The organism is Methylobacterium sp. 22177 (assembly GCF_052045615.1).
GTDB classification, from domain to species: Bacteria; Pseudomonadota; Alphaproteobacteria; order Rhizobiales; family Beijerinckiaceae; genus Methylobacterium; species Methylobacterium radiotolerans.
The window spans coordinates 108,448-164,422 of record NZ_JBQEPK010000004.1; the positions used below are offsets into that span (position 1 = coordinate 108,448).

Here is a 55,975-nt window from a genome sequence, read left to right on the forward strand (position 1 = left end):
GCGGCAGCGCCACCGCGCCGACCGCCCAGGTGCGTCGCGGGATCGCCTTCGACGCCGGCCCGGCGGCCTCGGGCTCGCGGATCTCCCGCGCGGTCCCGTCGATGGTCTTGTCGTCGCTCATGATCGCATCCTCTGAAGGGTCCGGATCCGCTCGATCCGGTGCCCCTTCGTAGGGAGCCGCCGGCAATCCGGTCTGAACCGCGCGGTTCAGGCCCGGTTAAAGGCGCCGCCCTAGAGCGCTCCGTGCGGAACCCGTGCGGGTTCAGAGGCTTGGCAGCGGGCGCCGATGCGGGCTGGCAGGCCGTCGCCCGGGCGGTGGTCCCGGCGGTCCAGGTGAGGACACGGCCCTAACTCCCGGCGGCGGCAGGGTTCGCGGCCGCCGCAGCGGGCGAAACCGGCCGTCGCGGGTCCGGACGGGGAGGTGAGACCGGTGAAGATCCTACTGGTGGAGGACGACGCGGCCCTCGCGGCGGAGGTCGCCAAGGTCCTGCGCGCCGAGAACTTCGTGCTCGACCACGCCGCCACCGGCGAGGACGCCCAGCATCTCGGCGAGACCGAGGGATACGACGCCGTCGTGCTCGACCTCGGCCTGCCGAAGGGCGACGGGGTCTCGGTGCTGCGGGCGTGGCGCGCGGCGGGCCGGACCCTGCCGGTGCTTGTGCTCACCGCCCGGGACGGCTGGAGCGACAAGGTCGCGGCCTTCAAGGCGGGGGCGGACGACTATCTCGTGAAGCCGGTCCGCGTGGAGGAGCTGGTGATCCGCCTGCGCGCCCTCGTGCGCCGGTCCCAGGGAGGCGGGGCGAGCCGGATCATCTGCGGTCCCCTGAGCTTCGATCCGGGCCTCGGCGCCTTCGAGCACGAGGGCCTGCCGCTCAAGCTCACCGGCCTGGAATGGCGGGTCCTGTCCTGCCTGATGCTGAACCGCGAGACCGTGGTGCCGCGCCCGCACCTGATCGAGCGGGTCTACGAGGGCGACGCCGACGTCGACTCGAACTCCGTCGAGGTGATCATCACGCGCCTGCGCCGGAAGATCGCCCCGGCGCGGATCGAGAGCGTGCGCGGCCACGGCTACCGCCTGCACGCGGAGCCCGCCTGATGGCGGGGAGGGCGCCGCGGCGCTCGCTCCGCACCCGGCTGCTCGCGGCGGCCCTGGTGCTGGTCCTGGCGGCCCTGGTGGTGGCGGGCCTCGTCATCGGGGTGATCCTGCACCGGTTCGTGCGCGGGCAGCTCGACGGCCGGCTCGACGCGCAGATCGTCGCCCTGCGGGCCGGGCTCGAGGCCGGCATCCTCCCGCAGGGTCTCGACGCGCCGCCCTTCGACCGGCCCGGCCCCGGCTGGGCCTGGGAGGTGCGCCGCGGCGGCGAGACGATCCGGTCCGGCTCCCTGCGGGGCGGGGACATCCGCCTGTCCGATCCGGGACCGGACGGGGAGCCGGGCCGGCCGCACCCGGCCTCGGGCACGGGACCGCGCGGCGAGCCCCTCGTCGCCCGCGTGCTGGACGTACCCGGACCCGAGCCGGCGACGATCGTGGTGGCGGCACCGGAGGGGGAGCTGCGCGGGCCGCTGCGCGAGGCGCTGACGAGCCTCGCCCTGGCGCTCGGCATCCTCGGCCTGTGCCTGCTCGCCGGGCTGGCGGTCCAGGTGCGCCTGGGCCTCGCGCCGCTGACGCGCCTGCGCGCGGACCTCGCCTCGGTCCGGTCGGGGCGGCGCGAGCGCGTGCCGGCGGACCAGCCCGCCGAGATCGCGCCGGTGGTGGCGGAACTCAACGCGCTCCTCGACCAGAACGCGCAGAACCTGGAACGCGCCCGCGGCCACGTCGCCAACCTCGCCCACGCCCTCAAGACGCCGCTCGCCACCCTGTCGATGGCGCTCGCGGAGCCCGCCCGCGATCCGGACGGGGCGCTGCGCCGGCAGGTGGACGACATGGACCGGCGGGTGCGGCACCACCTCCGGCGCGCCCGGGCCGCGGCCCTGGCGGGTTCGGCCCGGGGCCGCACGGCCCTGGCGCCCCGGCTGTCGGACTTGCGCGCGGCGCTGGCCCGGATCCACGCCGAGAAGGGCGCGGCGATCGACCTCGACGTCCCGGAGGCCCTGGCGGTCTCCTGCGAGGGCCAGGATCTCGACGAGATGCTCGGCAACCTCGTGGACAATGCCTGCCGCTGGTGCCGCGGCCGCGTGCGGGTCTCCGCGACGGCGCGCGATGGCGCGGTGGCCGTGTCGGTGGAGGATGACGGGCCCGGCCTCGACCCGGCGGCCGCCTCCGCCGTCATGGCCCGGGGCCGGCGCCTCGACGAGGGCGTGCCGGGCCACGGCTTCGGGCTGCCGATCACCCTGGAACTCGCCGAGCTGTACGGCGGCGGCCTGAGCCTCGGGCGCTCGGATCTCGGCGGCCTCCGCGCGGACTTGGTGCTGCCGGCCTGACCGGCCCCCCTCAGCCGAGCGCCTCCCGCAGGATCGGCCGGATCCGCGGATCGGCGCAGTGGGCGACGTTGAAACGCATGTAGCCGTTCCACGTATCCGACAGGCTGAACGAGGTCCCGGGCGCCAGCACCATGCCGCGGGCCAGCGCCCGGCGGGCGACGTCGGCCCCGTCGCGCCCGTCGGGCAGCCGCATCCACAGGAAGAAGCCGCCCCGCGGCTGCGCCCAGGTCTCCAGGCCGCAGGCGCGCAACTCCGCGGAGGCCTGCACCATCGCGCCGGCGAGCCGGCGGCGGGTCTCGGCGAGGTGTCGCCGGTAGGCGCCCTCGGTGATCAGCGCGTGCACCAGCGCCGCGGTGATGTGGCCGTTGCCGAGGCTGAGGGCCAGCTTGAGGTCGACCAGCGGCTCGACCCAGTCGGCCCGGAGCGCGATCCAGCCGCAGCGCGCGGCCGCCGACAGGGTCTTGGAGAAGCTGCCGATCTGGATCACCCGCTCCAGCCCGTCGAAGCCGGCGAGCCGCGGGGCCGCCTCGGGCTCGAGGTCGCCGAAGATCTCGTCCTCGACGATGAGCGTGTCGTGCGCCTCGCACAGCTTCAGCAGGCGGTGCGCCACGGTCGGCGCGAGGCTCGCCCCGGTCGGGTTCTGGAGGGCCGCGTTGGTCAGGTAGAAGCGCGGGCGGTGCTGCTCCAGCAGGGTCGCGAGCGCCCGCAGGTCCGGCCCCTCCGGGGTGATCGGCACGCCGACCACCGCGACGCGCTGCGCGCGCAGCAGCGCCAGGAAATTGAAGTAGCAGGGATCGTCCACCAGCACGGTGTCGCCGGGCTGGAGCAGGAAGCGGCAGACGAGGTCCAGCGCCTGCGTGGCCGATTCGACCAGCACGATCTGGTCGGGCTCGGCGCCGACGCCCTTCTCGCCGACCTTGCGGGCGATCTGGTGGCGCAGGGGCTCGTAGCCCAGCGGCCGGTCGTAGTTGGTCATCTCGGCGAGGTCGGCGCGCGCCACCCGGCGCAGGCCCCGGCGGATCGCCTCGTGGGGCATCCAGGAATCGGGCAGCCAGCCGGCCCCGGGCTTGAGCTGGTCGGAGCCGGCCTGCTGCGCCTGCCGGGTGATCCAGAGCGGGTCGACGATCCGGTCGAGCCGCGGCCCCATCGCCTGGAGCGAGAGCGGCCGCGTCTTGCCGGCGACGTAGAAGCCCGAGCCCGGCCGCGGCACCACGGCGCCCTCGGCGGCGAGGCGCTCGTAGGCCTCGACGACGGTGGATTTCGAGACGCCCATCGTCTCCGCGAAGGCGCGCACCGAGGGGATCCGCACGCCCGGAACCAGCCGCCGCGCCGCGATCCGCTCCCGGATCTCGCCGACCACGGCCTCGACGCGCGTCGCGGGGCTTCTGGCTGCGACCGACATCCGTACTGCTCTTTCGTCCGGACAATTCTTCCGAACCGTACCGAAGTGTTCCTGTCGCCGCCAGCCCCGCGCCGACAGGATCGTGACGCCCCCAAACGACGGAGGAGGGGATCCATGACCCAGTGCCTGACCGAAACCGCCGCCCTCGAAGCCCGGATCAGACCGCGGAGCGGATGGCTCGCCCGGATGGCCGGCCCCGTGCTGACGGTCGCCGCGGAGGTGCGCGCCGGCCTGTCGCGGGCGGCGATGAACCGGCGCGTGCTCCAGCGCCTGTCGACCCTGTCGGACCGGGAATTGAAAGATATCGGCCTGACGCCGCAGGACGTGGCGGATGCCTGCGTGCCGCGCACGGGCGACGCGATCCACCTGCTGGTCGGCCGGCGCGACGAGCGCCGCCGGGCCCGGACGGCCGTGCGCCCTTGGTGATCGGGGCGCACGGGTCCTAGGATCGCGCCGATGACGCTGCGTGACGGGCTGGCCGCGCTCCTCGTGGTCACGCTCCTCGGTGTGAACTTCGTGGCTATCAAGGTGGGGCTGGTGACGGTGCCGCCGCTGATGCTGTGCGCCCTGCGATTCGGCTTCGCGGCCCTGCCGGCCGCCCTGGTGATCCGCCCGCCCCGGGCGCCCGCCGCCCTGGTGGCGGCCTTCGGGCTGGCGCTCGGGATCGGCCAGTTCGGGCTGCTGTTCACGGCGATCCGCCTCGGCATGCCGGCCGGCCTGTCGTCGCTGCTCATCCAGATGCAGGTGCCGTTCACCGTGGCGCTCGCCTGGATCGTCCTGAAGGAGCGCCCGCGGGTGCTCCAGGTGATCGGCGGCGCGGTCGCGCTCCTCGGCGTCGCCGCGGTGGCGCTCGGGCGGGCGGGGGGCGCCCCGGCGGGACCGGTGCTGCTGGTCGTCGGCGCGGCCCTGTCCTGGGCCAGCGCCAACATCGTGGCGAAGCGGATCGGCCGCGTCGACATGCTCGCGCTGATGGTCTGGGGCAGCCTCGCCACGACGCCGCCGCTGCTCGCCCTCTCGCTGATCGTCGAGGGCTCCGACGCCGTCCGGGCCCTGACCCATCCCGACTGGGTGACGAGCGCCTCGATCGCCTTCCAGGCCTACCCGACGCAGCTCCTCGCCTTCGGCCTCTGGAGCCGGCTGCTGACCCGCTACCCGGCCGCCGCGGTGACGCCGTTCGCGCTGCTGGTCCCGGTGGCCGGCATCCTGAGCACGCACCTCGTGCTGGGCGAGCCGCTGAGCGCCGATATCCTGGCCGGCGGCAGCCTCATCCTCTTCGGGATCGCCCTGAGCCTCAGGGGCGGCCGCGCCGCCGTCCGGCCCGCGGGGCGCGGCCCGATCGGACCCGCGACGGGTGCACCGCCGAAGGTGACGTGACCCGCGCGCACCCGAGGCGCACGACGAGCGCCGTCGCGATCGCGAGGCCGGTACTGTCGATTGTTCGAGAAGGGACGTGGCGCGGGCGACGGGGCTCGAACCCGCGACCTCCGGCGTGACAGGCCGGCACTCTAACCAACTGAGCTACGCCCGCACGGCGTGGTCGCCTTCGGTGGGGGCGTTTCGCCCGGCGACGGGGCGGGGTTTATGGGGCGCCCGGGGCCCTGTCAAGCGCATCCGCCACGGATTCGTACCGGCACCGTCCGCTGGCCCCACGCGCAGGCATACCAGCCTCCCGACTCGGGGCCTGCGCGCTTCCGTCGTGTTGTGTCGCGGCCGCGCAAGCCCATCTCGGACATGACTGACAGGAAGGCTGACAGCGCGCTTTGTGCGACGCGACAAGCCATTGTCACGGACCGGCGGCTCGACTAAGCCTCCGGCCGCGCGCATCCTGGCATAAGAACAATTCCACGGGCGGATCCGGGTCGGCGTCGCACCGCGGTTTCACTCGTCTCGCGAGGCCCTGGCATGACCGGATTGTTGGCGGATTACCTGCCGCTCATCGTGTTCATCGGCGTGGCGCTGTTCATCGCCACGGCGCTGCTGGTCGTCCCCTTCCTGGTGGCCTTCAAGAGCCCCGATCCCGAGAAGCTCTCGGCCTACGAGTGCGGTTTCAACGCGTTCGACGACGCCCGCATGAAGTTCGACGTGCGCTTCTACCTCGTCGCCATCCTGTTCATCATCTTCGACCTCGAGGTCGCGTTCCTCTTCCCCTGGGCGATCACCTTCGGGGATCTGGGCTGGTTCGGCTTCTGGTCGATGATCGTCTTCCTGGGCGTGCTGACGGTCGGTTTCGTCTACGAGTGGCGCAAGGGCGCCCTCGAATGGGATTGACGTCCCGCCGCTCGCCGCCCGCACTGAATTCCTGAGTCGCCGATGGCCCTGATCACCGACACCAACCGCGCCCCCGCGATCGCGCCCCAGCCGAAGGGGATCATCGATCCCAACACCGGCCGCCCGATCGGCGCGGACGACCCGACCTTCCTGTCGATCAGCGACGAGCTGGCCGACCGGGGCTTCCTGCTCACCACCACGGACGAGCTGATCAACTGGGCCCGCACGGGCTCGCTGATGTGGATGACCTTCGGTCTCGCCTGCTGCGCGGTCGAGATGATGCAGATGTCGATGCCGCGCTACGATTGCGAGCGATTCGGCTTCGCGCCCCGCGGCTCGCCCCGCCAGTCCGACGTGATGATCGTCGCCGGCACGCTGACCAACAAGATGGCCCCGGCGCTGCGCAAGGTCTACGACCAGATGCCGGAGCCGCGCTACGTCATCTCGATGGGCTCCTGCGCCAACGGCGGCGGCTACTATCACTACTCCTACTCGGTGGTGCGCGGCTGCGACCGGGTGGTGCCGGTGGACATCTACGTGCCCGGCTGCCCGCCCACCGCCGAGGCGCTGCTCTACGGCGTGCTGCTGCTGCAGAAGAAGATCCGCCGGACCGGCACGATCGAGCGCTGAGGAGCGGCCATGACGAACGGCATCTCGATCCTGCCCCACACCCAGCCGGTCTACGGCGACGCGGCCGTGGCTGCCATGGCCGAGCGCGTCGTCGGCGCCCTCGGACCGGCGGTGGTGTCCCACGCCATCGCGTTCGGCGAGCTGACGCTGGTGGTCCAGGCCTCCGACATCGTCTACGCGCTCACCTACCTGCGCGACGATCCGGCCTGCGCGTTCCGCAACTTCATCGACATATGCGGCGTGGACTATCCGCAGCGCGAGAAGCGCTTCGACGTGGTCTACCACCTGCTCTCCCTGCGCCATAACCTGCGCATCCGGCTGAAGGTGCAGACCGACGAGGTGACGCCGGTCCCCTCGGTGATCGAGGTCTTCCCGGCGGCCAACTGGTACGAGCGCGAGACCTACGACCTCTACGGGATCCTGTTCTCGGGCCATCCCGACCTGCGCCGCCTGCTCACCGATTACGGCTTCGAGGGGCATCCCCTGCGCAAGGACTTCCCGCTCACCGGCTTCGTCGAGGTCCGCTACGACCAGGACCAGGCGCGGGTGGTCTACGAGCCGGTGCAGCTGACGCAGGAATTCCGGAACTTCGACTTCTTGTCGCCGTGGGAAGGCACCGACTACGTGCTGCCCGGCGACGAGAAGACGTCGGCATGAGCCGCGGAGACCGTCCGTGACCGAACACAACATCCGCAACTTCGCGATCAACTTCGGCCCGCAGCACCCGGCGGCGCACGGGGTGCTGCGCCTCGTGCTCGAACTCGACGGCGAGGTGGTCGAGCGGGTCGACCCGCATATCGGGCTGCTCCACCGCGGCACCGAGAAGCTGATCGAGTACAAGACCTACCTGCAGGCGACGCCCTATTTCGACCGGCTCGACTACGTGTCGCCGATGAACCAGGAGCACGCCTTCTGCCTGGCGATCGAGAAGCTCGCCGGGATCGAGGTGCCGCGGCGCGCGCAGCTGATCCGCGTGCTGTTCTGCGAGATCGGCCGCCTGCTGTCGCACCTGCTCAACGTCACCACGCAGGCGATGGATGTCGGCGCCCTCACGCCCCCGCTCTGGGGCTTCGAGGAGCGCGAGAAGCTGATGATCTTCTACGAGCGGGCCTCCGGCGCCCGGCTCCACGCCAATTACTTCCGGCCGGGCGGCGTCCACCAGGACCTGCCGCCGAAGCTGATCGACGACATCGACGCGTTCTGCGACCCGTTCCTGCAGGTCGTCCAGGATCTCGACGACCTCGTCATGGCCAACCGCATCTTCAAGCAGCGCAACGTCGACATCGGCATCGTGTCGGTGGACGAGGCGATGCAGTGGGGCTTCTCCGGCGTGATGGTGCGCGGCTCCGGCATCCCGTGGGATCTGCGGAAGGCGCAGCCCTACGAGTGCTACGAGGAGATGGAGTTCGACATCCCCGTGGGGAAGAACGGCGACACCTACGATCGCCAGGTGATCCGCATGGAGGAGATGCGCGAATCCGTGCGCATCATGAAGCAGTGCATCGCCAAGCTGCGCGAGCCCGCCGGCCAGGGCCCGATCGCCTCGATCGACGGCAAGTTCGCGCCGCCGCCGCGCCGGGAGATGAAGCGCTCGATGGAGGCGCTCATCCACCACTTCAAGCTCTACACCGAGGGCTTCCACGTGCCCGAGGGCGAGGTCTACGCCGCGGTCGAGGCGCCGAAGGGCGAGTTCGGCGTCTATCTCGTGTCCGACGGGACCAACAAGCCGTATCGCTGCAAGATCCGCGCGCCGGGCTTCGCGCATCTGCAGGCGATGGACTGGATGTGCCGCGGGCACCTTCTCGCCGACGTCTCCTGCGTGCTCGGCACGCTCGACATCGTGTTCGGCGAAGTGGATCGGTAAGACAAAGCGATGGCCAACCGCAGACTCGCCCCCGCCTCCGAGCAGCCCGAGAGCTTCGCGTTCTCCCCCGAGAACGCCGAGTGGGCCAGGACCCAGATCGCCAAGTACCCGGAAGGCCGTCAGGCGTCCGCGGTGATCTCGCTGCTCTGGCGGGCGCAGGAGCAGAACGGCGGCTGGCTGCCGCGCGCGGCCATCGAGGCTGTGGCGGCCGAGCTCGGCATGCCGAACATCCGCGTGCTGGAGGTGGCGACCTTCTACACGATGTTCGCCCTGGAGCCGGTCGGGCGGTTCTGGATCCAGGTCTGCGGCACGGTCCCGTGCGATTCCTGCGGCGCACGGGGCCTCAAGGAGATGCTCCAGGCCCGCCTCGGACCGGCCGGCCACGTCTCGGCCGACGGCAACTTCTCGTGGCTCGAGGTCGAGTGCCTCGGCGCCTGCTGCAACGCGCCGATGGTCCAGATCAACCAGGATTACTACGAGGACCTGACGCCCGAGTCCCTCGGCCAGCTGATGGACGACCTCGCCGCCGGCCGGCCCGTGAAGGTCGGCTCGCAGACCGGGCGCGTCTCGTCCGAACCCCAGGGCGCCGTGAACACCCTCACCGACCCGACGCTGTTCGACGGGTCGCGGGTCGGCGCGTGGCGCAAGCGCTTCGAGGAGGCCGGCAAGGCCGAGGAGCCGGCCGCCGCGCCAGTGTCCAAGACCGGCGAGGCGGCCTCCGGAACCCAGCAGGCCGCCGAGAACCCGAAGCCGGCCCGGCCCGACGCCGGCCGCCCGGTGGAGCGTTCCGTGAGCGACGCCCCGGCCCAGCGCGCCGCCGGCGGCGAGACGCCGGTCAAGCCCGAGGATCGCGCGGACGCAGCCGAGCGCGGCCGGTCCACCGCCAAGCACGGCGCCGCGCGCCAGGGCGACGCGGACGTGCTCGACTCGCCGGCCAAGCGCGTCGCCGAGGGCGAGCCCGCGGCCGGCGAGCAGGGCCACCAGGCGGTGCCGGACCGCGACGCCGTCCCGCAGCAGCCGGAAGCCTCTGGGGCCAGCGAGGGCGAGATGGCGGCCGAGGCCGAGGAGGCCCGCATCGCCGGCGCCCTCGCGGCCCTGCCGAAGGACGCCAGCCCCGAGCAGAAGGCGGACGCCGTGGGCAAGCGCCCGCCGGGCCTCGACGCGGCCCGCGCCGGGAAGCCGGACGAGCTGACGCGCATCAAGGGCATCGGCCCGGGCAACAGCCAGCGCCTGAACGGGCTCGGCATCTACCACTTCGACCAGATCGCCGCCTGGTCCCGCGACGAGATCGCCTGGGTCGGCACCTACCTCGCGTTCCCGGGTCGCATCGACCGCGAGAACTGGGTGGGGCAGGCCAAGGCCCTGTCGGCGCCGGCTCAGTGAGGACCTGACATGCTGTCGGATCAGGATCGCATCTTCACCAACCTCTACGGGCTGCACTCGCCGGGCCTGGAGGCCGCGAAGAAGCGCGGCGCCTGGGACGGGACCAAGTTCCTCCTGGAGCAGGGCCGCGACTGGATCATCGAGGAGATGAAGGCCTCGGGCCTGCGCGGCCGCGGCGGCGCGGGCTTCCCGACCGGCCTCAAGTGGTCGTTCATGCCCAAGAAGTCCGACGGGCGCCCGCACTACCTCGTGGTCAACGCCGACGAGTCGGAGCCGGGCACCTGCAAGGACCGGGAGATCATGCGGCACGACCCGCATCTCCTGATCGAAGGCTGCATGCTGGCGTGTTTCGCGATGAACGCGCATGCCTGCTACATCTACATCCGCGGCGAGTACGTCGCCGAGAAGCACGCGCTCCAGAAGGCCGTGGACGAGGCCTACGCGGCCCGGCTCGTCGGCCAGTCGAACGTGCACGACTACCCGTTCGACATCTACGTCCACCACGGCGCGGGCGCCTATATCTGCGGCGAGGAGACGGCGCTCATCGAGAGCCTGGAGGGCAAGAAGGGGATGCCGCGGCTGAAGCCGCCGTTCCCGGCCAATATGGGCCTCTACGGCTGCCCGACGACCGTGAACAACGTCGAGTCGATCGCGGTCGCCGGCACGATCCTGCGCCGGGGCGGGGCGTGGTTCGCGGGGCTCGGCGGCAAGAACAACACCGGCACGAAGCTGTTCTGCGTCTCCGGCCACGTCAACAAGCCGTGCAACGTCGAGGAGGAGCTGGGCATCACCTTCCGCGAGCTCATCGACCGCCATTGCGGCGGCATGCGCGGCGGCTGGGACAACCTGCTGTGTTCCATCCCCGGCGGCTCCTCGGTGCCGCTGGTGCCGGCCGAGCAGATCGTCGACGCCAAGATGGATTTCGACACGCTGCGCGGCCTCGGCTCCGGCCTCGGCACGGCGGCGGTGATCGTGCTCGACAAGTCCACCGACATCGTCGCGGCGATCACGCGGATCTCGTACTTCTACAAGCACGAGTCCTGCGGCCAGTGCACGCCCTGCCGCGAGGGCACCGGCTGGATGTGGCGGGTGATGCAGCGCATGACCGAGGGCCGCGCGCAGAAGCGCGAGATCGACATGCTGTTCGAGGTCACCAAGCAGATCGAGGGTCACACGATCTGCGCGCTGGGCGACGCGGCGGCCTGGCCGATCCAGGGCCTGATCCGGCACTTCCGCCCGGAGATCGAGAAGCGCATCGACCGCTACACCGCCAACCCGCACAGCGAGCCTGTGCCGATGGCCGCGGAGTGATCCGATGACGAGCCAGCCTGACAACCTGATGCTCGTGTACCTGCGGCGGATCGACGAGAAGGTCGATCGCCTCAGCGGCGATGTCCGTGAACTGAACGGCCGCATGGCCGCGGTCGAAGAGAATCTGGCTGGCGTCCACCGGCGGATCGACAGGGTCGAGCTTCGCATCGAGCGGATCGAGCGACGCCTCGATCTCGCCGACGCCCCGCACTGAGATTGCACCGATGACAAAAATCCTCGTCGACGGCACCGAGGTCGACGTCCCCGCCGATTACACGCTGCTCCAGGCCTGCGAGGCCGCGGGGGCCGAGATCCCGCGCTTCTGCTTCCACGAGCGCCTGTCGATCGCCGGCAATTGCCGCATGTGCCTCGTCGAGCTGAAGGGCGCGCCGAAGCCGGTGGCCTCCTGCGCCTACGCGGTGAAGGATTGCCGCCCCGGCCCGAACGGCGAGCCGCCGGAGGTGCTGACCCGCTCGCAGGGCACCAAGAAGGCGCGGGAAGGGGTGATGGAGTTCCTCCTCATCAACCACCCCCTCGACTGCCCGATCTGCGACCAGGGCGGCCACTGCGACCTGCAGGACCAGGCCATGGCCTACGGGGTCGATTCGACCCGCTACACGGAGAACAAGCGCGCGGTCGAGGAGAAGCATATCGGGCCGCTGGTGCGGACCGCGATGAACCGCTGCATCCACTGCACCCGCTGCGTGCGCTTCCTCGCCGAGGTGGCGGGCGTGCCCGACCTCGGCGCCATCGGCCGCGGCGAGGACATGGAGATCACCAGCTACCTCGAGCAGTCGATGGCATCGGAGCTCCAGGGCAACGTCGCCGACCTCTGCCCGGTCGGCGCCCTCGTGCACCGGCCACAGAGCTACAACGTCCGCCCCTGGGAGCTGAACAAGACCGAGTCGGTCGACGTGATGGACGCGGTCGGCTCGTCGATCCGCATCGACACCCGCGGCCGCGAGGTCATGCAGATCGAGCCGCGGATCAGCGAGGAGATCAACGAGGAGTGGATCTCCGACAAGACGCGCTACCACATCGATGGGCTGCGGATGCAGCGCCTCGACCGGCCCTACCTGCGCGAGAACGGTCGCCTGCGTCCCGCCTCCTGGGGTGAGGTTTTTCAGGCGATCGCCGCCAAGGTGAAGGGCGCGGATCCGAAGCGCATCGGCGCGATCGTCGGCGATCTTTCGGGCGTCGAGGAGATCTTCGCGCTCCGCGAGCTGATCAGGAGCCTCGGCTCGCCGAACCTCGACTGCCGCCAAACCGATGCCGGCCTCGACCCGGCGCTCGGCCGCGCCTCCTACATCTTCAACCCGACGATTCCCGGCATCGAGGCCGCGGACGCGATCCTGATCGTCGGCGCCAACCCGCGCACCGAAGCCTCGCTGCTGAACGTGCGCATCCGCAAGCGCTGGCGCATGGCGCCGCTGGCGGTGGGTGTGATCGGCGAGCCGGTCGACCTGACCTATCCGAGCCACTACATCGGCGCCGGCCCCGATTCGCTGGCTGCGCTGGCCCGCGGCGAGCACAGTTTTCTTGAGACTCTCAAGGAGGCGAAGGCGCCGCTGGTCATCGTCGGCGCCAATGCCGAGCCGGGCGTGCTGGCCGCGGCGGCCAAGCTCGCCCAGGAGATCGGCGCGGTCTCGGCCGAGGGGAACGGCTTCGGCGTGCTGCACACGGCCGCCGCCCGCGTCGGCGCGCTCGATCTCGGCTTCGTGCCGGGGGAGGGCGGATTGACCTTCGCGCAGATGCTGGAGCCGGGAGCGCTGGACGTCCTGTTCAACCTCGGCGCCGACGAGCGTGACGTCGCCCCGGGCGCTTTCGTGGTCTACCAGGGCAGCCACGGAGATCGCGGGGCCTCCCGCGCCGACGTGATCCTGCCGGGGGCCGCCTATAGCGAGAAGTCGGCGACCTGGGTGAACACGGAAGGCCGGGTCCAGATGGGCAACCGCGCCGCCTTCCCGCCGGGCGACGCCCGCGAGGATTGGGCGATCCTCCGCGCCCTCTCGGACGTGCTGGGCAAGCGCCTGCCGTTCGACTCGCTCACCGCCCTCCGCCGGGCGCTCTACGCCGCCCACCCGCATCTGGCGGCGCTCGGGGCCGTGGAGCCCGGCACCGTCGCGGAAGCGGTCGACCGGCTCGCCGGTCTCGGCGGCTCCGCGACCGGACCGGCCTTCGCGTCGCCGGTGACCGACTTCTACCTCACCAACCCGATCGCCCGCGCCTCGCGCATCCTCGCGGAGTGCTCGCGCCTCGCCCGGGAGCGCGCCGCCGAGGCGCGGCCCCTCGCGGCGGCCGAGTAGGAGCTCAAGACCGATGACGCCGCTCGAAATCCTCGGGACCGTGCTCCTGATCGTGCTGAAGAGCTTCGTGCTCCTCTCGGCGCTCCTCGTGTTCATCGCCTACGCGCTGCTCGCCGACCGGAAGATCTGGGCGGCGGTGCAGCTCCGGCGCGGCCCGAACGTGGTCGGGCCGTTCGGCCTGTTCCAGTCCTTCGCCGACCTGATCAAGTTCGTGATCAAGGAGCCGGTGATCCCGGCGGGCGCCAACAAGGCGATCTACCTGCTGGCGCCGCTGGTCTTCGCGATGCTCGCCCTGTCGAGCTGGGCGGTGATCCCGCTCGCCGACGGCTGGGCGATCGCCGACATCAACGTCGGCATCACCTACATCTTCGCGATCTCGTCGCTCGGCGTGTACGGCGTCATCATGGGCGGCTGGGCGTCGAACTCGAAATACGCGTTCCTCGGCGCGCTCCGCTCGGCGGCGCAGATGATCTCGTACGAGGTGTCGCTCGGCTTCGTGATCATCTGCGTGCTGCTCTGCGCCGGCTCGCTCAACCTCTCGCGCATCGTCATGGCGCAGGACACCAGTCTCGGGATCTTCGGCTGGTACTGGCTGTGGCTGTTCCCGATGTTCGTGGTGTTCTTCGTCTCGGCGCTCGCCGAGACCAACCGCCCGCCCTTCGACCTGCCGGAGGCCGAGTCGGAGCTCGTGGCCGGCTACATGGTCGAGTATTCCTCGACCCCGTACCTGCTGTTCATGCTCGGCGAGTACGTCGCCATCATGAGCATGTGCGCCCTCGGGACCATCCTGTTCATGGGCGGCTGGCTGTCCCCGATCCCGTTCGCGCCCTTCACCTGGGTGCCGGGCGTGATCTGGTTCACCCTGAAGGCCAGCTTCCTGTTCTTCCTGTTCGCGATGGTGAAGTCCATCGTGCCCCGCTACCGCTACGATCAGCTCATGCGCCTCGGCTGGAAGGTCTTCCTGCCGATCTCCCTGATCTCGGTCGTCGTCGTCGCCTTCGTGCTCAAGCTGACCGGCCTCGCGCCGGGCGCCTGAGCCCACCCTTCGCATCGGAGATCCGGGCATGAAGCTCGATCAGGTCGCCAAGAGCCTTCTCCTGAAGGAGTTCGTGTCGGGGATGATCCTCGGCATGCGCTACTTCTTCAAGCCGAAGGCCACGATCAACTACCCCTTCGAGATGGGCCACCGCGGGCCGCGCTTCCGCGGCGAGCATGCCCTGCGCCGCTACCCCAACGGCGAGGAGCGCTGCATCGCCTGCAAGCTCTGCGAGGCGATCTGCCCGGCGCAGGCCATCACCATCGAGGCGGGTCCCCGGCGCAACGACGGCACCCGCCGCACGACGCGCTACGACATCGACATGGTGAAGTGCATCTACTGCGGCATGTGCCAGGAGGCCTGCCCGGTGGACGCCATCGTCGAGGGGCCGAACTTCGAATTCTCGGTGGAGACCCGGGAGGAGCTTCTCTACGACAAGCAGAAGCTCCTGCTGAACGGCGACCGCTGGGAGCGCGAGATCGCGCGCAACATCGCGATGGACGCGCCGTACCGCTGACGCGTCATCCCGAAAGGCAGCCGCCTTTCGGAAGAAGATGATGCGAGAACAAGCCTCTAGAGCATCGCGCCGGTTCCCGTTTCCGGTGCGATCCTCTAGAGCCATGCCGGGGGCGCTGTTGTGCCCCCGCCGACCGGGTTCTATAGACGGGCCGCCCGCTGCGGACCGTCTCCACGCACGGCAGAAGGGGCCGCTCCGGCGGCCGATCCCGACCAGCGCATGACCGCAGCAGCCGCCTTCTTCTATCTGTTCGCGAGCATCACGGTCGCGTCGGGCTTCATGGTGATCGCCTCGCGCAATCCCGTCGCCTCGGTGCTGTTCCTGATCCTCGCCTTCGTGAACGCCGCCGGACTGTTCGTCCTGATGGGCGCCGAGTTCCTCGCGATGATCCTCGTGGTCGTCTACGTCGGCGCGGTCGCGGTCCTGTTCCTGTTCGTCGTGATGATGCTCGACGTCGATTTCGCCGAGCTGCGCCAGGGCTTCCAGCAATACTTGCCGATTGGCGCCCTGATCGGCGCGATCTTCCTGGTCGAGTTGCTGCTGGTCGTCGGCTCGTGGAGCATCGACCCGGGCCTCGTCCAGGCCCCGCTCGGCAACGTCGCGGCCGCCGAGAACCTCACCAACGCCCAGGCGCTCGGCCGGGTGATCTACACGGACTACGCCTACTTCTTCCAGCTCGCCGGCCTGATCCTGCTGGTCGCCATGATCGGCGCGATCGTGCTGACGCTGCGCGACCGGCCGGGCGTCAAGCGCCAGAACATCGCGGTCCAGAACGCCCGCACCCAGGCCATGGCGGTGGAGACCCGCAAGGTCCCGTCGCGCCAGGGTGTCGAGGTCTGATGATCGCCCGGAGATTCGAACGATGATCGGCCTGAGCCACTACCTCACCGTCGCGGCGATCCTGTTCACGCTCGGCGTGCTCGGCATCTTCATCAACCGCAAGAACATCATCGTCATCCTGATGTCGGTCGAGCTGATCCTGCTCTCGGTCAACATCAACCTCGTCGCCTTCTCGACGCAGCTGAACGACATCACCGGACAGGTCTTCGCCCTGTTCGTGCTGACCGTCGCGGCCGCCGAATCGGCGATCGGCCTCGCCATCCTGGTGGTGTTCTTCCGCAACCGCGGCTCGATCGCGGTGGAAGACGTCAGCATGATGAAGGGCTAGGGCCTTCACCTTCGCGCGCCCCGAGTGACATCCGGACGCCGCCGCCTCGCGGCCGGCCCGGAGGACGGACTGCAAGAGAGCGATGTATCACGCGATCGTCTTCTTCCCGCTCATCGGCTTCCTGATCGCCGGCCTGTTCGGCCGGTACATCGGGGCGCGGGCCTGTGAGTACATCACCACGGCGTTCCTGGCCTTCACGGCGCTGATCGCCTGGGGCGTGTTCCTCGACGGCGGCCACGCCGAGCGCGTTCAGGTGGCCTCCTGGTTCGCGGCCGGCGACCTGCAGGTCGACTGGGCCTTCAAGGTCGACACCCTGACGCGGGTGATGCTGGTCGTCGTGACCACCGTCTCGACCCTCGTGCACCTCTACTCCGTGGGCTACATGGAGGAGGACCCGCACCGGCCGCGCTTCTTCGCCTACCTGTCGCTGTTCACCTTCGCCATGCTGATGCTGGTGACGGCCGACAACCTCGTGCAGATGTTCTTCGGCTGGGAGGGCGTGGGCCTCGCCTCCTACCTGCTGATCGGGTTCTGGTACGAGAAGCCCTCGGCCAACGCCGCCGCCATGAAGGCGTTCATCGTCAACCGCGTGGGCGATTTCGGCTTCTCCCTCGGCATCTTCCTGACCTTCGTGCTCACCGGCTCGGTGGCCTTCGACGCGATCTTCGGCAAGGTCGACGCGATCAAGACGCTCACCTTCCACTTCCTCGGCTACGACTGGAACGCGCTGACCCTCGCCTGCCTGCTGCTGTTCATGGGCGCCATGGGCAAGTCGGCGCAGTTCCTGCTGCACACGTGGCTCCCGGACGCGATGGAGGGCCCGACACCGGTCTCGGCGCTGATCCACGCCGCCACCATGGTGACCGCGGGCGTGTTCATGGTCGCGCGCCTCTCGCCGCTCTTCGAGGAGGCGCCGAACGCGCTCATCGTCGTGACGGTGATCGGCGGCATCACGGCGTTCTTCGCGGCCACGATCGGGCTGGTGCAGAACGACATCAAGCGGGTCATCGCCTACTCGACCTGCTCGCAGCTCGGCTACATGTTCGTGGCGCTCGGCGTCGGCGCCTACTCGGCCGGCGTGTTCCACCTCTTCACCCACGCCTTCTTCAAGGCGCTGCTGTTCCTCGGGGCCGGCTCGGTCATCCACGCGATGCACCACGAGCAGGACATGCGGAACATGGGCGGCCTGCGCCGCTACATCCCCTACACCAGCGCCATGATGGCGATCGGCTCCCTGGCGCTGATCGGCTTCCCCTACACGGCCGGCTACTACTCGAAGGACGCGATCATCGAGGCCGCCTACGCGTCGACCCGGCCGGGCCACACCCTCGCCTTCCTGTGCGTCGTGGTGGCGGCGTTCTTCACCTCGTTCTACTCGTGGCGCCTGTTCTTCATGACCTTCGAGGGTCCGGCGCGCTGGGGCGCGCACGCGGCCCACGGTCACCACGACGCCCCCGCGGTCGCGCACTCCACCATGGCGCACGAGGCCGACGGCGCGCCGGGCCACACCGAGGGCGTCGCCCACGACGACAAGGGCCACGACGTCGAGCCGGCGCACAGGAGCGACCTCGTCGCCGACGACCATCACGGGCACGGCCACCACGGCGACCACACGCCCCACGAGAGCCCGCTGGTGATGACGATCCCGCTGGCGATCCTCGCCTTCGGCGCGCTGTTCGCCGGGATCATCTTCCACAACCGCTTCATCGGCGAGGGGATGGACGCGTTCTGGGGCCACGCCCTGGCGCACGGGCCGAACAACCACATCATGCACGAGATCCACGAGGTCCCGGCTCTGGTCTCCTACTCGCCGCTCGTCATGCTGATCCTCGGCTTCGTGCTGGCCTACTGGATGTACATCCGCCGGCCGGAGCTTCCGGGCCAGCTCGCCGCGCAGCAGCCGTCGCTGTACCGGTTCCTGCTCAACAAGTGGTACTTCGACGAGATCTACGACCGGATCTTCGTCCGCCCGGCCAAGGATTTCGGCCTGTTCCTCTGGAAGGAGGGCGACGGCCGGATCATCGACGGCCTCGGCCCCAACGGCATCGCGGCGCGCGTCGTGGACGTGACCCGCGGGGTCGTCCGGCTCCAGACCGGCTACCTGTACCATTACGCCTTCGTGATGCTCATCGGCGTCGCCGGCCTGATCAGCTGGTACCTGATGTCCGGCCTGCCCAAGGGTGCTCACTGACATGCTCGGCCTCGGCATCCTCTCCGGCCTGCTGATCGTGCCGCTCTGCGGCGCGGCCTTCATCCTGACGCTGAACGGCGACGAGGAATCGGTCGCGCGCAACAGCCGCTGGGCCGCGCTCGCCACCACGGTGGTCACCTTCCTGCTCTCGCTGGTGGCCTGGAGCCGCTACGACGCCGCCTCCTCGAGCTTCCAGCTGGTCGAGAGCCACGCGTGGCTCACCGAGACGATCCGGTTCAAGCTCGGCGTCGACGGCTTCTCGATGCCGCTGATCCTGCTGACCACGTTCCTGATGCCGTTCTGCATCGGCGCCTCGTGGCACTCGATCCACTTCCGGGTGAAGGAGTACTTCGTCGCCTTCCTCGTCCTCGAGACGACGATGATCGGCGTGTTCGCCTCCCTCGACCTGCTGCTGTTCTACCTGTTCTTCGAGGCCGGCCTGATCCCGATGTTCCTGATCATCGGCATCTGGGGCGGGCAGCGCCGGATCTACGCGAGCTTCAAGTTCTTCCTCTACACCCTGCTCGGCTCGGTGCTGATGCTGCTCGCCGTGATGGCGATGTACTGGCAGGCCGGCACCACCGACATCCCGACCCTGCTGCAGTACCGCTTCCCGGTGCAGATGCAGACCTGGCTGTGGCTCGCCTTCTTCGCCTCGTTCGCGGTGAAGATGCCGATGTGGCCGGTCCACACCTGGCTGCCCGACGCCCACGTGGAGGCTCCCACCGCCGGCTCGGTGATCCTGGCCGGCATCCTCCTGAAGATGGGCGGCTACGGCTTCATCCGGATCTCGCTGCCGATGCTGCCGGTGGCGAGCCAGGAGTTCGCGCCCTTCGTCTTCGCCCTCTCGGTGATCGCGATCATCTTCACCTCGCTCACCGCGATGATGCAGACCGACATCAAGAAGCTGATCGCCTACTCGTCGGTGGCCCATATGGGCTTCGTGACGCTCGGCCTGTTCACCCTGAACGAGCAGGGCATCCAGGGCGCGCTGTTCCTGATGATCTCCCACGGCATCGTGTCGGGGGCGCTCTTCCTCTGCGTCGGCGTCGTCTACGACCGGATGCACACCCGCGAGATCGCCGCCTATGGCGGCCTCGTGAAGCGGATGCCGCTCTACGCCGTGGCCATGCTGATCTTCACCATGGCCAATGTCGGCCTCCCCGGCACCTCCGGCTTCGTCGGCGAGTTCCTGGCGATGCTCGGCGCCTTCAAGGCGAACCCGAACGTCGCGTTCTTCTCGACCTTCGGCATCATCCTGTCGGCGGCCTACGCCCTGTGGCTCTACGCCCGGGTGATCTACGGCAAGCTGGAGAAGCCGAACCTCCAGGGCATCCTGGATCTCGACACCCGTGAAAAGATCATCCTGGCGCCGCTGGTGGTGCTGACGATCTACTACGGCGTGCATCCGGCCCCGGTGCTCGACGTGTTCGCGCCCTCGACCGACGCGCTCATGGCGAGCATCAAGACCGCGCTCTCGAACACCCAGACGGCCGCCGCGGCGCTGCCGATCCCGCGCTGAGGCGGACACCATGACAACCGTCCACTCCGTCCTGCCGTCGCTGGCGCCGCTCCTGCCCGAGCTGATCCTCGGCGTCGGCGTCATGGTCCTGATCCTCTACGGCGCGTGGCGCGGCGACCGCTCCGCCGAGACCGTCAGCGTCGGCGCCCTGGTCCTGCTCCTCGTCGCCCTGTCGGTGGTGATCTCCCAGCCGGTCCACGGCCGGGTGACGACCCTGTCGGGGGCGTTCGTGTCGGACGCCTTCTCCAAGGTGATGAAGTCGCTGGTGCTGCTCGGCTCGTCGGCGACGATCCTGCTGGCGCACGACTTCTTCAAGCGCGAGCGCATCGACCGGTTCGAGTTCCCGGTGCTGATCGTGCTCTGCACCATCGGCATGATGGTCATGGTCTCGGCCAACGACCTGATCGCGCTCTATCTCGGTCTGGAGTTGCAGTCGCTCGCCGCCTACGTGATCGCCGCCTTCCACCGGGACGACGTGAAGTCCACCGAGGCCGGCCTCAAGTACTTCGTGCTCGGCGCGCTCTCGTCCGGCATGCTGCTCTACGGCGCCTCGCTGGTCTACGGCTTCACCGGCACCGTGTCGTTCCCCGGCATCGTCTCCGCGCTGAACGAGAATGCCGGCTTCGGCATCGTGCTCGGCATCGTGTTCCTGGCGGCAGGCGTCTGCTTCAAGCTGGCGGCCGTGCCGTTCCACATGTGGACGCCCGACGTCTACGAAGGCTCGCCGACCCCGGTGACGGCCTTCTTCGCCTCGGCGCCCAAGATGGCCGCCGTGGCGATGACGGTCCGCGTCTTTATCGGCGCCATGCCGGACGTGACGGCGATCTGGCAGCAGATCTTCATCTTCGTCTCGGTGGTGTCGATGGCGCTCGGCTCCTTCGCGGCGATCGGCCAGACCTCGATCAAGCGCCTGATGGCCTACTCGTCGATCGCCAATATCGGCTACGCGCTGATCGGGCTCGCCTGCGGCTCGGAGGAGGGGATCAGCGGGCTCGTCACCTACATGATCATCTACCTCGCGATGACCCTCGGCACCTTCGCGATCATCCTGTCGCTCCGGCGCCGGGACGTGATGTTCGAGAAGATCGAGGACCTGTCGGGCCTGTCGCGCACGCATCCGTGGCTGGCCTTCTGCCTCGCCGCGATGATGTTCTCGCTGGCCGGCATCCCGCCGCTCGCCGGGTTCTTCGCGAAGTTCTACGTCTTCGCCGCGGCCATCAAGGCGGGCCTCGTGACGCTGGCGGTGATCGGCGTCGTGACCAGCGTGGTCGGCGCCTACTACTACCTGCGCGTCGTGCGGATCATGTACTTCGACGAGCCGAAGGAGCCCTACGAGGCGATGGCGCCGGGCCTGCGCGTGGTGCTCGCCCTGTCGAGCGTCGTGGTGGTGCTGTTCTTCCTGCTGCCCGGCCCGCTGGTCGGCGCCGCCGGCCGGGCCGCCAAGTCGCTGTTCTAGGACGGCCTTGAGCTACCGACTCGGGCCCTCGGCGCGCGCCGAGGGCCACCGCCTGCACGTCCACGACACCCTCGGCTCCACCAACACGGAGGCCATGGCGCGCGCGCGCGCGGGCGAGACCGGCCCGCTCTGGGTCGTGACGCACCGCCAGGAGGCGGGCCGCGGCCGGCGCGGCAACAGCTGGGCCTCGCTTCCCGGGAACCTCGCGGCCAGCGTGCTCTGGCCCGTCGCCGGGGTCGCGCCGGACCACCTCGCCGAACTCGGCTTCGTGGCCGGCCTCGCCCTGATCGAGGCGCTGGAGGCGGCCTGCGGCACCCTGCCGGATACCGGATCCGGCGCCGGGGCCCGATCTTTCCGGCTGAAATGGCCGAACGACGTTCTGCTCGGCGGGGCGAAGCTCGCGGGTCTTCTCCTGGAGGCGGAGACGCTGCCCGGCGGCCGGCGCGCCGCCGTCATCGGCTTCGGCGTGAACGTCGCGGCCGCGCCGGACGGCCTCGGGGCCGCGAGCTTGGCGGCGGCGGGTTACGCGCGCGACGCCGAGGCGCTACTGGAACATCTCTCGGACCGGATGGCCGCGCGGGCGCGCGCCTGGGATCGAGGACGGAATTTCGCTGACCTGCGCGCGGCCTGGCTCGCGCGGGCCGCGGGTCTCGGATCGGAGATCGCGGTGCACAGCGGCGGGCACACCCTGCGGGGCGTGTTCGAGACGATCGACGAGGGGGGGCGGCTCGTGATCCTCGCCCCCGATGGGAACCGGCATACCGTGACGGCGGGCGAGGTGCATTTCGGATCGGCCGCGACGGCGGCCTGAGTTTGGACGACGACAGATGGTTAAAGGACAGGAGGAGCTGGTCTTCCTGCCGCTCGGCGGCGTGGGCGAGATCGGGATGAACGCGGCGCTCTACGGGTTCGGTCCGGAGAAGGGCCGGAAGTGGATCATGGTCGATTGCGGCATGGGCTTCGCCGGCGAGGAGCAGATGCCCGGCGTCGACCTGATGTTCCCCGACCTCTCCTTCATCGAGGAGCGGCGCAAGGATCTGCTGGGGATCTTCATCACCCACGCGCACGAGGACCATATCGGGGCGATCTCGGAACTGTGGCCCCGGCTCAAGGCGCCGGTCTACGCGACCCGGTTCGCCAAGAACCTGCTGGAGACCCGGCGCCTCTCCGAGCCCGGCGCCCCGAAGGTCGAGCTGCGGGAGGTGAAGCCCGGCCGGCGCGTGACCGTCGGCCCGTTCGAGCTCGAGTACGTGCCGGTCTCGCACTCCATCCCGGAATCGAACGCCATCGCCATCCGCACGGCGGCCGGTCTCGTCCTCCACACCGGCGACTGGAAGATCGACCCGACCCCGGTGGCCGGCTCCGTGACGTCGCCGGAGGCGTTCACGGCGCTCGGGGACGAGGGCGTTCTCGCGATCGTGTGCGACTCGACCAACGTCGTGCGCGAGGGCTTCTCGCCGAGCGAGAAGACCGTCGCCGAAACCCTGAAGACGCTGATCGCGGACGCGCCGCACCGGGTCGCGGTGACGACCTTCGCGTCGAACGTGGCCCGCATCCGCGCGGTCGCCGAGGCCGCCGCCGCCTGCGGGCGCGAGGTCATCGCGGTCGGCCGCGCCATGGACCGGGTGATCGACGTCGCCCGCGAGTGCGGCTACCTCGACGGCCTGCCCGAGTTCCGCCGCTCGGATTCGTGGAAGAGCCTGCCGCGGGAGCGCGTCGTCGCCCTGCTCACCGGCTCCCAGGGCGAGCCGCGGGCGGCGCTCGCCCGCGTCTCCCGCCGCGACCACCCGGATATCAGCCTCACCGCCGGCGACCAGGTGATCTTCTCCTCGCGCGCCATCCCGGGCAACGAGCGCGATGTCGGATCGATCATCAACGACCTGATCGAGCAGGGCGTCGAGGTGATCACCGACCGCACCGACCTCGTCCACGTCTCCGGCCACCCGCGCCGGGACGAGATGGTCGAGATGTACCGGTGGACCCGCCCGGGCACCGCGATCCCGGTCCACGGCGAGGCCCTGCACCTCGACGAGCATGCCCGCTTCGCCCGGGCGCAGGGCGTGCAGAACGTGGTCAAGGCCCGCAACGGCAGCCTGATCCGCCTGAGCCCCGGCAAGCCCGAGGTGATCGACCACGTGAAGGCCGGCCGCCTGTTCAAGGACGGCGACGTCCTGATCGACGAGAAGGACCGGGCGATCCCGGAGCGGCGCAAGCTGATGCAGGCCGGCCTGGTCTCGGTGGCGATCGCCATCGACGAGGACGGCGTCGTGCTCGGCGAGCCGGCCGTGGACATCATCGGCCTGCCGAACCGCGGCCGGTCCGGGGAGCCGCTGATCGAGACCGTGGTGGACGCGGTCTCCCGCACCCTCTCGGGGATGTCACGGGGCAAGCTGAAGGACTCGGAGAGCGTCGAGAAGACGGTCGACCGGGCCGTGCGCACCGCGGTCAACGAGGTGTGGGGCAAGAAGCCGGCCTGCCACGTGCAGGTGGTGGAGGTGTGAGGCTGGCTGCCGATCGCGAGGCGCTGTAATCTGCAGCGCTTCGAGACAGCTGAAGTCTCTCATCGTCGGCCGGAGAAGACACAGGTTCCCTCTCCCGCGCGGGAGAGGGACAGGGCGAGGGGACAGGTTCGGCAGGAGAGGGCGTATCCCTCCCCCAACCCTCTCCCGCACGGGAGAGGGGCAGGTCGCGTCCGGCCGCACGGGCGGAGCCTTCCCCGCGAACGAACAAAGCTCCCGGACAGGGAGCCAGCGCTGGGGAGGAAACACCATGATCGGCCGTCTCAACCACGTGGCCATCGCCGTGCAGGATCTCGACGCCGCCTGCGCGGTCTATCGCGACACGCTGGGTGCGAAGATCACCGCGCCCCTGCCGCAGCCCGAGCACGGCGTGACGGTCGTGTTCGTCGAGCTGCCGAACAGCAAGATCGAGCTGATGGCCCCCCTGGGCGAGGGCTCGCCGATCGAGTCCTTCGTGGCCCGCAACCCGGGCGGCGGCATCCATCACGTCTGCTACGAGGTCGACGACATCCTGGCCGCCCGCGACAAGCTCAAGGCGCAGGGCGCCCGGGTGCTCGGCACCGGCGAGCCGCGGATCGGCGCCCACGGCAAGCCGGTCCTGTTCCTGCATCCCAAGGACTTCCTGGGCACCCTGGTCGAGCTGGAGCAGGTGTGAGCCGGATGATGACCACGCTCGCCCGCTCGACGCCGATGACGCTGGCCGTCATCGGCGCGATGATCGCCGCCTTCGTGGCGGCGGCGGTGGGCCTGTTCAAGCTGACGGTGGGCGGCGCGATCGCCCTCTACTTCGTGGTCTGGTGGACGCTGCTCTTCGCGGTCCTGCCCCTGCGGAATCAGCCGGAGACGCGGCCCAGCCACGTGGTGCCGGGCCAGGATCCCGGCGCGCCGGCGGCGCCGCGGCTGCGCGAGAAGGCCATCTGGACGACGCTGGTCGCGGGGGCCGCCTTCCTGATCGCCTTGGCGGTGTTCCCGCTGACCGGGCTGTAGGACGGCCGGGAAACCTAGACGGGCGGAGGACCGTCGGGCGCCCCGACACCGCCCAGCCGACGGGTCCCAAGAATAAAAAAAGCAAGGCCCGAGGCCTTGCTTTCAAGCTTCAGTGGCTCGACCTTGAAATATCCCTCGCATTGGCTGCGGGGCGGTCGCTTTTCCTCCCGAGACTCGGACCTTGCGCCACCTCTTCCGGGCGTCGCAAACATCGCCGGACGCTTATAGGAACAACAATTCGTGTTGTCACCGGGTCTGCGAGAAAAATCTGCGCTTTCTTGCCGGCAAATGGGCATACCGCTTCCCGCCTAGGCAGCGGCCTCGCCGCGGCCGGGCCGCCGCCTCCGGTTCGCCGCGATTACGCCCCGCCGTGGTCGCGCAGTGCTTGTAATTTGCGTCTCCGGCGTGTTGTGTGCCGGCGCGCCGCGGCTCCTCCCGGTCGATCCTCTTCCAAGACTCCGAAGACATGCGTCTCTCCCGCTACTTCATGCCGACCTTGCGCGAGACGCCCAAGGAAGCCGAGATCGTCTCGCACCGGCTGATGCTGCGCGCCGGCCTGGTCCGCCAGGAAGCCGCCGGCATCTACGCCTGGCTGCCGCTGGGCCTGCGGGTGCTGGAGCGCGTCTGCGCGGTGATCCGGCGGGAGCAGGACCGGTCCGGCGCCGTCGAGATCCTGATGCCGACGGTGCAGTCCGCCGAGCTGTGGCGGGAATCCGGCCGCTACGACGCCTACGGCAAGGAGATGCTGCGCCTGAAGGACCGGCACGACCGCGAGATGCTCTACGGCCCCACCGCCGAGGAGATGGTCACCGAGATCTTCCGGGCGAGCGTGCGCTCCTACAAGGACCTGCCCAAGAACCTCTACCAGATCTCGTGGAAGTTCCGCGACGAGGTGCGGCCGCGCTTCGGCACGATGCGCTCCCGCGAGTTCCTGATGAAGGACGCCTACTCGTTCGACTTCGACCAGGCCGGCGCCCGCCACGCCTACAACCGGATGTTCGTGGCGTATCTGCGCACCTTCGCGGGCCTCGGCCTGAAGGCGATCCCGATGCGCGCCGATACCGGCCCGATCGGCGGCGACCTGTCCCACGAGTTCATCATCCTGGCGAAGACCGGCGAGAGCGAGGTCTTCTGCGACAAGGCCTATCTCGGCTTCGACATCCCGCCGGCGACCGTCGATTTCGACGACGTCGCCGCCCTGCAGGGCATCGTCGATGCCTGGACCTCGCACTACGCGGCCACCGAGGAGATGCACGAGCCGGCGGCCTTCGCGGAGGTCCCGGAGGACAGCCGCATGGCCGCCCGCGGCATCGAGGTTGGGCACATCTTCTATTTCGGAACGAAGTATTCCGAGCCGATGGGCGCCAAGGTCGCCGGTCCGGACGGGATCGAGCGGCCGGTCCACATGGGCTCCTACGGCATCGGGCCGAGCCGCCTGGTGGCGGCGATCATCGAGGCCAGCCACGACGAGGCCGGGATCATCTGGCCGGACGCGGTCGCGCCGTTCGACGTCGCGCTGATCAACCTCAAGGTCGGGGATTCCGCGACCGAAGCCGCCTGCGCGCAGATCCAGTCCGATCTCGAGGCCGCCGGCCTGTCGGTGCTCTACGACGACCGCGACGAGCGCCCCGGCGCGAAGTTCGCCACCGCCGACCTGATCGGCCTGCCCTGGCAGGTGATCGTCGGGCCCAAGGGCCTGGCGGAGGGCAAGGTCGAGCTGAAGCGGCGTGCCGGCGGCGAGCGCGAGAGCCTCGCGACCGTCGATCTGCTGGCACGCATCCGGCGCGTCTGAGGCGTGCCGATGGCCGCCTCAGCGAAGCTGGACCGGGTTCGGACCTTCGCGGCCTCGCTCGCGGCCTCGTTCCGCCAGGGCACCGCGCCCTTCGCGCCGTTCGAGTGGATCCTCGCCGGCCGCTACCTGCGCGCCCGGCGCCGGGGCGGCGGCGTCTCGGTGGTGGCGTTCTTCTCGGTGCTCGGCATCGCGCTCGGCGTCGCCACGCTGATCATCGTCCTGTCGGTGATGAACGGCTTCCGGGCGGAACTGCTGTCGAAGATCGTCGGCATCAACGGCCACCTGTTCGCGACGCCCATCGACCGGCCGTTCAACGACTGGACCGACCTGTCGGAGCGCCTGTCGAAGGTGGCGGGCGTGCGCGCGGCGGTGCCGCTGGTCGAGGGCCAGGCCTTCGCCTCCTCGCAGTATGGCGGCTCGGGGGTGATCATCCGCGGCGTGCGGGCGGCCGACCTCGACGCGCTGGCGGCCGTCTCCTCGGCGATCCGCGGCGGCACCCTGGAGGGCTTCGACGACGGCACGGGCGTGCTGATCGGGCGGCGGCTCGCCGACACGCTGGGCCTGCAGGCCGGCGACACGATCACGCTGGTCACGCCCAAGGGCTCGTCCACGCCCTTCGGGACGGCGCCGCGCACCAAGAGCTACACCGTCAAGGCGGTCTTCGAAGTCGGCATGACCGAGTTCGACCAGACCTTCGTGTTCATGCCGCTGACCGAGGCCCAGGCCTTCTTCAACAAGGACGGCGACGTGAGCATGATCGAGATCTACGTCGACGATCCCGACCACGTCGGCGACATGCGCGAGCCCCTGGAGATGGCGGCCGAGCGCCCGATCCTGCTCACCGACTGGCGCCAGCGCAACCGGACCTTCTTCGGGGCCCTGGAGGTCGAGCGGAACGTCATGTTCCTGATCCTCAGCCTGATCGTCGTGGTGGCGACGCTCAACATCGTCTCCGGCCTGATCCTGCTGGTGCGCGACAAGTCGAGCGACATCGCCATCCTGCGCACCATGGGGGCGACCCCGGGCACGATCATGCGGGTGTTCCTGATCAACGGTGCGCTGATCGGCGTCGTCGGGACGCTCAGCGGGCTGGGGCTCGGCGTCCTGATCACCCTCAACATCAAGCCGATCCAGCACGTGCTGTTTCCGGGCGCCTGGGACCCCACGGTGCGGTTCCTCGCCGAGATCCCGGCCCAGATGAACCCGAAGGAGATCACTGCCGTGGTGATCACCTCCCTGCTGCTGTCGCTCGCGGCGACGCTGTATCCCTCCTGGCGCGCCGCCCGGCTCGATCCGGTGCAGGCCCTCCGCTACGGCTGACGGGCCCATCCGATGAGCGATTCGAGCCAGACCGCCGGCGACCCGCCGGTGCCGGCCCTGTTCTTCTCCCGCGTCGAGCGGCGCTACGCCCAGGCCGAGGGCGCCTTGGAGATCCTGCGCGGGGCCGATCTCGCGATCTGGCCGGGCGAGCTGGTGGCGCTCGTGGCGCCGTCGGGCGCCGGCAAGTCGACGCTGCTGCACCTCGCCGGCCTGCTGGAGCGGCCCGACGGGGGCGAGATCTACATCGGCGGCCACCCGACCGCCGCGATGGCGGATGCCGAGCGGACCCGCCTGCGGCGCGAGGAGATGGGCTTCGTCTACCAGTTCCACCATCTCCTGCCGGAATTCTCCGCGCTGGAGAACGTGGTGATGCCCCAGCTCATCCGCGGCCTGAAGCGCCCGGAGGCGAAGGCCCGGGCCACGGAGCTCCTCAGCTTCCTGGGCCTCAAGGAGCGGCTGCCGCACCGCCCCGCGGAGCTGTCGGGGGGCGAGCAGCAGCGCGTCGCCATCGCCCGGGCGGTGGCCAACGGCCCGCGCCTCCTCCTCGCCGACGAGCCGACCGGCAACCTCGATCCCGGGACGGCGGGCCACGTCTTCTCGGTCCTGATGGCCCTGGTCCGCGCCTCGGGGCTCGCCGCCCTGGTCGCGACCCACAACCTGGAATTGGCCGCCCGCATGGATCGGCGGGTCACCATCCGGGACGGCCTGATCACGCAGCTCGACTGAGCGGCCCCACATCCGGGCAGAGTGCCCCGTGCGCCGGCGCAGCGACGGCACGCGGCGAACGCCCGCCCACGCGTGCACCGTCGGCCTCGATCAACCACAAGGCGCATCGCTTCGAACCCGCGACGCGACCCGGTCCGCGGGCCTACGCTCCCCGCAAGTGCACGCGATCTTTAATCCGTCGCGCCGCGTGCGGCGCGTCACGCCGCGGAAGACGCCCGCTCCCTACCTTACGATCACGCAAGATAAAACAGAGCCGAACAACCGGCCTGTACTGCGTGATCTCTGGAGCCTGACCATGAAGACCCGTATCGCCGTCGCCGTCACCGCACTTGTCCTTGGCGTCGCTCCGATCTCGTCCGCTCTGGCGGCGAACGGCGCCCGCTGGACAGGCTTCACTCCCTACGAGGTCGAGACCACGGGCGCGCTGGGCCTTGGGGTCCACGACAATCCCAACTATGTCGGCTGCCCGCTGAGCTCGGCCGCCGAGGGCAACGCCGATCAGCAGACCCGGCCGGTGAAGCAGTACGGCCAGACCGCCGGCGGCTACCGCTGCTGATCCGACGGGAGGACGGATGAAGCTGAAAGCGCTCTCCTACGTCATGATCGGCGCCTTCGTGAGCGGCCTGCTCATGACCATCGTCGGTTCGGCCACCACGTTGTTGGGCCAGTGATCGGAGGCGCCGCCCCGTACAGGGCGGCGCCTCCCGCGCGCGCGGCCGGTGCAGTCAGGACGCGCCGGAACCGGCCTCCGCGCTCGTCAGCCGCTCCACGTAATCGCAGGCGTCGCGGATGGCATCGGGGCCTTCCGCCATCCGAGCCCGGGCCGCCGCGCAGGCCCGCGCCACCGCGGGGTCGGCGAGGAGCCGCCCGAGCACGCGCGCCGCGCGCGCGGGCCGGAAGGCGCGGCGGCTCAGGGTGGCGCCCAGATCCCGATCCTTCAGCCGCCGCCCCTCGTCGAAATGGTCGAAGGCCACCGGCACCACGAGCTGCGGGACGCCCGCCGCCAGGGCCTGCGCGACCGTGCCGACGCCGCCGTGATGGACCAGCGCCGCGCTGCGCGGCAGCAGGGCGCTCAGGGGCGCGTAGGGAAGGTGGACGATCCCGGCCGGCAGCGGCTTCGGGATCTGCCCGCCCTGGGGGGCGAGCAGGACGCCGCGCCGGCCCATGCGCCGGCACAGCCGCACCGCGGTGTCGAAGAAGCCGGCGCCCTGGCGCATGGCCGAGCCGTAGGTGAACACGATCGGCGGGTCGCCCGCGTCGAGGAACGCTTCCAGCTCCGGCGGCATGGCCGCCACGTCGCCGAACCGGTCGACCAGCGGGAAGCCGAGCTGCACCGCCTGGCCCGGCCAGTCGGCCTGCGGCTCCGCGTACCAGTCGGGAAACATCAGGAGCATGCCGGTCGGGCTGTTCCACCAGTGCCGCAGCCGGTAGACCGGATCGAGGCCGAGACGCGCCCGCAGGGCGTTCAGCGGCGGCAGCGTGAACGGGCCGACCGCCACCTTGTCGACGCCGAGATTCACGTAGGCCCGCAGGGCGGCCGGCAGCACGCGCGGCAGCGGCAGGCCCGGCAGGCGCGGCGGATCGTACCGGCTCTCGATCAGGAACGGCATGACGTGCAGCGTCGCGGTCGGCAGATCGTAGAGGTCCTGCGCGAGCCGCGCGCCCCAGCCCAGCGGCGAGGCGACCACCCGCAGGTCGACCCCCCGGGCGCGGGTCGCGCCGAGCCACAGGCAGGCCGCCTCGGCGACCTGCAGGGCGTAATCGAACATCGGGCGGAAGCCCTGCTGCGGGTGCCAGAGATCCGGCTGGCGGATCACCGCCTCGTAATCCGCCACCGTACCCAGGGGCTGGAAGGCGAGGCCCGCCCGGCGGGCCATCGCCTCGAACGGGGCCGGGGCCGCGAGCGAGACGCCGTGACCGCGCTTCAGGAGCTCGTGCCCCAGCGCGATGAACGGCAGCACATCGCCATGTGTGCCGACGGCCACGAGGGCGACGTCGAACCGTTCGACCGTCCGGTGCGCGGGAATGGCTTGCTCCTTCGAACCCCCCAGCCGGTGACGAGTTCGTCTCGAAGGCGGGGGCATGCCAGCCCGCCCGATCCGCATCAAGACACTTTTTACCTTATCGGAGAAACGGGACCGCCCTGTGACCCGCGGGCCCTTCCAAAGGAACAAAACATGAACATACTAGGACCGGAACACAGGAGGCAGGTCGATGCTGAAGCGGATGGTCCTGACCGGAATGGTCGAGTTCATGGCGTTCGGGATGCTGTTCGCGGCTTTCGGCGCCTGGGCGATAGCCTTGGCACCGGTTCGTTAGCCGGTTTTTTCCGAAGACCGCCCGGTTCCGTCCGCGGACGGGTTATGCACAGGCGATGGGCCGCCGGACGCCAATTGTCCACAGGGGCGGGCCGAACTGGTGCTTCGGGAGCACGACCGGTGGATATCGTCCTTCGGCGGCCCGGCACACGTCGACTTGAGGCCGGCGAGCGGGGATGCTGCCCGACCCCGGAACAAGGTCGGCCATGCCACGCCAGCTCAAGGAGGTCGGATTCGTCCACCTCCACGTCCACTCGTCCTATTCCCTCCTCGAAGGGGCGCTGAAGGTCGGTTCCCTGATCAAGGCGGCGGTCGCCGACCGGCAGCCGGCCCTGGCGCTCACCGACACCAACAACCTGTTCGGGGCGCTGGAATTCTCCGAGAAGGCGGCCGGGGAGGGCGTCCAGCCGATCGCCGGCGTGCAGCTCTCGGTGGCGTTCGAGGCCGCCGACCCGCATCAGCGCCAGGCACCGACGAGCCACGGCATCGTGCTCCTCGCCCAGGACGAGACCGGCTACGCCAACCTGCTGCGGCTGGCGAGCCGCGCCTATTTCGACACGGCGCTCGGCGAGGCACCGCGCCTGGATGCGGGAGCACTGGCGGGCGCCTCCGAGGGACTGATCGCGCTGACCGGCGGGATGGCGGGCCCCCTCGACGCGGCCTTCCGGGCGGGCCGACCGGAGCTCGCCCTCAACCGTCTGAAGCGCCTAAAAGAGACCTTCGGCGAGGACCGGCTCTACGTGGAGATCCAGCGCCACGGCCTGCCCGAGGAGGGGCGGATCGAGACCGCGCTCCTCGACCTCGCCGGTCGGCACGGCCTCGGGATCGTGGCGACGAACGAGCCCTTCTTCGCCAAGCCGGACGATTACGACGCCCACGACGCGCTGCTCGCCATCGCGGAGGGCCGCCTCGTCTCCGACGACCGCCGCCGCCGGCTGACGCCGACGCACGCCTTCAAGACCCGCGCCGAGATGGCCGAGCTGTTCCGCGACCTGCCGGACGCGCTCCAGGCCACGGTCGAGATCGCCATGCGCTGCGCGGTCCGGGCGCGGACCCGCAAGCCGATCCTGCCGAATTTCGGCGCCGTAGCGGCGGGCGAGACGCCTCCCATGGCGGATGCCCTGGCCGAGGCGTCCGACGCGGGCGCGCAGGCGGTCTCGGCCGACGAGCCGACCGAGCTGCGCCGGCAGGCCGAGGCCGGGCTGGAGCTGCGCCTGAAGCAGCACGGCACGGCGCCGGGCTTCTCCGAGGAGGATTACCGCAAGCGCCTCGCGTTCGAGCTCGACGTCATCGTCAAGATGAAGTTCCCGGGCTACTTCCTGATCGTCTCGGACTTCATCAAGTGGGCCAAGGACCACGACATCCCGGTGGGGCCTGGCCGCGGCTCCGGCGCCGGCTCGCTGGTGGCGTGGTCGCTGCTCATCACCGACCTCGACCCGCTCCGCTTCGGCCTGCTGTTCGAGCGCTTCCTCAACCCCGAGCGCGTCTCGATGCCGGATTTCGACATCGACTTCTGCGTCGAGGGCCGCGAGCGGGTGATCAAGTACGTGCAGCAGCGCTACGGCGAGGGGCAGGTCGGGCAGATCATCACCTTCGGCACGCTGCTCGCCCGCGGCGTGCTGCGCGACGTCGGCCGCGTCCTCGAGATGCCCTACGGGCAGGTCGACAAGCTGACCAAGCTCGTGCCGCAGAACCCGGCCAACCCGGTGACGCTCGCCCAGGCGATCGAGGGCGAGCCCAAGCTCCAGCAGGCCATGGAGGAGGAGCCGGTCGTCGGTCGGCTCATCGACATCGCCAAGAAGCTGGAGGGCCTGCACCGCCACGCCTCGACCCACGCCGCCGGCGTGGTGATCGGCGACCGGCCCCTGGAGGAGCTGGTCCCGCTCTACCGAGACCCGAAGACCGGCATGCGGGTGACCCAGTTCAACATGAAGTGGGTCGAGCAGGCGGGGCTGGTGAAGTTCGACTTCCTGGGCCTCAAGACCCTGACCATGCTGCGCTGCTGCACGGATCTCCTCAAGCAGCGCGGCATCCACATCGACCTCGCCTCGCTGCCGCTCGACGACCCGAACACCTACGGGCCCATGGGCCGGGGCGAGACGGTCGGCGTGTTCCAGGTGGAATCGGCCGGCATGCGCAAGGCGCTCTGCGAGATGCAGGCCGACCGGCTGGAGGACATCATCGCCCTGGTGGCGCTCTACCGGCCGGGCCCGATGGCCAACATCCCGGTCTACTGCGAGCGCAAGCTCGGCCGCGACGCCGGCAACGAGGCGTCCTGGTACCCGGACCCGAAGCTGGAGCCGATGCTGAAGGAAACCTTCGGCATCATCGTCTACCAGGAACAGGTGATGGAGATCGCCAAGGTGCTCGCCGGCTACTCGCTCGGCGAGGCCGACATGCTCCGGCGCGCCATGGGCAAGAAGATCCGCGCCGAGATGGACGCGCAGCGCGACCGGTTCCTGAAGGGCTGCACCGAGCGCGGCCTGACCAAGGCCAAGGCCAACGAGATCTTCGACCTCCTCGCCAAGTTCGCCGATTACGGCTTCAACAAGAGCCACGCGGCGGCCTACGCGCTGCTGACCTACCAGACTGCCTACCTGAAGGCGAACTTCCCGGTCGAGTTCCTGGCCGCCGCCATGACCCTCGACATCGACAACACCGACAAGCTGGCCGAATTCCGCCAGGACGCCCAGCGCCTGAAGATCACGGTCGAGCCGCCCTCGATCAACACCTCGGGCGAGGTGTTCGAGGTGCGCGACGGCAAGATCTTCTACGCGCTGGCCGCCATCAAGGGCGTCGGCCGCGAGGCGGTGCGGGCGCTGGTGGAGGCCCGCGGCGACCGGCCGTTCAAGGACCTCGCCTGCCTCGCCCGCCGGTTGAACCCCCGGATGATCAACAAGCGCACCCTGGAGAGCCTGGTCCAGGCCGGGGCGCTCGACTGCATCGAGCCGGACCGGGCGCGCGCCTTCGCGGCGGTCGAGCCGATGATGAAGCTCGCCGCCAGCGCGGCGGAAGCCGAGACCGCCGGCGTCACCGACATGTTCGGCGGCGTGGTGGCGGACGACGTGTCCCTGCGTATCCCGCCCCACGAGATCTGGCCGATGGCCGACACGCTGAAGCGCGAGTACGCGGCGATCGGCTTCTTCATCTCGGGCCATCCGCTCGACGAGTACGGCGACCTTCTCGACAAGCTGCGGGTGCAGAGCTGGACGGATTTCTGCCGCGCGGTCCGGGCCGGGACCTCGAGCGTCGGCCGGGTCGCGGCCTCGGTGCTCGACCGGGCGGAGCGGCGGACCAAGACCGGCAACAAGATGGGTATCGTCACCCTGTCGGACCGGACCGCGCATTTCGAGGCGATCATCTTCTCCGAGGGCCTCGGCCAGTACCGCGACATCCTCGAGCCGGGCCGCCCGCTCGTCCTTCAGCTTCAGGCCAACCTGGAGGGCGAGGACGTGCGCGCCCGCATCCTCACCGCGGAACCCCTGGACCAGGCGGTCGCCCGCCACCAGAAGGGCATCCGCATCCATCTGAGCGACCCGCGCGGCGTCGCCCCCGTGCAGCAGCGCCTGTCCATGCGGGGCGAGAGCGAGGTCTCGCTGATCCTCAAGCTCGACGGCGGCGAGCGCGAGGTGGAGATCCGGCTGCCCGGAAAATTCCAGGCGAGTCCGGCGCTCGCCGGCCAGCTCCGGACCGTGCCGGGTGTGGTGCAGGTGGAGGTGAGCTAGCCTCCCCCGGCGAGCGGAAGACCGTCCCGTCATTCCGGGGCTCGCCTCGGGCGACCCCCGGAATGACGGCGCGGATGCCTGACCGAGAACACTCGCGAAACCCGACCGGTTGGACCTCGGCGCACCCTGCGACGAGGATCCATGGACCAGCCCCGTCCGAAACCCGACACCGACGACCCGGACAGGCCACGCGGCCGTGGCAGCCTCCTCCACGCCCTCGGTACCGGGGTGATCACCGGCGCCGCCGACGACGACCCCTCCGCCATCGGCACCTATGCGAGCGCCGGCGCCCGGTACGGCCTCGGGTTCCTGTGGATCGCGCCGGTCGTCCTGCCGATGATGGTCGTGGTCGTCTACCTCTCTGCCAAGCTCGGGCAGGTCTACGGCAAGGGCCTGTTCGCCATCGTGCGCGACCGCTACCCGCGCTGGGTCCTCTACCCGCTCGTGGCCGGCGCCTTCGGGGGCAACGTCATCGAGGCGGCGGCCAATCTCGGCGGGATCGGCGCGGCCCTCAACCTGCTGGTCCCGGTCCCGATCCCCGCCATCGTGGTCGGCGCCGCCGCGGCGATCCTGAGCCTGCAGATCTTCGGCTCCTACGCGCTCCTGCGGGACATCTTCCGCTGGCTGGCGCTCGCCCTGTTCGCCTACGTGGCGGCCGCGATCCTGGCCCGTCCCGACCCCGCCGAGATCCTGCGCGGCACCCTCGTGCCGCAGGTCCGGTTCGATGCCGACTTCCTGGCGATGATCGTCGCCTGCATCGGCACCTCGCTCTCGGCCTACATCTACACGTGGCAGTCGAACCAGGAGGTCGAGGAGGAGATCGCCCTGGGACGGCGCACGCTGCGGCAGCGCAAGGGTGCGACCGATGCCGAGCTGCGCAAGACCCGCCGGGACGTGATGATCGGGATGCTGTTCTCGAACATCATCCTCTACTTCATCGTCCTGTCCACGGGCGCGACGCTGCATCAGGCGGGGCAGACCGAGATCGAGAGCGCCGCCCAGGCCGCGGCCGCCCTGGAGCCCCTGGCGGGGGCAGGGGCCAAGTACCTGTTCGCCCTCGGGGTCGTCGGCGTCGGCTTCCTGGCGGTGCCGGTGATGACCACGGGGGCGGCCTACGACCTCGTGCAGGGGATCGGCCGGACGGGCAGCCTGCACGCCCGTCCGAGCGAGGCCAAGCTGTTCTACGGCACGATCGCGGCCGTGACCGTGCTGGCGGTGGGTCTGAACTTTCTCGGCTTCAACCCGATGCGGGCGCTCGTCTGGTCCGGCATCGTGCAGGGCTTCTCGGTGCCGCCGCTCCTGCTCCTCATGATGCTGATGACCAACGACCGGGCCGTGATGGGCGGCCGCGTCAATGGCCGCGTGACCAACGGGCTCGGATGGCTGACCACCGCGGCGACCTTCCTCGCCACGCTCTGCCTGGTCGGGACATGGGTCCTGTGAGGCGCCGGCCGGGCCGCCTCAGAACGGCGCCGCGAGGCAGCCGTCGAGGGCCGCCTTCAGGGCGGCGGCGTCGGCCTCCGCGACCGTGAACGTCGCCGTCAGGGCGGGGTCTCCCGGGCGCGGGCTCGCCTGTGTCCAGGTCAGCTTGGTCCCGGGCTGGGCGAGGGCCAGGGCCACCCCGCGCAGCGGATCCTCGCCCCGGCGCGCGCCCGTCACCGTCAGCGTGAAGCCCGCCTCCGGCCCGGTCGCGGCGCCCCGGACCGGCATGCGCACGGAGCGCACGCTGCCGTCACTGGAAACCAGGATCCCGGTGAGGGGCTTCTCGCTGTCGGCCCCTTCGAGGCCCGCGAAGTCGAAGCGCGGCGCCAGCTCGGCGAAGCGCGGCACGGTCATCGCGGCGGACAGGCCGGTGCCGCCCGGATCGCAGGCGACGTGCAGGGTCGCCGGCCGCCGGTCCGCCTCGAGGGTCGCGGTGCCGGTCAGGTCCGCGCTGCCGCCGGGCGCCCGGGCGCTCCCGGCCAGCAGCGGCGTCCGGCCGGTGAGGATGTCGGACAGGCTGTCCCCGCGGCTCAGCGGTCCGGCCAGGAGAGCAACGGCGGCGATGACGACCACCGCCAGGGCCACGCCGATCCGGAGCCGCATCCTATCCTCCGCCTGTGGACATCACGGGCCGGCGGCATAGACGATCGCGGCCGCATCGCAACCCTTCGTTCACCACGTCCGCAGGGAATCGGCTGGCCGCGCGCCCGCGTGCACTGCAGCAACTCCGTAAAAACCGATCGTTCCTATGCACCGACGCTCAAGCCTGAGCGTCGCCATGCGCACGAAGATCCTGCTCGTCCTCACCCTCCTCGTCTACGTCACCACCGGCCGTGCCCCCGGCATCCGGGAGCCGCGCAACCCGGACGCGGAGCACGGCGGCGGGCGGGTCGTGGTCGCGACCAAGCGGGCCTGGATCTGAGCCGCCGGCATCCGGTCGTCGCCCTCGGTCCACGCGTTCGGTCGACGCGTTCGGCTCCGTCCGCGCGCGAGGCGCGGAGGACCGGGGATCACGCTCCCGGCGCGCAGGCCCTGAGCCGCGCGGCCACCAGGGCCTGGAGGCTCCAGAGGTGGCGGTCGCGGATCCCGAGGCGCTCGCAGGCCTCCACGGTCCGGAACAGGTACTCGGCGCTCGGCCCCTTGTGGCCGCAGGCCGCGGCGATCTTCTCGGCGATCTCCGCATCCGAGAGGCGGCCGGCGTAGCGGTCGCTGGCGCGGTTGGCCAGGAAGGTCAGGGCCGAGACGGTCCCGGCCTCCGTGGCGACCGGCAGCCAGCGGGCGACGTAGCCGCGGCCGCGCATCTCGCGGCGCCAGACCGGCATCAGCGCCTCGCGGATCTCCATGCCGGGCAGGCGGAAGGCCACGCCCCGGCACAGGCCGCCGCGGTCCAGCGCCAGCACGAAGCCCGGCCGGTCCGGCGTCCCGCGGAACCGGCGCTGAAGCAGGCAGAACCGGCGATGGAAGCCGCGCACGGTCCCGATCCGGCGCTCGGCGACGGGAAATTCCGGATTCCACATCAGCGAGCCGTAGGCGAAGACCCAGAGGTCGCTGCCCTCGCGCCCGGCGACGATCGCGTCGAGCCCGGGGCGCAGCTCCGCGTCCGAGAGAACCTCGAGGGCGCTCGGGTCGTCGGGGATCGGGACGGAATGGGCGCGGGCGATCAGGTCGAGGCTGAGGTCGAGGGTGCGGGCGGGCGCGGCGGGCATGGGCCCTCAACGCCCGGGCCTCACGGCTTGTTGCCCAGCGCGTCGAGTTCGGGGAAGGGTCGGGTGCGGTGCCCGGCGCAGACCTCGTCGTCGTCGAGCACTGAGAGCCGGTCGTTGTCGTCGAGCAGCGCCACCCTCGGCCGCTCGGGCTTGCCGAAGGTCCGCCCGTACATCCGGCCCGACACGCAGTAGATCACCCGGCCGCCGTCCGCGATCGGCCCGGCGATCCGGCTGCCCGCGAACCGGACGGGCAGCAGGGACACCGCGCCGAACTCGACCTGCCTCAGGGCCAGGGCGGCGATGCGCCGGAGGAGGGCCGGGGAGGGGACAGACTCGGCGGCGGGCCTCGATGCCCGCGGCGCGGCCTGCGCACCGGCGGCGAGGAGGACCATCAGGGCGGCGAGGGCGGCGCGGCGCGGCATCGGTCATCACTACCCGGCCAAGGCTGCCTGGGGCTGGGCACCGCGCGGGGCAGCGCCGACCGCCGCGGCTCCCTATATGAGAGGCAGGCGCGGAGCGCACCGCTCACCCGATCTCTCACACGAAGACGCGACGTTCGATGCAGTGGACCGACGACGCCCTGGTGCTCGGCCTGCGCCGGCACGGGGAGACCGGCGTCATCCTCGAGGCCATGACCGAGGCCCACGGGCGGCACCTCGGCCTCGTGCACGGCGGGCGCTCGCGCCGGATGCAGCCCGTTCTGCAGGCCGGGAACCGCGTCCGCCTGACGTGGCGGGCGCGCCTCGACGACGGCCTCGGCTCCTACGCGGTGGAACCCCTCGAGTCGCAGCTCTCGCGGCTGATCGGGTCGAGCCTCGCCCTCTACGGCATGAACCACATGGCCGCCCTGCTGCGTCTCCTCCCCGAGCGCGACCCGCATCCGGCGCTCTACGAGGCGGCGGGGATTCTGGTCGAGCACCTCGACGACCCCGCCGTCGCCCCGCCTCTGATGGTGCGGTTCGAGCTGGCGATCCTGTCGGAGCTCGGCTTCGGCCTCGACCTGACCGCCTGCGCGGCCACCGGCGGCAACGACGCCCTGGCCTACGTGTCGCCGAAGAGCGGCCGGGCGGTCAGCGCCTCGGCCGGCGAGCCCTACCGGGACCGCCTGCTGGCGCTCCCGACCTTCCTGCACGCGGGCGGGTCCCCCGGTCCCGACGGCGTTGCCCAAGGGTTTACCTTGACGGGATACTTCCTCGACCGGCACGTCTGGGGTCCGCGCGGCCTCGGGCCGCCCGAGGAGCGGGCGCGATTCGTTGCGCTCGGCCGCGAGGCCGGGTAATGTTCGCGTTCTGTTCTAGAAACGCCCGGGCTTGAGCGCCGCTCGACCCGGGACGAACAAACCCGTCATTCCGGGGCCGCGGAGCGGAGCCCGGAATCCAGACGCGCACGCGGCCCGGCAGGATCGTCCGTCTCCTCCGGCAGGGCAGGCGGGTCTGGATTCCGGGCTCGCCTCCGGCGCCCCGGAATGACGGATTGCTGCATGAGGTGGCGCCGCCGTTCGGCGGCCCCGCCCTGAGACAGGAGCCGTCATGGGCCAGCCCTTCGAGCCGCCGTCCGGCGACGGGATCGAGAGCGTCGAGCTGAAATCCGCGCTGGAGGAGCGCTACCTCGCCTACGCGCTCTCCACGATCATGCACCGGGCCCTGCCGGACGCCCGCGACGGGTTGAAGCCCGTGCACCGGCGCATTCTGTACGGGATGCGGCTGCTCCGGCTCGACCCGACCACCGCGCACAAGAAATGCGCCAAGATCGTCGGCGACGTGATGGGCGATTTCCACCCGCACGGCGACCAGGCGATCTACGACGCGCTGGTGCGGCTCTCCCAGGACTTCGCCCAGCGCTACCCGCTGGTCGACGGCCAGGGCAACTTCGGCAACATCGACGGCGATGGCCCGGCCGCCTACCGCTACACCGAGGCGCGGCTCACCGAGGTCGCGCGCCTCCTGCTCGACGGGATCGACGAGGACACGGTCGATTTCCGCCCCTCCTACAACGGCGAGAAGGAGGAGCCGGTCGTCCTGCCGGCGGCCTTCCCGAACCTGCTGGCCAACGGCAGCCAGGGCATCGCGGTCGGCATGGCGACCTCGATCCCGCCGCACAACGCCGCCGAGCTGTGCGACGCGGCGCTCTACCTGATCAACCATCCCGAGGCGACCTCGGGTCAGCTCGCCAAGTTCGTCCAGGGGCCGGATTTCCCGACCGGCGGCATCCTGATCGACTCGGCCGAGTCGGTCGCCGAGGCCTACCGGACCGGCCGCGGCGCCTTCCGGGTCCGGGCCCGCTGGGCCAAGGAGGATCTCGGCCGCGGCACGTGGAACATCGTCGTCACCGAGATTCCCTACGGCATCCCGAAGGGCCGGCTGATCGAGAAGATGGCCGAGCTGCTGCAGGAGAAGAAGCTGCCGCTCCTCGCCGACGTGCGCGACGAATCGGCCGAGGACGTGCGCATCGTGCTGGAGCCGCGCTCGCGCACGGTCGATCCCGTGATCCTGATGGAATCTTTGTTCCGGCTGACCGAGCTGGAGGCCCGGATTCCGCTCAACCTCAACGTCCTGGTCGGCGGCCTCGTGCCGAAGGTGATCGGGCTCGCCGAGTGCCTGCGCGAATGGGTCGACCACCGCCGCGTGGTGCTGCAGCGCCGCTCGCGCTACCGCCTCGGCCAGATCGACCGGCGCCTTGAGATCCTGGGCGGCCTGCTCATCGTCTATCTCGACCTCGACGAGGTGATCCGCATCATCCGCGAGGAGGACGAGCCGAAGGCCGCCCTCATGGCCCGGTTCGAGCTGACCGAGATCCAGGCCAACGCGATCCTCGACACCCGCCTGCGCTCCCTGCGGAAGCTCGAAGAGATGGAGCTGAAGCGCGAGTTCGACGCGCTCACCGCCGAGAAGGCCGAGATCGACGCCCTGCTCGCCTCCGAGCCGGCGCAGTGGAAGGCGATCCAGGCGCAGATCCGCGCCGTGAAGAAGACCTTCGGGCCCGAGACCAAGCTGGGCAAGCGCCGCACGACGCTCGCGAGCCCGCCGGATGTCGGCGGCATCGACTTCACGGCGGCGCTGGTCGAGCGCGAGCCCATCACCGTGATCGTCTCGACCAAGGGCTGGATCCGGGCACTCAAGGGCCACGTGGCGGACCTCTCCGGCGTGGCGTTCAAGGGCGACGACACCCTGAAGATCGCCTTCCCGACCGAGACCACGCAGAAGATCCTGCTGCTCGCCACCAACGGCAAGGTGTTCACGCTGGAGGCCTCGAAGCTGCCGGGCGGGCGCGGCTTCGGCGACCCGGTGCGGCTGATGGCCGACCTCGACGACGGCACCGAGATCGTGGCGGCGCTGCCCTACCGGCCGGAGACCAAGCTGCTGATCGCGGGCTCCGACGGGCGCGGCTTCCTGGCGCCCGCGGACGCGCTGGTGGCCAACACCCGCAAGGGCAAGAACGTGCTGGGTCTCGACGGCGACGCCAAAGCGGCCGTGCTGGTGCCGGCGGACGGCGACCACGTCGCGGTGGTGAACACCGAGAAGCTGCTCCTGATCTTCCCGGTCTCCGAGGTGGCGGAACTCGCCCGCGGCAAGGGCGTGCGGCTCCAGCGCTGCCGCAGCGGAAGCCTCCTCGACGCGCACGTCTTCAAGCTGGCGGACGGCCTGCCCTGGCAGGACGGCTCGGCCGAAGGCCGGCTCGCCAACGTCTCGGTGCTGGAGAAGTGGCTCGGCCACCGCGCCGAGGTCGGGCTGATGATGGCGCGCAGCTTCCCGAAATTCGAGCGGTTCGGGCGTTGAGGGAGGCCGGGGGCGCTCCAGTGCCCCCCTCGGCCTGAGGTGCCGGTGCTCGCTGGACCCCTCCTTCTGGACGGCTCCACCGCAGCTCAGGACGAGGGCGCGGTCGGGCGCGGTCTCCGCGTTGCGGAGGCCGCTGTCCTCAATGCGCCCGCTGGGCGAGCCAGAGCGCGCCGAAGGCCAGCACGCCGCCACCGAGCGGAACCGCGAGCAGGAGGAGAAGCTGGGCTGTCGTCATGGCCGAAGGTTCCGCAATGCGTGCCTCACGGCCCAATGTATGGCGCCACTCATGATCCAGCAAACGACCATGGCGATGAGCACGGGCGCGAAGTGCGGACGATCCGACAGAGCGGTCGAGATGAACGGCGCGAAACCGCCGACGGCGAAGATCGCGACGGCGAGGCCGTTGGCGTAGGTCGCCGAGAACTTGATCCGCTCGTTCGCCACGAGCGTGTCGCGCGCTTCGCTCTCCGCTTCCGACATCGAACCAGAGCCCCCGGCCGGCCGCGAGCTTAGCCGATACCGGCGACGCGGACCATGAGCCTGCCGGCCGCCTCACCGCCCCGTCACGGTCGCCTCGTCCGCCGCCCAGAGGTGCTGTGCCGCGTAGGCCCGGAACGGGCGCCACGCCTCCGCCCGGGCCAGGAGCTCCGCCGGGCTCGGCCGCCCGGTGCCGGTCTCCAGCGCCCGCAGCAGCCCGACATCGCCCACCGGCAGGGCGTCGGGCAGCTTGAGCGCCCGCATGGCGATGTACTGCGCGGTCCACGGCCCGATCCCGCGGATCGCCGTGAAGCGGAGCAGAGCGGCCTCCAGCGACTCGGCCGGGGCGAACAGGTCCGGGTCGGCCAGCGCCGCCGCGGCGAGCGCCCGGATCGCCGCGCCGCGGGCGCGGGGCATGTTGAGCGCCCGGGCGACATCCGCCTCGACCAGATCCGCCGGCGCCGGGAAGACGTGGGTCAGGCCGCCCGACGGCTCCGCCAGCGGCGTCCCGAACGCCGCCACCAGCTTGCCCGCGAGGCCGATCGCGGCCGCCACCGACACCTGCTGGCCGAGGATCGCCCGGCAGCCGGTCTCGAATGGGTCCCACGCCCCCGGCAGGCGCAAACCCGGCCGCGCGGCCACGAGCGGGGCCAGGATCGGGTCCCCGGCGAGGCAGGCCGCGACGGCGCGGGGATCGGCGTCGCAGTCGAACAGGCGGCACAGGCGCCCGGCGACCGCTTCGGCGTGCCCGGCCTCGACGCCGCGGAGCGTGACGCGCAGGCCGTCCGCGCCGGGGGCCACCGTCAGGAGGCCGTGCCGCCCCGCGACGCTGACGGTACGCGCGTAGGCCGCCGCGGGATCCGTCGCCTCGACGCCCGGGATCGCCCGCTTGGCCAGGAAGGCGCGGATCGCCCCCCAGTCGTAGGGCGGCCGGACGGGCAGGCAGAGCTCGATCGCCTCCGCAAACACGAAGGGCGGCCTCTCGGCCGCCCCGCTGGTCGCGTCTCCGGACAGGTGATCCCGCCTCAGCCGCGCTGGTCGACCGGCACGTAGTCGCGCTGGGTCGGACCGACGTAGAGCTGGCGCGGACGGCCGATCTTCTGCGACGGGTCCTCGATCATCTCGGCCCACTGGGCGATCCAGCCGACCGTGCGGGCCACGGCGAACAGCACGGTGAACATGTCGGTCGGGAAGCCCATCGCCTTGAGGGTGATGCCCGAGTAGAAATCGATGTTCGGGTAGAGCTTCTTCTCGATGAAGTACTCGTCCTTGAGGGCGATCTGCTCCAGCTCCATGGCGACGTGCAGCAGCGGATCGTCGGTCTTCCCGAGCTCCTTCAGCACCTGGTGGGTGGTGCTCTGCATGATCCGGGCGCGCGGGTCGTAGTTCTTGTAGACCCGGTGGCCGAAGCCCATCAGGCGGAACGGGTCGTTCTTGTCCTTGGCCTTGGCGACGTACTTGCCGACGTTCTCCGGAGTGCCGATCTCCATCAGCATCTTCAGCGCCGCCTCGTTGGCGCCGCCATGGGCCGGGCCCCACAGGCAGGCGATGCCGGCCGCGATGCAGGCGAAGGGATTGGCGCCCGAAGAGCCGGCGAGCCGCACCGTCGAGGTCGAGGCGTTCTGCTCGTGGTCGGCGTGCAGGATGAAGATCTTGTCGAGCGCGCGGGCGAAGACCGGGTTCACCTCGTACTCCTCGCACGGCACCGCGTAGCACATGCGCAGGAAGTTCGACGTGTAGTCGAGGTCGTTCTTCGGATACACGAACGGCTGACCGATCGAGTACTTGTAGGCCATCGCGGCGAGCGTCGGCATCTTGGCGATCATGCGGATCGACGCGATCAGCCGCTGGCTCTCGTCCGTGATGTCGGTGGAGTCGTGGTAGAAGGCCGAGAGGGCGCCCACCGAGGCGACCATGACGGCCATCGGGTGCGCGTCGCGGCGGAAGCCGGTGAAGAACCGGTTCATCTGGTCGTGCACCATGGTGTGGCGCGTGACCCGGTACTCGAAATCGGCCCGCTGGGCGGCGGTCGGCAGGGCGCCGAACAGCATCAGGTAGCAGGTCTCGAGGAAGTCGCCCTTCTCGGCGAGCTGCTCGATCGGGTAGCCGCGGTACAGCAGCACGCCCTCGTCGCCGTCGATGTAGGTGATCTTCGACTCGCAGGAGGCCGTCGAGGTGAAGCCCGGGTCGAAGGTGAAGGCGCCGGTCTGGGCGTAGAGCTTGCCGATATCGATCACGTCCGGCCCGATCGTGCCGGATTTCACCGGCAGTTCGATCGACTTGCCGTCCACGGTGATGGTGCTGGGTGCGCTCATGGATCGTGGACCCTTCTCTGGCGACGTGGCGGATGCCGGCCTCGGGCTGCCCGAGTCGGTCCCGGGGGCCTGAGCACACGCATTATGCTGCGGGTGCTCACAGCCATGGGTTACCCAAACGGCAGTGCAGCAGCAACGGGGTCGGTGACAACCCGCCCCCGACGCCAAGCGAATTCCGCCAACTGAATTCCACCCAACGCAATCCGGGCCGGGGCCCGCAGTTCCCGGTCCGCGCGCGGCAGTCTCAGCCCTGCGGCGCCTGATCCCCGAGGCGCGCCAGGGTTTCCTCCCGGCCGAGCACCGCCATCACGTCGAACAGGGGCGGGGAGGTGGTGCGGCCGGTCAGCGCCGCGCGCAGGGGCTGGGCGACCTGTCCGAGCTTGCAGCCGGCCGATTCCGCGTACTGGCGCACCGCGCCCTCGGTGGAGGCCGCGCTCCAGTCGGGCAGCGCCTCGAGCAACGGCCGCACGCCGGCGAGGCGGCCGCGCCCCTCGTCGGAGAGGAGGGCGCGGGCCTTGTCGTCCAGTGCCAGGGGCCGCTGGGCGTAGAGGTAGTAGGCGCTGTCGAGGAGCTCGATCAGCGTCTTGGCCCGCTCCTTCAGGCCTGGCATGGCTTGGATCAGCTTGTCCTTGAGGTCGGGCTGCAGCGGCGCCGACAGGCCGCGCTCCGGCCCGACATTCGGAAGGATGGTCTCGATCGCCGCGACGAGATCGGCATCGGCGCTGGTGCGGATGTAGAGGCCGTTGAGGTTGGCGAGCTTGGCGAAGTCGAACCGCGCCGCGGAGCGACCGACCGCCCCGAGGTCGAAGGCCGCGATCATCTCGTCCGTGGAGAAGACCTCCTGGTCGCCGTGGCTCCAGCCCAGTCGCACGAGGTAGTTGCGCAGGGCCGCCGGCAGGTAGCCGAGATCGCGATAGGCCTCGACGCCGAGCGCGCCGTGGCGCTTCGAGAGCTTGGCCCCGTCCGCCCCGTGGATCAGCGGGATATGGGCCATCCGGGGGATGTCCCAGCCCAGGGCGGAGAAGATCTGGCTCTGGCGCGCCGCGTTGGTGAGGTGGTCGTCGCCGCGGATGATCTGCGTGACGCCCATGTCGTGGTCGTCGACCACGACGGCGAGCATGTAGGTCGGCGTCCCGTCCGAGCGCAGCAGGACGAGGTCGTCGAGGTCCTTGTTGGCCCAGGTGACCCGGCCCTGGACGGCGTCCTCGACGACGGTCTCGCCCTCGATCGGCGCGCGCAGGCGGATCACCGGCTTGCCCCCGGCGGGCGCCTCGGACGGGTCGCGGTCGCGCCAGCGGCCGTCGTAGCGCGGGGCGCGCCCCTCCGCGCGGGCGGTCTCGCGCATCTGCGCGAGTTCCTCGGCGGTGGCGTAGCAGTGATAGGCGCGGCCCGCGGCCAGCAGCTCCTCGGCCACGGCGCGGTGGCGCTCGGCGCGGGCGAACTGGAAGACCACGTCGCCGTCCCAGTCGAGGCCGAGCCAGGACAGGCCGTCGAGGATCGCGTCGATCGCGCCCTTGGTGGAGCGCTCCCGGTCGGTATCCTCGATGCGCAGCAGCATCTTCCCGCCGGTGTGGCGGGCGTAGAGCCAGTTGAACAAAGCCGTGCGGGCCCCGCCGATGTGCAGGTAGCCGGTGGGCGAGGGGGCGAAGCGCGTGACGACGGCTGAGGACATCGGTCCGGTATGTTCCGGGGCTGGTCGCGGACGGAGCGCGACGGACGGCGAAGGGGCGGCGGAGCGGCGAGGGGCTCGACAGGGCGCCCGTAGCACGAAGAGCCGGCTGTAGCACGGGCCGGCGGATGCGTTAAGAATCGCCCGCAGAATCGCTCGGCCCCGACGACAGGTCGCGCGGAGCGGGGCGGCGGCGATGCGGCGGATCGGCGCGAGGCGGGCGGGCGGCGCGGTGGCGCTGATCGGCCCGCGCGTCCGAGCCCTCCCGCCCGCCCTACCGGCGCTCCGCGGCTGGGTCGCCGCCGGTCTCGCCCGCGAGGCCGAGCAGCGCCGGCTGTTCCCCTGGCTGGCAGTGGCCTTCGGCGGCGGGATCCTGGTCTACTTCGCGGCGGCCGACGGCGCGCCGAGCCTGGCCGCGCCCCTGATCGCGGCCGCCTTCGCGCTGGCGCCGGTTCCCGTCCTCGGCGCGCGGCCGGCGGCCCTGGCGGCGGCGCTCGCGGTGGCGGCCGCGCTCCTCGGCTTCGCGGCGGCGACCTGGCGGGTCACGCAGGTCGCCGCGCCGATCCTGACGCGCACCACGATCGGTCCGCTCGTCGGAACGGTCGAGGCCCTGGACGAGCGCGAGGTCGGCGCCCGGCTGGTGATCCGGGTGGAGAGCTTCGCCGGCCTCGCGCCCGAGGCGCGGCCCGCCCGGGTGCGGGTCTCGTTCCGCAAGACGCCGATCCCGCGCCCCGGGGACGTCGTCGCCGCCACGGCGCGGCTGCTGCCGCCCCCGGAGGCGGCCCGGCCCGGCGGCTACGACTTCGCCCGGGACGCCTACTTCCAGGGGATCGGCGCGGTGGGCTCGCTGGTCGGCGCGGTCACCGTCCGGGCGCCGTCCGAGCCGCCGCCGCTGGGCCTGCGGCTCGCCGCGGCACTGGACGCGGCCCGCAACGGGCTCACGCGCCGGATCGCGGAGGCCGCCGGCGGCCAGGCGGGCGCGGTGGCGGCGGCCCTGGTGACCGGCAAGCGCGGCCTCATCGGACCGGCGACCAACGACGCGCTCCGCGCCGCGGGCATCTACCACGTGGTGTCGATCTCGGGCCTCCACATGGTGCTGGCCGCCGGCGTGGTGTTCTGGCTGGTGCGGGCGGTCCTCGCCACGGTGCCGCTCTGCGCGCTCCTCTGGCCGATCAAGAAGATCGCGGCCGGCTTCGCCATGGTCGGCGTCACCGCCTACTGCGCCTTCTCGGGCTGGGACATCGCGGCCGAGCGCTCGCTGATCATGACCCTGATCATGCTGGGCGCGATCCTGGTGGACCGGCCGGCCCTGTCGATGCGCAACCTCGCCCTCGCGGCGCTGATCGCCCTGGCCCGGGAGCCGGAGGGCCTGCTCGGCCCGAGCTTCCAGATGTCCTTCGGCGCCGTGGCCGGGCTGATCGCCTGCGCCCGGCTGATCGACGGGCGGCTGTTCGTGCGCCCCGGGGCCGGGCGGATCGGCCGCCTCGTCGGCACCGGCCTCTCGGCGGTCACCGGGACCCTGGCCACGACCCTTGTGGCGCAGGTCGCGACCGCGCCCTTCGCCACCTACCACTTCCAGACGGTCCAGCCCTTCGGGCTCGTCGGCAACGCCCTGACTCTGCCGCTCGTCTCCCTGGCGGTGATGCCCGCCGCGGTGATCGGCTGCCTCGCCTATCCCTTCGCCCTCGACCGGCCGGTCTGGTGGCTGATGGGGCGGGCGGTGGCCGGCATGCTGGCGATCTCGGACTGGATCGCCGGGTTCGAGCGGGCGAGCCTGGTGCTGCCGGCCTTCGGCGCCGCGGCGCTGACCCTGCTGACCGCGGGCCTGCTGCTGGCGACGCTGCCGGCCTCCCGCCTGCGCTGGCTCGCCGTGCCGCCGGTCCTGCTCGGCCTCGGCCTCGCGGCCCGGCCCGACCGCTACGACCTCTACGTCGACCGGCAGGGCGCGGGAGCGGCGGTGCGGGGTCCGGACGGGCGGCTCGCGGCCCTCGGAAGCCCCTCCGGCTTCGTCCTCGAGCAGTGGCTGAAGGCGGACGGTGACGGGCGGCGGCCCGCGGCGCTCATCGTCCGGTCGGGCAGCGGGCGCTGCGACCGGCTCGGCTGCACCGCCCGGCTGCCGGACGGGCGGGCGGTCGCCCTCGTCCGGGACAGGCGGGCCTTCCCGGAGGACTGCGCCCGCGCCGCGGTGCTGATCACCTTCCTCGCGGCGCCGCCGACCTGCACGGGCCCCCTGGTGATCGATCGGCAAGTCCTCGCCGCCCGCGGGGCCGTGGCCCTCCGGACCGACGGCGACGGCTTCGCCGCGCGCTTCGCCCGGGACGACGGGCGCGCCGTGCCCTGGCGGCCGGCCCCGGGACGCGATCCGGGACGCGATCCGGGACCGCCGCGGCCGGTCACCGCGGAGCCGGGCGACCGCGCCGCGGAGGACGGGGCCGCCGCGCCGGGCGGAGACCTCGCTCCCGGCGACGCGCCGGCCGAGCCGCTTCAGTAGCGGCGGACGAGGCTGACGAGGCGGCCCTGGATCCGGACCCGGTCGGGCCCGAGCACGCGGGTCTCGTAGGCCGGGTTGGCGGCCTCCAGGGCGATCGAGGAGCCGCGGCGGCGCAGGCGCTTGAGCGTCGCCTCCTCGTCGTCGATCAGCGCCACGATGATGTCGCCGGTATTGGCGGTGTCCTGCTTGCGGATGACCACGAGGTCGCCGTCCAGGATCCCGGCCTCGACCATCGAGTCGCCGCGCACCTCGAGGGCGTAGTGCTCGCCGCCGGCCACGAAGTCCGGCGACAGGGTGATGGCGTGGCTCTGGTTCTGGATCGCCGAGACGGGCGTACCGGCCGCGATCCGGCCCATGACGGGGATCGAGATGGCCCGGCCGGACTCTTCGATCATCCGCGTGCTCGCCGGGGCCGGCGGCTGCTTGGACTTGCCGCCCTCGACCACGCTCGGCGTGAAGCGGCGCGGCTCGGCGGGGGTCTGGGGCGCCGGCGCGGCCTGCGTCAGGCTCTCGGGGATGCGGATCACCTCGATGGCGCGCGCCCGATTCGGCAGGCGCCGGAGAAAGCCGCGCTCCTCCAGCGCCGTGATCAGCCGGTGGATGCCGGATTTCGACTTGAGGTCGAGGGCATCCTTCATCTCGTCGAACGACGGCGGGACGCCGCATTCCTGCATCCGGCTCTGGATAAATCGCAGGAGGTCCAGCTGCTTGCGCGTGAGCATCGACGGGGGACTCGCGGCTTGGCGGACCGCCACGTGACGGTCTCCGAAACAAATCACGAACAGGTTAAACGTTCCGCAAGTGTTCCGCAAGAGCGGCACCGCCACGCTCGGCGCGCCGCGGCGCGCCCGCGGGACAAGGCGGAGAAACGCATTGACGGCGCAAGCGGAGCCGTTTCAATGCACCGCGGTGCCCCGCCGGGCAGGCGGCGGATCCGGGGCGCGGGCTGGGACCCTCTTGGAATGACGAGGATGCGACGACCCGCGGCTCTGCTGCCCCTCGGCCTCGCCGCCCTCGGCCTCGCCGGCTGCACCACCGGGTTCTCCTACATCTCGCGGAACTACGTGGCGCTCACCCCCCAGGTCGTGACGATCGGCTGCAAGGAGCCCTACGAGGTCTACGACAACCGGCAGCTGCGCCGGATGCTGATCGTCTCCAACGCCCTGCGCGAGTACACCGGCTGCAATCTGAGCGAGGTCCGGATCGATCCGGAGCCGGACGCCACCCGGGTGAAGCGCTTCCGCACCGCCGCCCGGGCCTATCTCGACGAGACCGTGCGCGAGGATTGCCGGATCACCGGCGAGACCGTGTTCGATCCGCTGAAGACCGAGTTCGCCTACGCGTGCGACGCGCCGATCGAGAAGCGCGGCACGGTGGTCCCCCGCCTGCCGGGCCGCAACCCCGGCCTCGGGGTGCGCTGACCGGCCGGCGGCGCGCCGTCAGGCGCCCGGCTTCGGGAAGGTCCGCTCCGCCGCGTCCCCGGCGGCGGCGAGCAGGGCGCGGGCGAAGGCCCGGGCCTCCGCCCGGTCGAGCACGATCGCGGCGGTCACCGGCGCACCGCCGAGGTCGGCGAGGGCGAGTTCCAGGCGCACCCCGTCGGGCACGGCGCTCGCCTGCAGGCTCCAGCCGGAGCCCCGATCCGTGCTCTCCGCCATCTCACGCTCCTCCCGCCTGCCCCGGGAAAACGCCGCAGGCGCCCGCCGGAACCGCCCGTGCGCGGGACTGTTCCCGAGCCGTGCCCAGCGCTTCCCTGCCTCGCCTGTCCGCTTACCTCAAGGCCGCGGGCCCCGGACTCGTGGTGATGCTGGCCGATACCGATGTCGGAAGCCTCATCACGGCGGCCCAGAGCGGGGCGCGCTGGGGCTACGCGCTGCTGCTCCTGCAGATCCTGCTGGTGCCGATCCTGTACGTCGTCCAGGAGCTGACGGTGCGGCTCGGGACCGCCACCGGGCGCGGCCACGGCGCGCTGATCCGGGAGCGGTACGGGCCGGTCTGGGCCTGGATCTCGTACGGCGGCCTCGTGGTCGCCGGCCTCGGCGCCATCGTCACGGAATTCTCCGGCATCGCCGGCATCGGGGACCTGTTCGGGGTGCCGCGGCTCGTGAGCCTCGGCCTGCCGGCCTGCCTGCTCCTCGGGCTCGTCCTCACCGGGAGCTACCGGCGCGTGGAGGTCGTGGCGATCGTGGTCGGACTGTTCGAGCTGGTCTTCGTCGGGCTCGCCGCCGCGGCGCGGCCGAACGTGTCCGAGATCGTCGCCTCCTTCGGGCACATGCCGCTGGGCGACGGTCAGTTCCGGGTGCTGATCGCCGCCAATATCGGCGCGGTGATCATGCCGTGGATGATCTTCTACCAGCAGTCGGCGATCGTCGATAAGGGCCTGGGCTGGGAGCACGCGCGGCGCTCGCGGCTCGACACGCTCGTGGGCGCGGTGATCTCGCAATGCGTGATGGGCGCGATCCTCGTCGCCGCCGCCGCCACGATCGGCAAGGCCGGGCAGGGCAGCGCGAAGGGGCTGGAGACCGTCGGCGACCTCGCGGGCGCCTTCACGCCGGCCCTCGGGCCGTGGCTCGGACAGGTGGTGTTCGGGGTGGGCATCGTCGCGGCGGCCTTCGTGGCGCTCAACGTCGTGGCCCTGGCGCTGGCCTGGGGGTTCGGCGACGTGACCGGCCGGCCCCACTCCCTGGAGCAGTCCCCCCGGGAGGCGCCGGCCTTCTACGGCGCCTTCGCGCTCGCCGTCGCGGCGGGGGCGGGCGCCGTGCAGCTCGTGCCGAACCTCGTGGCGCTCAACATCGCCGTGGAGGTGATGAACGCGCTGCTCCTTCCCCTGGCGCTCGGCCTGCTGATTCTCCTGGCCACCCGGGCCCTGCCCGAGGGACAGCGCGTGGCGGGCGCCTACAAGTGGCTGGTCTACGCGGTGTCGGGCCTCACCGTCGCCTTCGCGATGGTCGGCGTCCTGGACGGGGTGGGCCTGCTCTGACGCGATTGACGCGGGGCCCCCGATGATGTCTCCCGCGGGCTCCGATCAGGTGGAGTTCGAACATGCAAGAGATCTGGTTCCGCGCGGGCGAGGCCACGGTGCTGGCGGCCGAGGGCCAGTACACCGACGCCATGCCGGAGGTGCTGATCGGCTCGGTGCGCGGTCCGGTGGGTCAGGCCTTCGCGTCGATGATGGGGCAGGTCCAGGGCCACACGCGGATGTTCGTGGTGCGCGACCTCAACCAGCTGGTGCGCCCGGCCACAATGATGACCACCAAGGCCACGATCCACACGGCCGAGTACGTCGAACTCCTCGGCGGCGTGGTCCAGGCCGCCACCGGCGACGCGATCGTGGACTGCATCATCGAGGGCATCCTGCCCAAGGACGGGCTCGACGAGCTGTGCATGATCATCATGATCTGGCTCGATCCCCGCTGCGCGGAGGACGACAACCTCGACCAGAAGGACCTCTACCGGACGAACTACGAGGCGACGAAGCTCGCCATCGCCCGCGCCCTCAAGGGCGAGCCGACGGTGGACGAGCTGATCGCCAACCGGAAGACCGTGAAGCACTACGCGCTCGACGGCGTGATCGAGTACTGATCGGCCGCGCGGACCGCATCCTGCCGGCTCAGGTAAGCCTCAGCCCGGCGGGATGCGCCCCACCGAGCAGAGGGTGCGCACCGTGCTGCTGCCCGGGTCGGTGTAGCAGGAGGCCGACCAGCCGTTCTGCTGGATGAACGACTTGCGCCGCTCCGCCAGCGCGGTCCGGTAGGCGTTGGCGATGATCGGCTCGACGGTCGCGGCCGGCTCGCCGACGAGGATCTCGGAGGCCACCGACAGGTCGCGGAAGAAGGCCGCCGAGGGGGCCGGCTCGGCGGAGGTCGCCTGCACGATCGGCTCGGCCCGGCAGGTGACGTCGAACTTGATCGGGCCGGCCACGCGGATGTCGATGCTGGGGCCGGCGCGCTTGCCGACCCGGCCGCCGATCGCGCCGGCGATCTGGCGGGTGAGGTCGTCGCAGCTGTCGGCCCGGGCGGCCTCCGCCAGGAGGGGCAGGGCCGCGCAGGCGGCGAGGAGGAGGCGCGGAACGGCGAAGCTCGACATCGCCGCACTCTACGCCCGGCGCGGGGCCTGTCGAGGGGCGCGCCTCAGTGGAAATCCCGGCTGCGGTACACGCGCCGGTCCGGGGGCACGCCGAAATCCGTGTTCTCGGGCGGCAGCCTCATGCCGGCCTCGCGCAGGTCGCGTAAGGAGGCGGTGAGGTCGCGGAACCCCTCCGCCACGAGGTGGACCACCCCGTCCGCCCGCTGGATCCGGCCGCGCACGGCGAGGAACCGGGCCTGCATGGCGGCCCGGCGGTTGGCCTCGAACACCGCCTTCCAGACGATCACGTTGGCGATACCGGTCTCGTCCTCCAGGGTCAGGAAGACCACGCCCTTGGCGGTGCCCGGCCGCTGTCGGATCAGCACGAGGCCCGCCACCGTGACCCGCGCGCCCTGGGGCAGGGCCGGATCGAGATGGGCCCGGGCCGGGATCGCGCCGATCCGGGCCAGCCGCCCCCGGAAGAAGGCGACCGGATGCCCCTGCAGGGACAGGCCGGTGGCGGAATAATCCTCGGCGACCGCCTCGGACGGGGCCAGGGCCGGCAGGTCCACAGCCGGCTCGTGCCGGAACAGGCCGTCATCGGCGTGCCAGGCGAAGAGCGGCAGCGGCGCGTCCAGCAGATGGGCCCGGCGCTCGCTCGGATCGGCTCGGGCGGCCTTGCGGGCCGAGGTCCCCTCCAGGGTGCGGACCATCCAGAGGGCGGCGCGCCGGTCGAGTCCGAGGGAGCGGAACGCGTCCGCCTCGGCCAGGCGCTCCAGGGCGTTGCGGGGCAGGGCGAGGGACGCCTGCAGGCCCTCGATGCTGGCGTAGCCGTTGGCGCGCAGCCGCACGAGCCGGCGCATGGCGGCCTCGGGCAGGCCGCGCACCGCGCGCAGGCCGATCCGCACGGCGTGCAAGGCCGGATTCCCGCCCGGCTCCAGGGTGCAGTCCCAGTCGCTGGCGTTGACGCAGACGCCGCGCACCTCGACGCCGTGGGCGCGGGCGTCGCGCACCAGCTGGGCCGGCTGGTAGAAGCCCATGGGCTGGGCGTTGAGGATCGCCGCCAGGAAGACGTCGGGGTGGCGGCACTTCATCCAGGCCGAGGCGTAGACGAGGAGCGCGAAGCTCGCCGCGTGGCTCTCCGGGAAGCCGTAGGTGGAGAAGCCGCGGATCTGCGCGAAGCAGCGCTCGGCGAAGTCCTTCGGGTAGCCCCGGCGGGTCATGCCGCCCACGAACTTGTCCGCGAACCCGCCGATCGAGCCGACATGGCGGAAGGTCGCCATGGCACGGCGCAACCCGTCGGCCTCGGCCGGGGTGAAGCCCGCCGCCGTGATGGCGATCTGCATGGCGTGCTCCTGGAACAGCGGCACCCCGTAGGTCTTCTGCAGGACCTCCTTCAGCTCGTCGGCCGGGCCGTGGTCCGGGTGCGGGGCCGGGTACTCCACCGGGTCGATCCCGGAGCGCCGCCGCAGGTAGGGGTGGACCATGTCGCCCTGGATCGGGCCGGGGCGCACGATCGCGACCTGCACCACGAGGTCGTAGAATTCCTTCGGCTTCAGGCGCGGCAGCATCGACATCTGCGCCCGGCTCTCGACCTGGAACACCCCGACGGAATCGGCCTTCGCCAGCATCGCGTAGGTCGCGGGATCGTCCTGCGGCAGATCGGCCAGCGTCGCGTAGAAGGTGCCGTGGTCCCGCTCCAGGAAGTCGAGGCCGCGCTTGAGGCAGGTCAGCATGCCGAGCGCCAGCACGTCGACCTTCATCAGCCCGATCGCGTCGATGTCGTCCTTGTCCCACTCGATGAAGGTGCGGTCCGCCATGGCGCCGTTGCCCACCGGCACGGTCTCGTCGAGCCGGCCGCGGGTCAGCACGAAGCCGCCGACGTGCTGCGACAGGTGGCGCGGGAAGCCGATCAGCTGGTGGGCGAGGTCGAGCGCCTGACGGATCGCGGGGTTCTCCGGGTCGAGGCCGGCCTCGCGCACGTGCCGGTCCGGCATGCCGGTGCCCCAGGAGCCCCAGACCGTGTCGGCGATCGCCGCGGTCACGTCCTCGGTCAGGCCCAGGACCTTGCCGACCTCGCGGATCGCCATGCGCGGGCGGTAGTGGATCACCGTGGCGCAGAGGGCGGCCCGCTCCCGCCCGTAGCGGGCGTAGAGGTGCTGGATCACCTCCTCGCGGCGCTCGTGCTCGAAATCGACGTCGATGTCGGGCGGCTCGCCGCGGTTCTCCGAGATGAACCGGGCGAAGAGCAGCCGGTGCTTCGACGGGTCCACCGCGGTGATGCCGAGGCAGAAGCACACGGCGGAATTGGCCGCCGAGCCGCGGCCCTGGCAGAGGATGCCCCGGCCGCGGGCGAACTCGACCACGTCGAACAGGGTCAGGAAGTAGCGGGCGTAGTCCATCTTGGCGATGAGCCGCAGCTCCTCGCGGAGCGTCGCCGCGACGGCGTCCGGGACCTCGCCGGCGTAGCGCCAGCGCGCCCGCTCCCAGGTCTTCTCCTCCAGGTACTCCTGCGGCGTGCGCCCGGGGGGCACGGGCTCGTCCGGGTACTCGTAACGCAGCTGCGCCAAGTCGAAGGCGCAGGCCTGCGCGATCTCGACGGTGCGGGCCAGCGCCTCCGGGTGGTCGGCGAACAGCCGCGCCATCTCGGGCGGCGGCTTCAGGTGGCGCTCGGCATTGGCCTCCAGGCGGTAGCCGGCGTCCTCGATCCGGCAGCCTTCGCGGATGCAGGTGACCACGTCCTGGAGCGGGCGCCTGTCGGGATGGTGGTAGAGCGCGTCCGAGACCGCGACCATCGGGGCGCCGGAGGCCGCGCCCAGCTCGGCGAGCAGCCCGAGGCGCCGCCGCTCGTCGCCGCGGCGCGTGTGGCTCGCCCCGAGGAAGGTCCGGCCCGGCGCCGCGGCGGCCAGCGCCTCCAGCCGGGCCCGGAAGCCCTCCGGCAGGCGCCGGGCCGGCGGCATGGCGATGAACATCTGCCCCTCCGAGGCCTCCAGCATCTCGGCGAAGGCGAAGCGGCAATCGCCCTTGCGGACGCGCCGGTTGCCGAGGGTGAGCAGCCGGCAGAGGCGGCCCCAGGCCTCGCGGTCCATCGGGTAGGTGACGGCCTCGAACCCCTCCTCGGTGACGAGGCGCACC

The 55,975-nt window shown here is 71.1% G+C and carries 50 protein-coding genes and 1 tRNA gene (2 of these 51 running past the window's edge); 36 read left to right on the forward strand and 15 right to left on the reverse strand.

Annotated elements, in window-relative coordinates:
* Window positions 1-121, reverse strand: the 5' portion of a protein-coding gene (locus ACTJK8_RS06650; protein WP_058607638.1) for a hypothetical protein. Its footprint begins 566 nt before the window's first position; only the first 121 of its 687 coding nucleotides appear in the window; it begins with the start codon at window positions 119-121; its stop codon lies beyond the left edge, outside the window.
* Between the two features lie 309 nt (window positions 122-430).
* Between ACTJK8_RS06650 and ACTJK8_RS06655 the strand changes: the two genes are divergently transcribed.
* Together ACTJK8_RS06655 and ACTJK8_RS06660 are read left to right on the forward strand one after the other, a co-directional pair.
* Window positions 431-1,096: a response regulator transcription factor gene (locus tag ACTJK8_RS06655; RefSeq protein WP_440761728.1), complete on the forward strand. Its 666-nt coding sequence runs from the start codon at window positions 431-433 to the stop codon at window positions 1,094-1,096.
* On the forward strand, window positions 1,096-2,421 hold the full coding sequence (locus ACTJK8_RS06660; RefSeq protein WP_440761729.1) for a sensor histidine kinase: 1,326 nt from the start codon (window positions 1,096-1,098) through the stop codon (window positions 2,419-2,421). The genes ACTJK8_RS06655 and ACTJK8_RS06660 overlap by 1 nt, the downstream gene beginning before the upstream one ends.
* A gap of 10 nt (window positions 2,422-2,431) precedes the next feature.
* On the opposite strand, the gene ACTJK8_RS06665 is transcribed toward ACTJK8_RS06660, so the two are convergent.
* A complete protein-coding gene (locus ACTJK8_RS06665; protein ID WP_266285731.1) occupies window positions 2,432-3,823 on the reverse strand; it encodes a PLP-dependent aminotransferase family protein in 1,392 nt (463 codons plus the stop codon).
* A gap of 114 nt (window positions 3,824-3,937) precedes the next feature.
* On the opposite strand from ACTJK8_RS06665, the gene ACTJK8_RS06670 reads away from it, so the two are divergent.
* Both ACTJK8_RS06670 and ACTJK8_RS06675 read left to right on the forward strand, forming a co-directional pair.
* Window positions 3,938-4,249 (forward strand): DUF1127 domain-containing protein, encoded by a 312-nt coding sequence (locus tag ACTJK8_RS06670; protein ID WP_012319037.1) that lies wholly within the window; start codon window positions 3,938-3,940, stop codon window positions 4,247-4,249.
* Window positions 4,250-4,279: 30 nt separating this feature from the next.
* Window positions 4,280-5,197: an EamA family transporter gene (locus ACTJK8_RS06675; protein ID WP_070999426.1), complete on the forward strand. Its 918-nt coding sequence runs from the start codon at window positions 4,280-4,282 to the stop codon at window positions 5,195-5,197.
* A 77-nt stretch (window positions 5,198-5,274) separates the two neighbouring features.
* Here ACTJK8_RS06675 and ACTJK8_RS06680 read toward each other — a convergent pair.
* Window positions 5,275-5,351 (reverse strand) — tRNA-Asp (locus ACTJK8_RS06680).
* A 374-nt stretch (window positions 5,352-5,725) separates the two neighbouring features.
* Here ACTJK8_RS06680 and ACTJK8_RS06685 point away from each other — a divergent pair.
* The 23 genes from ACTJK8_RS06685 (at window position 5,726) to ACTJK8_RS06795 (ending at window position 29,375) form a co-directional block, all read left to right on the forward strand.
* Window positions 5,726-6,091 (forward strand): NADH-quinone oxidoreductase subunit A, encoded by a 366-nt coding sequence (locus ACTJK8_RS06685; RefSeq protein WP_007560754.1) that lies wholly within the window; start codon window positions 5,726-5,728, stop codon window positions 6,089-6,091.
* A gap of 42 nt (window positions 6,092-6,133) precedes the next feature.
* The gene (locus ACTJK8_RS06690; protein ID WP_010686017.1) at window positions 6,134-6,721 is read left to right on the forward strand and encodes a NuoB/complex I 20 kDa subunit family protein; all 588 of its coding nucleotides are present in this window, start codon (window positions 6,134-6,136) and stop codon (window positions 6,719-6,721) included.
* A 9-nt stretch (window positions 6,722-6,730) separates the two neighbouring features.
* Entirely contained in the window at window positions 6,731-7,378 is a 648-nt protein-coding gene (locus ACTJK8_RS06695; RefSeq protein WP_012319035.1) for an NADH-quinone oxidoreductase subunit C, read from the forward strand.
* 16 nt (window positions 7,379-7,394) lie between these two features.
* Window positions 7,395-8,585 carry an NADH-quinone oxidoreductase subunit D gene (locus ACTJK8_RS06700; protein WP_243927205.1) on the forward strand — a complete coding sequence of 397 codons (1,191 nt, stop codon included), beginning with the start codon at window positions 7,395-7,397 and terminating at the stop codon, window positions 8,583-8,585.
* A gap of 9 nt (window positions 8,586-8,594) precedes the next feature.
* Window positions 8,595-9,968 carry an NADH-quinone oxidoreductase subunit NuoE gene (nuoE, locus tag ACTJK8_RS06705; RefSeq protein ID WP_024830237.1) on the forward strand — a complete coding sequence of 458 codons (1,374 nt, stop codon included), beginning with the start codon at window positions 8,595-8,597 and terminating at the stop codon, window positions 9,966-9,968.
* 9 nt (window positions 9,969-9,977) lie between these two features.
* Window positions 9,978-11,279: an NADH-quinone oxidoreductase subunit NuoF gene (gene nuoF, locus ACTJK8_RS06710; protein ID WP_063111541.1), complete on the forward strand. Its 1,302-nt coding sequence runs from the start codon at window positions 9,978-9,980 to the stop codon at window positions 11,277-11,279.
* A gap of 28 nt (window positions 11,280-11,307) precedes the next feature.
* A complete protein-coding gene (locus ACTJK8_RS06715; RefSeq protein ID WP_440761730.1) occupies window positions 11,308-11,493 on the forward strand; it encodes a hypothetical protein in 186 nt (61 codons plus the stop codon).
* A gap of 10 nt (window positions 11,494-11,503) precedes the next feature.
* Window positions 11,504-13,585, forward strand: coding sequence for an NADH-quinone oxidoreductase subunit NuoG (nuoG, locus tag ACTJK8_RS06720; protein ID WP_440761731.1), 2,082 nt, complete (start codon window positions 11,504-11,506; stop codon window positions 13,583-13,585).
* A gap of 13 nt (window positions 13,586-13,598) precedes the next feature.
* Window positions 13,599-14,621: an NADH-quinone oxidoreductase subunit NuoH gene (nuoH, locus tag ACTJK8_RS06725; protein ID WP_012319029.1), complete on the forward strand. Its 1,023-nt coding sequence runs from the start codon at window positions 13,599-13,601 to the stop codon at window positions 14,619-14,621.
* Window positions 14,622-14,649: 28 nt separating this feature from the next.
* On the forward strand, window positions 14,650-15,138 hold the full coding sequence (gene nuoI, locus ACTJK8_RS06730; protein ID WP_007560744.1) for an NADH-quinone oxidoreductase subunit NuoI: 489 nt from the start codon (window positions 14,650-14,652) through the stop codon (window positions 15,136-15,138).
* 219 nt (window positions 15,139-15,357) lie between these two features.
* Window positions 15,358-15,978, forward strand: a complete 621-nt coding sequence (locus ACTJK8_RS06735; RefSeq protein WP_024830239.1) for an NADH-quinone oxidoreductase subunit J — start codon at window positions 15,358-15,360, stop codon at window positions 15,976-15,978.
* A 22-nt stretch (window positions 15,979-16,000) separates the two neighbouring features.
* A complete protein-coding gene (gene nuoK / locus ACTJK8_RS06740; protein ID WP_010686008.1) occupies window positions 16,001-16,306 on the forward strand; it encodes an NADH-quinone oxidoreductase subunit NuoK in 306 nt (101 codons plus the stop codon).
* Window positions 16,307-16,388: 82 nt separating this feature from the next.
* Entirely contained in the window at window positions 16,389-18,497 is a 2,109-nt protein-coding gene (gene nuoL, locus ACTJK8_RS06745) for an NADH-quinone oxidoreductase subunit L (RefSeq protein ID WP_440761732.1), read from the forward strand.
* Window position 18,498: 1 nt separating this feature from the next.
* A complete protein-coding gene (locus ACTJK8_RS06750) occupies window positions 18,499-20,019 on the forward strand; it encodes an NADH-quinone oxidoreductase subunit M (protein WP_012319026.1) in 1,521 nt (506 codons plus the stop codon).
* A gap of 10 nt (window positions 20,020-20,029) precedes the next feature.
* Window positions 20,030-21,475, forward strand: a complete 1,446-nt coding sequence (gene nuoN / locus ACTJK8_RS06755; protein WP_012319025.1) for an NADH-quinone oxidoreductase subunit NuoN — start codon at window positions 20,030-20,032, stop codon at window positions 21,473-21,475.
* A gap of 7 nt (window positions 21,476-21,482) precedes the next feature.
* Window positions 21,483-22,286, forward strand: a complete 804-nt coding sequence (locus ACTJK8_RS06760; RefSeq protein ID WP_127991115.1) for a biotin--[acetyl-CoA-carboxylase] ligase — start codon at window positions 21,483-21,485, stop codon at window positions 22,284-22,286.
* Between the two features lie 16 nt (window positions 22,287-22,302).
* Window positions 22,303-23,976: a ribonuclease J gene (locus tag ACTJK8_RS06765; RefSeq protein WP_012319023.1), complete on the forward strand. Its 1,674-nt coding sequence runs from the start codon at window positions 22,303-22,305 to the stop codon at window positions 23,974-23,976.
* Between the two features lie 268 nt (window positions 23,977-24,244).
* Window positions 24,245-24,649 carry a methylmalonyl-CoA epimerase gene (gene mce, locus ACTJK8_RS06770; protein ID WP_012319022.1) on the forward strand — a complete coding sequence of 135 codons (405 nt, stop codon included), beginning with the start codon at window positions 24,245-24,247 and terminating at the stop codon, window positions 24,647-24,649.
* A gap of 5 nt (window positions 24,650-24,654) precedes the next feature.
* Window positions 24,655-24,981 carry a DUF1467 family protein gene (locus tag ACTJK8_RS06775; protein ID WP_012319021.1) on the forward strand — a complete coding sequence of 109 codons (327 nt, stop codon included), beginning with the start codon at window positions 24,655-24,657 and terminating at the stop codon, window positions 24,979-24,981.
* Between the two features lie 466 nt (window positions 24,982-25,447).
* A complete protein-coding gene (gene proS, locus ACTJK8_RS06780; protein WP_012319020.1) occupies window positions 25,448-26,773 on the forward strand; it encodes a proline--tRNA ligase in 1,326 nt (441 codons plus the stop codon).
* Between the two features lie 9 nt (window positions 26,774-26,782).
* On the forward strand, window positions 26,783-28,093 hold the full coding sequence (locus ACTJK8_RS06785; RefSeq protein ID WP_012319019.1) for a lipoprotein-releasing ABC transporter permease subunit: 1,311 nt from the start codon (window positions 26,783-26,785) through the stop codon (window positions 28,091-28,093).
* Window positions 28,094-28,105: 12 nt separating this feature from the next.
* Window positions 28,106-28,819 carry an ABC transporter ATP-binding protein gene (locus ACTJK8_RS06790; RefSeq protein WP_012319018.1) on the forward strand — a complete coding sequence of 238 codons (714 nt, stop codon included), beginning with the start codon at window positions 28,106-28,108 and terminating at the stop codon, window positions 28,817-28,819.
* Window positions 28,820-29,114: 295 nt separating this feature from the next.
* Entirely contained in the window at window positions 29,115-29,375 is a 261-nt protein-coding gene (locus ACTJK8_RS06795; RefSeq protein WP_053622713.1) for a hypothetical protein, read from the forward strand.
* A 169-nt stretch (window positions 29,376-29,544) separates the two neighbouring features.
* On the opposite strand, the gene ACTJK8_RS06800 is transcribed toward ACTJK8_RS06795, so the two are convergent.
* Window positions 29,545-30,804 carry a glycosyltransferase gene (locus ACTJK8_RS06800; protein ID WP_029359985.1) on the reverse strand — a complete coding sequence of 420 codons (1,260 nt, stop codon included), beginning with the start codon at window positions 30,802-30,804 and terminating at the stop codon, window positions 29,545-29,547.
* A gap of 539 nt (window positions 30,805-31,343) precedes the next feature.
* Between ACTJK8_RS06800 and dnaE the strand changes: the two genes are divergently transcribed.
* Both dnaE and ACTJK8_RS06810 read left to right on the forward strand, forming a co-directional pair.
* Window positions 31,344-34,862 carry a DNA polymerase III subunit alpha gene (gene dnaE / locus ACTJK8_RS06805; RefSeq protein ID WP_076729642.1) on the forward strand — a complete coding sequence of 1,173 codons (3,519 nt, stop codon included), beginning with the start codon at window positions 31,344-31,346 and terminating at the stop codon, window positions 34,860-34,862.
* 141 nt (window positions 34,863-35,003) lie between these two features.
* Window positions 35,004-36,305, forward strand: coding sequence for an Nramp family divalent metal transporter (locus ACTJK8_RS06810; protein WP_059408768.1), 1,302 nt, complete (start codon window positions 35,004-35,006; stop codon window positions 36,303-36,305).
* 18 nt (window positions 36,306-36,323) lie between these two features.
* On the opposite strand, the gene ACTJK8_RS06815 is transcribed toward ACTJK8_RS06810, so the two are convergent.
* A complete protein-coding gene (locus ACTJK8_RS06815; RefSeq protein ID WP_024830248.1) occupies window positions 36,324-36,947 on the reverse strand; it encodes a hypothetical protein in 624 nt (207 codons plus the stop codon).
* A 145-nt stretch (window positions 36,948-37,092) separates the two neighbouring features.
* Here ACTJK8_RS06815 and ACTJK8_RS06820 point away from each other — a divergent pair, with 145 nt between their 5' ends.
* On the forward strand, window positions 37,093-37,266 hold the full coding sequence (locus tag ACTJK8_RS06820; RefSeq protein ID WP_175654139.1) for a hypothetical protein: 174 nt from the start codon (window positions 37,093-37,095) through the stop codon (window positions 37,264-37,266).
* Window positions 37,267-37,354: 88 nt separating this feature from the next.
* Here the strand turns inward: ACTJK8_RS06820 and ACTJK8_RS06825 are convergent, their stop codons facing one another.
* Together ACTJK8_RS06825 and ACTJK8_RS06830 are read right to left on the reverse strand one after the other, a co-directional pair.
* Complete coding sequence (locus tag ACTJK8_RS06825; protein WP_024830249.1) at window positions 37,355-38,050, reverse strand: gamma-glutamylcyclotransferase; 696 nt, start codon at window positions 38,048-38,050, stop codon at window positions 37,355-37,357.
* Between the two features lie 20 nt (window positions 38,051-38,070).
* Window positions 38,071-38,472, reverse strand: a complete 402-nt coding sequence (locus ACTJK8_RS06830) for a hypothetical protein (protein WP_043073645.1) — start codon at window positions 38,470-38,472, stop codon at window positions 38,071-38,073.
* Window positions 38,473-38,609: 137 nt separating this feature from the next.
* On the opposite strand from ACTJK8_RS06830, the gene recO reads away from it, so the two are divergent.
* Window positions 38,610-39,329 carry a DNA repair protein RecO gene (gene recO / locus ACTJK8_RS06835; protein ID WP_024830250.1) on the forward strand — a complete coding sequence of 240 codons (720 nt, stop codon included), beginning with the start codon at window positions 38,610-38,612 and terminating at the stop codon, window positions 39,327-39,329.
* 250 nt (window positions 39,330-39,579) lie between these two features.
* Window positions 39,580-41,826, forward strand: a complete 2,247-nt coding sequence (parC, locus tag ACTJK8_RS06840) for a DNA topoisomerase IV subunit A (RefSeq protein WP_070999419.1) — start codon at window positions 39,580-39,582, stop codon at window positions 41,824-41,826.
* Between the two features lie 231 nt (window positions 41,827-42,057).
* Here the strand turns inward: parC and ACTJK8_RS06845 are convergent, their stop codons facing one another.
* The 4 genes from ACTJK8_RS06845 to gltX all read right to left on the reverse strand — a co-directional run bounded on the left by ACTJK8_RS06845 (window position 42,058) and on the right by gltX (window position 46,290).
* Entirely contained in the window at window positions 42,058-42,306 is a 249-nt protein-coding gene (locus tag ACTJK8_RS06845; RefSeq protein ID WP_012319004.1) for a hypothetical protein, read from the reverse strand.
* A gap of 72 nt (window positions 42,307-42,378) precedes the next feature.
* Window positions 42,379-43,272, reverse strand: coding sequence for a DNA-3-methyladenine glycosylase family protein (locus ACTJK8_RS06850; RefSeq protein ID WP_440761733.1), 894 nt, complete (start codon window positions 43,270-43,272; stop codon window positions 42,379-42,381).
* 56 nt (window positions 43,273-43,328) lie between these two features.
* Window positions 43,329-44,618, reverse strand: a complete 1,290-nt coding sequence (gltA, locus tag ACTJK8_RS06855; RefSeq protein WP_012319002.1) for a citrate synthase — start codon at window positions 44,616-44,618, stop codon at window positions 43,329-43,331.
* Between the two features lie 244 nt (window positions 44,619-44,862).
* A complete protein-coding gene (gltX, locus tag ACTJK8_RS06860; protein ID WP_440761734.1) occupies window positions 44,863-46,290 on the reverse strand; it encodes a glutamate--tRNA ligase in 1,428 nt (475 codons plus the stop codon).
* 193 nt (window positions 46,291-46,483) lie between these two features.
* On the opposite strand from gltX, the gene ACTJK8_RS06865 reads away from it, so the two are divergent.
* Window positions 46,484-48,778 carry a ComEC/Rec2 family competence protein gene (locus ACTJK8_RS06865; RefSeq protein WP_440761735.1) on the forward strand — a complete coding sequence of 765 codons (2,295 nt, stop codon included), beginning with the start codon at window positions 46,484-46,486 and terminating at the stop codon, window positions 48,776-48,778.
* On the opposite strand, the gene lexA is transcribed toward ACTJK8_RS06865, so the two are convergent.
* Window positions 48,772-49,500: a transcriptional repressor LexA gene (gene lexA / locus ACTJK8_RS06870; RefSeq protein ID WP_440761736.1), complete on the reverse strand. Its 729-nt coding sequence runs from the start codon at window positions 49,498-49,500 to the stop codon at window positions 48,772-48,774. The genes ACTJK8_RS06865 and lexA overlap by 7 nt on opposite strands.
* A gap of 249 nt (window positions 49,501-49,749) precedes the next feature.
* Here lexA and ACTJK8_RS06875 point away from each other — a divergent pair, with 249 nt between their 5' ends.
* The gene (locus ACTJK8_RS06875; protein ID WP_012318998.1) at window positions 49,750-50,199 is read left to right on the forward strand and encodes a hypothetical protein; all 450 of its coding nucleotides are present in this window, start codon (window positions 49,750-49,752) and stop codon (window positions 50,197-50,199) included.
* Between the two features lie 18 nt (window positions 50,200-50,217).
* Here ACTJK8_RS06875 and ACTJK8_RS06880 read toward each other — a convergent pair whose 3' ends face one another.
* Window positions 50,218-50,433 carry a hypothetical protein gene (locus ACTJK8_RS06880; protein WP_012318997.1) on the reverse strand — a complete coding sequence of 72 codons (216 nt, stop codon included), beginning with the start codon at window positions 50,431-50,433 and terminating at the stop codon, window positions 50,218-50,220.
* A gap of 80 nt (window positions 50,434-50,513) precedes the next feature.
* Here ACTJK8_RS06880 and ACTJK8_RS06885 point away from each other — a divergent pair, with 80 nt between their 5' ends.
* A complete protein-coding gene (locus tag ACTJK8_RS06885) occupies window positions 50,514-51,755 on the forward strand; it encodes an NRAMP family divalent metal transporter (RefSeq protein WP_024830256.1) in 1,242 nt (413 codons plus the stop codon).
* Between the two features lie 62 nt (window positions 51,756-51,817).
* A complete protein-coding gene (gene fae / locus ACTJK8_RS06890; protein WP_012318995.1) occupies window positions 51,818-52,357 on the forward strand; it encodes a formaldehyde-activating enzyme in 540 nt (179 codons plus the stop codon).
* Between the two features lie 39 nt (window positions 52,358-52,396).
* On the opposite strand, the gene ACTJK8_RS06895 is transcribed toward fae, so the two are convergent.
* Both ACTJK8_RS06895 and ACTJK8_RS06900 read right to left on the reverse strand, forming a co-directional pair.
* Complete coding sequence (locus ACTJK8_RS06895) at window positions 52,397-52,861, reverse strand: hypothetical protein (protein ID WP_012318994.1); 465 nt, start codon at window positions 52,859-52,861, stop codon at window positions 52,397-52,399.
* 44 nt (window positions 52,862-52,905) lie between these two features.
* Window positions 52,906-55,975, reverse strand: partial view of an error-prone DNA polymerase gene (locus ACTJK8_RS06900; RefSeq protein ID WP_440761737.1) — the 3' portion only. It continues 221 nt past the right edge of the window; the window shows 3,070 of its 3,291 coding nt (coding positions 222-3,291); its start codon lies off the right edge, out of view; it ends in the stop codon at window positions 52,906-52,908.

Excerpts from the sequence above, each read along its gene's own strand:
- ACTJK8_RS06825 (WP_024830249.1), bottom strand. The coding sequence starts at position 38,050 with ATGCCCGCCGCGCCCGCCCGCACCCTCGACCTCAGCCTCGACCTGATC.
- nuoG (WP_440761731.1), top strand. The coding sequence starts at position 11,504 with ATGACAAAAATCCTCGTCGACGGCACCGAGGTCGACGTCCCCGCCGAT.
- ACTJK8_RS06695 (WP_012319035.1), top strand. The coding sequence starts at position 6,731 with ATGACGAACGGCATCTCGATCCTGCCCCACACCCAGCCGGTCTACGGC.
- ACTJK8_RS06830 (WP_043073645.1), bottom strand. The coding sequence starts at position 38,472 with ATGCCGCGCCGCGCCGCCCTCGCCGCCCTGATGGTCCTCCTCGCCGCC.
- mce (WP_012319022.1), top strand. The coding sequence starts at position 24,245 with ATGATCGGCCGTCTCAACCACGTGGCCATCGCCGTGCAGGATCTCGAC.
- ACTJK8_RS06665 (WP_266285731.1), bottom strand. The coding sequence starts at position 3,823 with ATGTCGGTCGCAGCCAGAAGCCCCGCGACGCGCGTCGAGGCCGTGGTC.
- ACTJK8_RS06895 (WP_012318994.1), bottom strand. The coding sequence starts at position 52,861 with ATGTCGAGCTTCGCCGTTCCGCGCCTCCTCCTCGCCGCCTGCGCGGCC.
- ACTJK8_RS06815 (WP_024830248.1), bottom strand. The coding sequence starts at position 36,947 with ATGCGGCTCCGGATCGGCGTGGCCCTGGCGGTGGTCGTCATCGCCGCC.
- nuoF (WP_063111541.1), top strand. The coding sequence starts at position 9,978 with ATGCTGTCGGATCAGGATCGCATCTTCACCAACCTCTACGGGCTGCAC.
- ACTJK8_RS06795 (WP_053622713.1), top strand. The coding sequence starts at position 29,115 with ATGAAGACCCGTATCGCCGTCGCCGTCACCGCACTTGTCCTTGGCGTC.
- ACTJK8_RS06875 (WP_012318998.1), top strand. The coding sequence starts at position 49,750 with ATGCGACGACCCGCGGCTCTGCTGCCCCTCGGCCTCGCCGCCCTCGGC.
- ACTJK8_RS06715 (WP_440761730.1), top strand. The coding sequence starts at position 11,308 with ATGCTCGTGTACCTGCGGCGGATCGACGAGAAGGTCGATCGCCTCAGC.
- parC (WP_070999419.1), top strand. The coding sequence starts at position 39,580 with ATGGGCCAGCCCTTCGAGCCGCCGTCCGGCGACGGGATCGAGAGCGTC.
- dnaE (WP_076729642.1), top strand. The coding sequence starts at position 31,344 with ATGCCACGCCAGCTCAAGGAGGTCGGATTCGTCCACCTCCACGTCCAC.
- ACTJK8_RS06735 (WP_024830239.1), top strand. The coding sequence starts at position 15,358 with ATGACCGCAGCAGCCGCCTTCTTCTATCTGTTCGCGAGCATCACGGTC.
- ACTJK8_RS06810 (WP_059408768.1), top strand. The coding sequence starts at position 35,004 with ATGGACCAGCCCCGTCCGAAACCCGACACCGACGACCCGGACAGGCCA.
- nuoE (WP_024830237.1), top strand. The coding sequence starts at position 8,595 with ATGGCCAACCGCAGACTCGCCCCCGCCTCCGAGCAGCCCGAGAGCTTC.
- ACTJK8_RS06790 (WP_012319018.1), top strand. The coding sequence starts at position 28,106 with ATGAGCGATTCGAGCCAGACCGCCGGCGACCCGCCGGTGCCGGCCCTG.
- ACTJK8_RS06675 (WP_070999426.1), top strand. The coding sequence starts at position 4,280 with ATGACGCTGCGTGACGGGCTGGCCGCGCTCCTCGTGGTCACGCTCCTC.
- ACTJK8_RS06765 (WP_012319023.1), top strand. The coding sequence starts at position 22,303 with ATGGTTAAAGGACAGGAGGAGCTGGTCTTCCTGCCGCTCGGCGGCGTG.
- nuoH (WP_012319029.1), top strand. The coding sequence starts at position 13,599 with ATGACGCCGCTCGAAATCCTCGGGACCGTGCTCCTGATCGTGCTGAAG.
- nuoI (WP_007560744.1), top strand. The coding sequence starts at position 14,650 with ATGAAGCTCGATCAGGTCGCCAAGAGCCTTCTCCTGAAGGAGTTCGTG.
- ACTJK8_RS06775 (WP_012319021.1), top strand. The coding sequence starts at position 24,655 with ATGATGACCACGCTCGCCCGCTCGACGCCGATGACGCTGGCCGTCATC.
- ACTJK8_RS06660 (WP_440761729.1), top strand. The coding sequence starts at position 1,096 with ATGGCGGGGAGGGCGCCGCGGCGCTCGCTCCGCACCCGGCTGCTCGCG.
- ACTJK8_RS06670 (WP_012319037.1), top strand. The coding sequence starts at position 3,938 with ATGACCCAGTGCCTGACCGAAACCGCCGCCCTCGAAGCCCGGATCAGA.
- nuoN (WP_012319025.1), top strand. The coding sequence starts at position 20,030 with ATGACAACCGTCCACTCCGTCCTGCCGTCGCTGGCGCCGCTCCTGCCC.
- ACTJK8_RS06690 (WP_010686017.1), top strand. The coding sequence starts at position 6,134 with ATGGCCCTGATCACCGACACCAACCGCGCCCCCGCGATCGCGCCCCAG.
- ACTJK8_RS06820 (WP_175654139.1), top strand. The coding sequence starts at position 37,093 with ATGCACCGACGCTCAAGCCTGAGCGTCGCCATGCGCACGAAGATCCTG.
- ACTJK8_RS06750 (WP_012319026.1), top strand. The coding sequence starts at position 18,499 with ATGCTCGGCCTCGGCATCCTCTCCGGCCTGCTGATCGTGCCGCTCTGC.
- gltX (WP_440761734.1), bottom strand. The coding sequence starts at position 46,290 with ATGTCCTCAGCCGTCGTCACGCGCTTCGCCCCCTCGCCCACCGGCTAC.
- fae (WP_012318995.1), top strand. The coding sequence starts at position 51,818 with ATGCAAGAGATCTGGTTCCGCGCGGGCGAGGCCACGGTGCTGGCGGCC.
- ACTJK8_RS06845 (WP_012319004.1), bottom strand. The coding sequence starts at position 42,306 with ATGTCGGAAGCGGAGAGCGAAGCGCGCGACACGCTCGTGGCGAACGAG.
- recO (WP_024830250.1), top strand. The coding sequence starts at position 38,610 with ATGCAGTGGACCGACGACGCCCTGGTGCTCGGCCTGCGCCGGCACGGG.
- gltA (WP_012319002.1), bottom strand. The coding sequence starts at position 44,618 with ATGAGCGCACCCAGCACCATCACCGTGGACGGCAAGTCGATCGAACTG.
- ACTJK8_RS06865 (WP_440761735.1), top strand. The coding sequence starts at position 46,484 with ATGCGGCGGATCGGCGCGAGGCGGGCGGGCGGCGCGGTGGCGCTGATC.
- proS (WP_012319020.1), top strand. The coding sequence starts at position 25,448 with ATGCGTCTCTCCCGCTACTTCATGCCGACCTTGCGCGAGACGCCCAAG.
- ACTJK8_RS06785 (WP_012319019.1), top strand. The coding sequence starts at position 26,783 with ATGGCCGCCTCAGCGAAGCTGGACCGGGTTCGGACCTTCGCGGCCTCG.
- nuoK (WP_010686008.1), top strand. The coding sequence starts at position 16,001 with ATGATCGGCCTGAGCCACTACCTCACCGTCGCGGCGATCCTGTTCACG.
- nuoL (WP_440761732.1), top strand. The coding sequence starts at position 16,389 with ATGTATCACGCGATCGTCTTCTTCCCGCTCATCGGCTTCCTGATCGCC.
- lexA (WP_440761736.1), bottom strand. The coding sequence starts at position 49,500 with ATGCTCACGCGCAAGCAGCTGGACCTCCTGCGATTTATCCAGAGCCGG.
- ACTJK8_RS06685 (WP_007560754.1), top strand. The coding sequence starts at position 5,726 with ATGACCGGATTGTTGGCGGATTACCTGCCGCTCATCGTGTTCATCGGC.
- ACTJK8_RS06880 (WP_012318997.1), bottom strand. The coding sequence starts at position 50,433 with ATGGCGGAGAGCACGGATCGGGGCTCCGGCTGGAGCCTGCAGGCGAGC.